This window comes from Spirosoma utsteinense (genome assembly GCF_014282275.1).
GTDB lineage: Bacteria > Bacteroidota > Bacteroidia > Cytophagales > Spirosomataceae > Spirosoma > Spirosoma utsteinense.
In genome coordinates this window covers 1-41,134 of the sequence record NZ_VFIA01000043.1, presented here as the reverse complement: position 1 = coordinate 41,134, position 41,134 = coordinate 1, and the positions used below count along the sequence as shown (strand labels likewise).

The window sequence follows — 41,134 nt, the reverse complement described above, 5'->3', positions numbered from 1 at the left end:
ACGTTTGCGGGCTGTTCTTGAAGCGTTATTCACGGGTCGGCAGACAGTCATCGAGTTGACTTGCTTTCCCTACATTCTGAATGCGTCTTTATGATTTTGAATTAGTATTATTGATATCTCATGATCAAATTTGTTACGATTTTTTGATTTCCATTTACGATAGAATATACGGCTATTATAAAGTAATTTTACTAGTTAAGTTTGCCGCTTTTTTTCTTTCATAACAATCTACAAACTGTCTTAGTACGTTGTCATAGGTTTGAAGTTGTTCATTGCCAAACTCATCTATATATTGACTATTCTGCGACTTTATTTCACTTTCATTGTATTGTAATATCAATTTATATATTTCGTCCGTGTTTAATAAATGATCCAAGAAATTAAAGTAGCCATCCTCAAAATTAGCCTTCTTAGTTGAGCCATCATATAAATTTGATGCTTCAGGGGTAAAAGCCATAATCAGATATTTTATTTTTTCCGGATATTGATTAATGATATTTGATACATAGTTCTGAAGCTCTAATGCATCTGTAATATTCCAATTTTGAAATAAATACTGTATTTGACTTACTTTTTGAATACTTTGAAAGAGGGGTAAGTCACCAGCTTCATTAAGAGCACGATTTCTAAGTAATAAACCTAAATTATTATACTCATCGGGAGTGAAAAGCTTTTCGTCATTCTTAAAAGCCCTTCTTAATTCATTATTAATATGATATGCCAAACTAAAACTGTCAGAATCTACCATTATATTTTGTGCAATCTCATACCTTATGGTTAGATCATCAATTTCCAATAATTTGTCAAAAATCAGGACAGATAACCTATTCCTTAATGAAGGACTTTCAATAATTAAACCTGCGTTAGTTTCATTGAACAATTCAGGTACCCTTATCATTGACAAAATTAATTTACTTATTTTATTAAAGTTTAATAATTTAGGCATATGTGACATTTTCATTAAAAACTCATCTATCGAACTTGCAGCAATTAATACTTGTATTTCTTCAATTACTTGTTTGTTGCTTTTATTGTTTAGAGATGTAAAGAACTCAGAAATAGTAATATCAGCAATTTGATTGTCTTCTAAGCAATAAGTAAAATATCTACGGAAATATTCCATAGATGCAACTCGCTTTTCTGTATACCATTCTTTTTTATGAGTAATACCGAGGTGATTATTTTTATCGTAATACTTTTCAACTACTGGAAATAAATGCTTTAACAAAGCTAATATTGCATCTTTAGCTTTGTTATCAGTATTAGGGCTAAGTTCTAATATCTCTTTGGGAAAATCAATTTGATTATTGGCTAATATATTATCTATGTATCTGTAATTAATAAAAGAATTAGAATTATTTTTTACATACTCGTAATGCTCTGGGTAAAATATTTTTAAACCTTCAATTAGCATAAAGTCTATTGTATTTATTTCTCCATACAATATTGGTATGGAAAAAGATAAACTATTTGCATATCTTACAGCTAATCTTGGATTAGCGAGACGAGGAATTATACTTTGTTCAAATATTCTTTCGAATCTTTTTGTTTCATCTTCTGTAATATTTATCTTATTTTTACTTAGGCACTCATACACTTTATTTAAAGTATACTTTCTTAACGCTGAAAGCTTTATTTGGGGTAATCTTATAGGAATTTGAATTATTTTTTCTAGAAAATTATAGCCAGCTTTTAAATCTCCTGTTGTAAACTTTTCTCCAATTGCAGATGCAACCATCTTATCATCAAAAGAAAGTATATATGTAGTTTTCAAAAAATCTGCAGTTAATTTTACCATTTTCATTATCGCGTGTATCTCATTTTTGTCTAATCTGTCAATGTCATCAATGATGACAACAAGTGTATGAGAAGACTCTTTTAAATAATTATTAACGCGCTCTTTAAGTAATTCTACGTCTGTTGTAGATAGAATTTTAAATAAATCGGAGACATCTATTTTACTACTTGGTCCCGCAAAGTATTTAATAATTGTATTTATAATGGGTCCAACAAATTTACTTTTTTCTGCTTTTTTTGATATATTTTCGAATGATGTATAAAGATTTTTATCAAGATTTTTTGTTATAACTTTGAAAAAGCTTACTAATAACTCTTCTTCTCCTTTATATCTCCAAGGGTTGAATCTTATTATTTTGACATTAGTATCATTACTTAGTTCTATAGCTATAAAATTTAATACTGAAGTTTTCCCTTCGCCCCATGCTCCATATAAACCAATTACTTTACATTCTTCACCTTTGTCGTTAAGTATTGTTTTAGCAATTCTTTTAGAAAATTCATAGCGCTGAAATACATCTTGATCTTGTTTTAAAACAGGCTGATCCGCTGAATAAACTGATTTCATAAAATTGAATCAAATTCACTATGTAAGTACCTTTATAATTTTCAACTTACAAAGTAACCTACAACAAAACAAAAAAACCCTCAGAAATGATTTCTGAGGGTTTTTTTGTTTTGTTGTAGGTTGAGGGGGGGTAGACCGGATCAAATCCAAAAGTTGTGGAGCATCTTGGCTTAAGCATATAACTGAGTCAGCCGGTACAGAAAGAACTCGACATTCCGAACCCCACGGAATTGACGCCGAAAGGCTTTGATCTTGGCATTGAAGGACTCGGCTGACGCGTTGGTACTGCGGTGGTCAAAGTAGTTGAGGATAGTTTCGTAATGGTTTTGGATGGAACGAGCAACCGTATTAAACGCTTTAAAACCTGCCTGTCGAACTTTTTCATGCCATTTCGCCAACCGAGCCAAGCCATACAGTTTATCGGTGGTGTGCTCAAAAATATGACTCAGCGACTGGCTCAACTCGTAGGCACTTTTCAGATCAGGATACCGATCAAACAGCAGACTGGCGCGCTCTTGTTGAGTGGGGGTCCAATCAACTGTCTTTTTATAGAGCACATAGCGACTGCGAGCCAAAAGTTGTTTGAGCGTATCGCCATTCGAAAGTAGGAGTGGTTCATAGCTGAGTTGCTGTGCCTTAGCCTGTTCTAGAGCCTCGTTTTCGGCATCCAGCGCCTGCCAGCGGTAGGCAACCCGCATGCTTTGGACGGCCTCCAGGGCTAATTGCTGGACATGAAAACGGTCGGTCACCTGAGTGGCCCGGGGGAAGCATCGTTTGACAATTAAGCCCATACTACCAGCCATGTCCAGCGTGATCTCCGTTACTTTATTCCGCTGTTTTTGTGGCAGTTGTCTCAGTACGTCAATCACCATTTCGGCCTTGGTACCCGCCACAATAGCGACTATACTTCCTTTACCCCCTTTAGCTGCTTTGTTAGTCAGGATCGTATAGAGTTCACCATTCGACAGACTCGTCTCATCGAGCGAGAGATGGGTGCCCAGATTTTGCGGGTAAAGCAGCCAGTCTTTAGCGTGTGGGCGTTGGTCCCAGTTTTTAAATCCACTTTGACACGCCTGGTATTGGCGCAAGAGAGCGCGGCCATCAACTCCATAAAACCGGCCAATGGACTGGATATCAGTCGGGTTGGTATTGACTGATATCTTTTAAAAAAGCGGAAAACTCACTTGTCATCCGCGTTCCTTCGGCTACTTGTGTCCAGTCTCGATAAACGACTTTTCCGGTTTTGGTATGGAGCCAGCGACGGCGTTTGATGTGGAGAAAGACCTGGTGCCCACGAATGGGAAAGTCCTGGACGGTGATGGTGGGAAAAAAGCCTTTGGAAAGTAGGTTTTTCCTCTCTGGGTCCTGCTGATCGGCATTTTTCTCTTCGATGTGCACCTGAAAGACACCCTCAGCCCGGTCGATGGATGTCAATTCAAAATTTTCCAGGATGAACTCAGGTAACAGGAACTGGATGATGGGCAGGAAGCTTTCCAAAACGGGCTGGACTTGGGTGAGGCCACAAACCTAGAAAAATACAAGTTGCTCCACAACTTTTGGAATTGATCCGGTAGACCCCCGACCTACTACTGTAAGTGTGGCCACTTATTGGCTTGTGTAAACCGTAGTGTAAACTGAATAAAAAAAAAGCACTTAACATTTCTGCTAAGTGCTTGATTTTCAGTGGCGGTTCGGACGGGACTCGAACCCGCGACCCCCTGCGTGACAGGCAGGTATTCTAACCAACTGAACTACCGAACCATTTTTGATCTGATTGTTGGTCAGCCGTTGCCGTTGACCTTGATCGTGGCACAAAAGTAGCGTGTTCGTGGACTCAATGCAAGCAGGTGTCTTAAAAAAGTTTATTGTCAGAGCCTTTCCCGAAGCCCAATGGTTGTAAATCAGTGGCTTTAGGGCCTAAAAAATTTTACGCCACTGTGATGGTTCTGTGAATTCAGGCTATCTGATTTGGAATTGCTGATGGCAGAGGGTAATTTTCCAAAGTAACCTAACCCCGTCAGTAAGCTATGCTTTCGTCAGAGTCCTATATAGAACTAGTTAATCGGGGGTATAGCCGGGCACAGCAGCATGGCAACCGTCCGTATCCCGTGGCCTCTTATGAAATCTTCATGCTCGACCAGGCTCAACACCGTGCTAAACGCAAGGAAGCCGCCGTTTTTCAGGCATTAAGCGATATTTTCGACTGGAAGTTGCCCCGTCAGCAGCGTAATGGTTATCTGAAGAAGCTGGGAACTGGCTCGACGCTCGTTTTGACCGACCAGACGAAGACCATTCTATGGACCAGTAACAGCTTTCTGGCTATGACCGGGTTTACGCGTGCCGAGTCTATCGGACGTACGCCGGGTATATTGCAGGGACCCGGTACTGATCGAGCTACGTTATTGACCGTTCGGGATTCGATACGGCATGGCTCCCCGATCAAAGCCGATCTGTTGAATTACCGTAAAAATGGCGAGTCGTATCTATGCCGCGTCAGTATCGACCCGCTTTTTAGCCACCAGGGCGAGCTTACCCATTTTCTGGCGGTGGAGAACGAAGTACGGTAAGACTTGTTTTACGGCTTCCTGCCCAGTTAGCCAACTCGTAGTCAACGTACGCGACAGGAAGCCGCACAGGATCTAGTCCGTACTTTCTTCTTCGCTCAATTCATTCGCATCATCGGGCGTCATCTTCTCGGCGTCGTTGGCCTGTAAGCCAGCGAGCGTTTCCCGACGGGTTACTTCGCTGATGTCCGTGTCGGCTGGATTATTCTGGTTGGGGCTATCGAGGTCGATTTCACTAATCTGGGCGGGGGCGTTTGTCTGTTCGTTCATATCGTTGATGTTTTGTTGTCCTCTTAAAACAGGGTGCTATGGGCAACTGTTTGGGGAAAATGCGGTTTTCAAGTTATTCCGAAAACCTTTGGCTCATGGTTTACAGTTATACTCATATCGTATATGAGTATGCAACGTTTTCTTCGTGTCCTTAAATGGGTCTCGCTTACGGCAGTAGTAGCAGCAATTGGAACCGTAATCGCAGCCTGGTTCATCGATTTACGCCAAACGGATCAGGAACTGGCCGATGAATTTCGGGGTCAACGCATTCGTCCGATCATTCACCGGTACCGCGTCGGCGATCCGAATGGTGAGTCGGAACCGCGGACGATCCGGTACATGGAAACCAACTCACCGGGTGATTCAGCCTTGCCCGTTGTACTGTTCGTACACGGCGCTCCCAGTTCGCTCTCTTTCTTCAACGAATTTTTTAAAGATACGGCCCTGCTCAACCGGGCCCGGCTGGTAGCTGTTGACCGGCCCGGTTACGGGTATTCTGATTTTGGCTGGGTAGAAACGTCGATTGTACGGCAGGCCAAATTTTTGCAGCCGCTCATCAACCGCTACAAAAAAGCGCCGTTCCTGATGGTCGTTGGTTCATCCTATGGCGGTTCGGTATCGGCGCGGCTGGCCATGAACAACCCTGGTCGGGTCAATCATGTCGTATTTGTCTCGTCGGCCCTGGGGCCTGGTCTGGAGCGTACCTATCCAATCAGTTATTTCGCCGACAGTCCACTAATCCGATGGGGGGTGCCAACTCTGCTGCGGCTGGCCAATGATGAAAAGCTGGCCCACCGGCGGGCGCTGGAGGCCATCCTGCCTGACTGGCCCCGAATTAAAGCGAACATTACGATGCTCCATGGCCAGCGCGATGAGCTGGTTTACCCAACCAATGTCACATTTGCCCAAAAGCAATTGGTCAACGCCCGCGTAAAGCAATTTTTACTACCCGAAAACCGGCATGACATCGTGTTCAACAAGCGCAAATACATGACAGATATTCTGCTCGATATTCTGCATCAACTTCAGATGCGGGAGACGATGAAGGTCAAGTCGATGGTGGAAATGTAAAAAGAAGGAGCAGCAGGAGCGAAGAGCCTGCTCTCTTTTATAACACCAACGCCGGGAACCAGAAGACGCCGTCGCCGAGCCATCGGTAGCGTTCATTCCTGAGGAAGTAAGCGGGGTAGCGCTGAATGCCATAGAGCGTCAGGCTCATCAAGCCCAGCATCAGGGCCGACCGCTGGGCGAAGCGATCGGCGGTTACGAAGCAAAGCGCCAGACCACAACTAAAAATGCCGAAGGTCAGCCAGCGCAGGAGTAGGTCGCAACGGTAATCCCCCCATTCAGTGGCCAGTGAAAAAACCGCTGGTTTATACTGTCCCTCTACCAGCAATTCCCGTTTCTCCATCAGATCGAACAAGATCAGATTCTGGAAAGCAATACCAGTGAACATGAGGGCCTCGGTAAGCTCGACCCCGCTTACGGTAGGGCGTTGTACCCATATGCTCCCCCAGATACCGGCTGCGTAAAGCAGCGCTACCATTGGTTCCTTCAGAAGCAGCGCCGGGTGTCGAGCCGGAAGCCGGAATACCGCGCCTACATAAGCTGCGCACAACCCACCCAGGACCAGCCCGAATTTGACAACGGCGGTGGGCAAAAAGAACGTCAAGCCCAGGGCTACTACCGCTGCCCCGGCCACAACGAGCCAGAGTAAAGAAGCATGTTGGTGATGAAAGCGGTGGCGGGCGGTGGGGGGACGATCGGGGCGCTGCACGTCGAGCAACCGGTCAACGGTGTAAATGATAAACACGACCAGTGCCAGCATGATGGGGGTAGCCCAGTGAACAGGAGCTACGTCGGACAGGCGTGTGGCCATACGATTCGACAAAACAGCTCCCATCACGACGGGAAAACTCAGGTAGTAAACGTTTCGGATTGGTGTAAGCAAAGTTGAGAAGTAACAGATAGTGTCAGATGACTCGCCGGGTTTCTGAAAACCTAACTGAGTTTGGTAGGCTGTGTTTCGACCTGTGTGCAATTGATATGGAAAGGGTCCCGGTAGGTAGGTCTACCGGCATTAGACGAGGTGGTCTGATGGGAAGTCATACAAACCCCCGGATTTTAGCCAAGTTCGGGCGGAGCCAACCACGGCTCAACCTGGCTGACGACCTCAACCGGTTGTCCAACCCGCAGCAGACCACCCGACCCCGGACCGGGCAGTACATTCTGGCCAAACAGGATTTTATGTCTCCACTGGCGATAAGTAGTCAGGGTGTGGAGGGGTTCCCGACCCTTCTGCCCCGTTACGGGATCAATCGTTGTCAGTACACAGCGGGCGCAGGGCTTCACCCCGTAGAAATCCATACCCCCTATTTGAAACTGCTGCCAGGCATCCTCGTCGTACGGGCTGCTGCCGCTGACGACAATGTTGGGCCGGAACCGCAGCATTTCGATGGGCGCGGGCAACCGGCGGTTGAGGTCATCGAGCGAGGCCTGGCCAATGAGCAGGTAGGGGTATCCATCGGCGAAGCTGACCACCGACGCCTGTCCCTGCGCATCACGGCGGTCATAGGCCGGGTCTACTGTCCGGCGGGTGCTGTCGGGCATAAATACCAGCCGGCAGGGGAGGTCCAGCACCTTCGAAAACCATTGGTCGGCTTCTTCACTGACCAGTACAGCCGGCACATTCTCGCTGTCCCAGATCGACACCCGCATCGTATCGCCTACGGCATCCGGCGATAGGGTCAACGGGAGCGTCAACACATCCTCGGGTCGGTTCCGGTGCCAGACCCGTAATGCTGCATATGTGGTCTGTTGGTCGATGGCCACGTCGATGAGGGCCATGTGGGGGTTGGTTCGCTGGGTTATGAAGTTGCCAGAAGGCGTCACAAGCATAAACCGGCGGTCGTACCGAAAGCCTTTCTCATCGACGATCGCTTCGGGTACAGAAATACCACCCAGCGATTTGATCGGGTAAATGCGGAGGTCGGAGAGGATCATCATAAGTTGTGATAGTCGTAAGTCACAAAGTCATAAAAGTCGAAAGTTGTAATAGGCGTTAGTCGACGCGTCAGCCACTTTTGACTTTTACGACTCCTGCGACTTGCGACTTTTTATTAAAAACTCATCCTCGGAATAGGGCTAACGGTTTGTGGGGTGAACTCACCCTGCTCATATTTGAATCGGGCGGCTATGGCAATCATGGCGGCATTGTCGGTACAGTATTCGAAACGGGGGATATAAACGTTCCAGACCAGTTCGGTTCCCAGGGTCGTTAAGGCCGTGCGAAGACCGCTGTTGGCCGATACGCCACCGGCAATGGCAATTTCCCGGATGCCCGTCTCGCGAGCCGCCCGTTTCAATTTCGTCAGCAGCATCTGCACCAATGTATGCTGAATGCTGGCGCAAATATCGGGCAGATGCTGCGCTATGAAATCAGGATTTGCCTTCGTGTTATCCCGCAGGAAATAAAGAATGGCGGTTTTAATGCCGCTGAACGAAAAATTCAGCTCGGGCATATCGCCCATGGGAAATCGGTAGGCCAGTGGATTGCCGTCCCGTGCGTATTTGTCGATGAGCGGGCCGCCGGGGTAGGGCAGACCAAGCAGCTTGGCCGATTTGTCGAAGGCTTCGCCCACGGCGTCGTCCTGCGTCTGACCGATAACGACCATATCGAGTGGCCCGTCTACGCGTATGATCTGCGTATGGCCACCACTAACAGTCAGGCACAGGAACGGGAAGGCAGGTTTGGGGTCTTCAATAAAATGAGCCAGCACATGGGCCTGCATGTGGTTGACTTCGATGAGCGGAATGGCCAGTCCCAGGGCCATTGCTTTGGCAAAAGATGTACCCACCAGCAGGGAGCCCAGCAAACCCGGACCCCGCGTGAAAGCAATGGCCGACAGGTCGGTTTTTGCTACCTTTGCGTCAGACAGAGCCCGCTCAACAACAGGTAGAATGTGCTGCTGATGTGCCCGGGAGGCCAGTTCAGGCACTACGCCCCCGTACTGTTCGTGAATCAACTGGGTGGCAATAACGTTCGATAACATCTGGCCGTCGCTTAGAATAGCTGCCGAGGTTTCGTCGCAGGAGGATTCAATGGCTAAAATAGTCACCGTACCAAAACTAATGAATAAGGAAATCTGTACGGTATATAATGGAACCGGTCACTAAACCGTTCCCTCTCATAGTAGTCTAAATTGCGTTTATTTTTCAGTATATATCGTAATTTAGGCATTTCCGCCCCGGATGCGTCAGTTTTTTTCCATATTTCTCAAAACGCTGCTCTACCTGTTTCTAACGGTAGTCCTGCTCACGTTGGGTGTATTGCTGGGTCTGCAGATTCCAGTGGTACAAACGCGTATTGCGCAGGAAGTAGCCAAACGAGTATCGGATAAACTGCTTTTTCCGGTCAGTATCGACGGGGTGTCTATTAAATGGTTCGATTCGGTAACGCTCGAAGGGGTGCGGATTCAGGACCGGGAAGGACGACCGATGATTACCGTCGGGCGGCTCGACGCTGATTATGATCTGCGCAATCTGATCGACTCGTCGGCCCATAATCTGCACCTCGACGAGGTCGTACTGTATCGGCCCGACGTGCAGATGATAAAAAATCCGAAAACAGGCGATACGAACCTCGATGAGTTCATTGCCCGGATCGAGGAGCTAACGTCCAACCCGAACAAGCCCAGTGTGCCGAACCAGAATGTTCCGTTCACCGTAGCGCGTGTGACGCTGGCCGAAGGCTCCTATACGCTCGAAGACCCACGAGAGCCCCGCCTGTATGCAAAGGGTACAAAAGTTCGCAACAGTTTCGATTACAACCATTTTACCCTCCAGAACCTCAATGCCAGTGTTACGAACCTGCTTATTTTGGGCGATACCATTGCGCTAAACATCAAGGGTTTGTCGGGTGTAGACCGTGACTCCCGGCTCAAAATCAGGCAGCTGGATACCGACTTTCTCTACTGTGCCACTAAAATGGAAATGGCGAAGCTGTATGCCCATATCGGCAACTCGGTCATACGCCACCAACTGACATTTTTCTACGACCGCCCGTCGGCCTTCAGTGATTTCAACAGCCGCGTGGTGATGCGGGGGATATTCCGCGACAGCGAAGTGCGTTCGAAAGACCTCGGCTTCTTTTCGGACTACCTGCGCGGCCTGAACGAAACCTGGCTGTTGAGCGGCATCTTTACCGGTACGGTCGAGGACTTCCGGCTCCGGAACACCGATCTGCGCTTTGGCAACAATGGCCGCAGCCGACTGGTGGGGGATATGGCCTGGAAGGGCTTGCCCGATATCGACAGAACAACGGTTGCGTTCGCCTTTTCGCCTTCACTCGTGAACATGGCCGATATCAGGCAGTACTATCCCGATACCTCGTTTAACCATACCATTCAGAAGCTGGGCACCGTAGGATTCGATGCTACCTTCACAGGTGCTTTCGATGATTTCAAAACCAAAGGAACCTTCCGCACGGCCATTGGTACGGTTACGGGCGACCTGGTACTAAAACTCGCCGACCAGTCCGACCAGACGACTTACGCAGCCAACCTGCGGGGTGAAAATCTTGACCTTGGCCAGTTGATCGATCGGCCCGACCAGTTCGGTAAACTCGATGGTGAGGGGCGTATCGTGGGGCGGGGGACCGATCTGGCGCGGGCCAGTGTCGACGTCGACGGGCGGCTTGGGCGTTTTGGCTGGCAGGGGTACGATTACCGGGGAATAGCCCTTGAAGGTAATTTGCAGAAAGCTTTTTTTCATGGACAGCTGGAGCTTCGTGACCCTAACCTGGCGTTTGCGCTCGATGGTGAGTTCGACCTGCGCGGACCACGCAATCGTTTCGACCTGCGGGGGGCCGTACAACATGCCGATCTGCGGGCACTCGGTTATCTGGACGACTCCCTGGCTGTTCGTACCCGTCTGGATGTTCAGCTGGAAGGCAACAAGCTTGACGACATTGTTGGTAACGCGCACTTCAGCAATACTACGCTGAGACTGAACGGCCGCGACCTGCTCATCGACACGTTGTCGGTCGTATCGTCGATCGAAGGGCGTACCGGATCGCCATTACAGCCCGATTCGATCGGGACGCAGCGCTATTTTAACCTCGATTCCGATTTTCTGACCGCCCGGTTGCAGGGTAATTTCCAGCCCCAGCGATCCATCGACGATCTGACCCGGCTGGCGAAAGAATACCAGCTTTTCTTTGCCGGTAATGCCGCCGGGATGAAAGGGTATTACGACCGTAAACGGCGGCAATCGAACACCACGGCTCAGCGCTACGGGGTCGATTATCAATTTATTGCCAAAGAGATCAGTCCGTTGATGGCGTTCCTGGACCCCTCGGTCTATATCGCCCCCCGAACCCGGATGGAAGGTCGGTTTACTGCCGACAATACCCAGTTCCTGACGGCTACGGTCAAAACAGATTCCATGCGTTTTGGTAAGATCGGCTTTGGCCCTACCGATCTGGACCTGACCACCTCCAAGCTGACCTATGGCGAAGATGTGCTGGCGTCGGCTGTGCTTACCTCCCAGCGGCAGGTGCTGAACTCGCTCGTGCCGACGCGCAATTTGCAGGCAGAAGCGTTCTGGGATGTAGATCATATCTCGTTTACGAGCAGTATCGAACAGGCTGACAGCCCCAACCATGCCGACCTCAACGGCGAACTTCGGTTCAAAGGCGACGCCATCGATCTGACCTTCCGCCGGTCGGACCTGCGGGTACTGGATGGCGACTGGGTACTAAATCCGCAGAGCCTGATCCGAAAAGTAGGCGACCAGTACACCATCCGAAACCTGTCGGTACTGAATCAGGATCAGGTCATACTGGCATCGGGTAAGCTCTCGCCCGACTCGGTAGAGCGTCTGAATCTGGAGGCCCGTAATTTCCTGCTCGAGTCGCTCAATCCGGTGCTGAAAACCACCCTTGGCGGCACGCTGAACGGCAAACTGTCGGTGCGCGATGTCTACCAGACGCCTATTATCGAGAGTGAGCTACTGGTTCGGAACCTGTCGTACCAGAATACATTGATTGGCGACGTACGGGGCCGGGGCGAATGGGATCAGACAACGCAGCAAGTCAACGTCAATGCCAACGTCAACCGGAATGGATCGGATATTCTGACCCTGAAAGGTAATTACGTACCCCAGCGCAAAGGGAACCCGCTGGCGCTAAACGCCATTGTCGACAATGCCGAACTGAATACGCTGGAGCCGTTCACGAAAGGGCTGTTCTCCAACCTGGGTGGTACGGCTACCGGCACGGTGGCCATATCCGGGACGCCTTCTGCCCCTATTCTCATCGGTGAAGTGGCGGTGCGTGGCGGTCGTGGGCGGTTCGATTACCTGAAAGCCGACTTTACGTTCGAGGATAAGGTCTACTTTGGCGAAAACGAGATCATCACCCGGCGGTTGACACTGCGCGACCCTGAGGGGAACACGGCGCAATTACGCGGGGGTGTTTACCACGATGGATTTCGGTACTTCACGATGGGCTTCGATGCCGATTTTAAGAATTTCCGGATCATGAATACGGTGGCCAAAGACAATGAGCTATTTTATGGGCAGGCTGTCGTAACCGGTAAAGCTGAACTGTATGGTCCGATCAACAACCTGATCATCCGTGCCAATGTGGCTAGTAACAAAGGCACCAGGATATATATCCCGCTCGATGGGGCTACGTCTGTAGCTGCCGACGACCAGATTCGGTTCGTTAGCCGCAACAGTCGGCCAGTTGGCCAGTCGGCTGCTGGGCGTAACGCTGCCGACCCTGATGCGAAACCGCTGGGTTCTGAAATCGATCTGTCCCGGATTCAGATGGATTTTAACTTCGATATTACACCGGATGCCTACTGCGAAATCCAGCTGGACCGCCAGACAGGCGATATCATCAAAGCGTACGGGCAGGGGCGGCTAGGTATGAAAGTCGACACGAAAGGCGACTTCTCCATGACCGGTAATTACGAGATTCAGAAAGGGGACTACACCTTCACCTTCCAAAACATCATCAACAAGCGATTTCAGATACAGCCCAACAGCCGCATCACCTGGACCGGCGACCCGTATGGTGCCCTGCTGGATGTAACGGCTGCCTATACCCAATACACATCCCTGGCTCCGCTGGTGGCCAATGCCAACACGCCGACAACGACAACCCGTAGTGCCGATCAGACGCGCCGGTATCCCGTAGATCTGCTGATCAAACTCAACGGCGATTTAGGATCGCCTACGATCAGTTACGATCTGGACGTGAAAGAGTACCCAGCCTCGTCTGATTTCCGGCAGGCTGTAACGGCCTTCGAAGCCAGACTTCAGAGTAACGAGCAGGAGTTGACCCGGCAGGTGAGCAGCGTGTTGCTGTTCAACCAACTCCTGCCGGAGGGTACGAGTCTGTTCGATCAGGGGCAGGTGAATACGGGCGTAGCCAACAGTGTGAGCGAACTGCTGTCGAACCAGATCAGTCGTCTGGCGTCCAACCTGAACGAGAATCTGGACATTGGCGTCTCCATTGGTGGCTTCACATCGGGTATAACGCAGAATGAAAATCTGCTTAACAACCTCCAGCTACGGTTCTCGTACCGGCTGCTGAACGACCGTCTCCGTATCAGCCGCGACGGGGGGTTCACCTATGGGCAGAGTCAGACCAATGCTGCCAGCCTGCTTGGGGAGTGGACACTGGAGTACTTCATCACCCCCGACGGTCGGCTTCGGGCGAAGGTGTATAACCGTAACCAGCAAAGCGTGCTGAGCCAGAATAGCCTGAACAGTACTATCTCGACGGGTGGCGGGCTGAGTTTCCTTTACACGCGTTCCTTCAATCATATCTTCGGCAGCAAACGGAATGCCCCCGGTCTAATGCCCGTACCACCAACGGATCAGCCAGCGCCAACGCCTGTTTCTCCCGTCACAACATTTATGGGTGCCGGCCGTGCAGAGTTGCAGCGCTAATCCCTCTGGTACGCAAAAGCGGTGGGCGAGGGATAAATAAACCCAATTTCTTCTTTTATCGACAGGGGTTTGTTCTACCTGCCAGCATGCGGTCGCGTCGGCCTGCTGATCGTCGGTTAAATAGCGGACGATCGGACTGCATGGTGAGAATTGAGCGGCTTTCCCCTTCCAGCTATACACGCTTCCTATTCCTGCATGAAACGTCTCCTTTGCTTATTCCTGTTGCTGGGCATGCACGTGGCTCCGCTCCTTGCCCAGCGCACGTTCACGAACCCCGTCAAATCCTCCGGGCCAGACCCGTGGGTGTTCCAGAAAGAGGGCTGGTATTATTACATGAATACTACCGGCCGTAATCTGACGCTTTGGAAAACCCGCAACATGGCTGATCTGGCCACGGCTGAAAGCAAGGTTATTTACACTCCCCCCGCCGGGCAGCCCTATTCCAGAGATTTGTGGGCACCCGAAATTCATTCCTTCAACGACAAGTGGTACATCTATTTTTCTGCCGACTCGCTCAACAATCTGGGCCACCGGGTGTGGGTGATCGAAAATTCGTCGGCTGATCCTATGCAGGGCGAATGGACGATAAAAGGGAAAATTGGGGATACCGCCGACCATTGGGAGATCGATATGTCGGTTGTTGACCTCAACGGCCAGCTCTATGCCGCCTGGTCAGGGTGGGAGGGTACTGCCAATGGACGGCAGGACATTTTTATCGCCAAACTCAAAAATCCGTGGACGATCGATGGCGACCGGGTCAAAATTTCACAACCCGAACTTCCCTGGGAAATGCATGGCGATGTGCCGCAGGACTGGCAGAAAAATGGTGAGGTGCCCAAGGTTTATGTTAATGAAGGCCCGGAATTTTTAACCCATGACGGCAGGGTATTCCTTGTATACTCGGCCAACGCCTGCTGGCTCGATTACTGCATGGGTCTGCTCACCTACACCGGCACCGGCGAACTGACCGACCCGAAAAACTGGGCCAAGAGCCCGCTGCCCGTGTTTGTGCAGGCCCCCGAAAATGGCGTTTGGGCACCCGGTCATGGCGGTTTTTTCCGGTCGGCCGACAGCAAGCAGGACTGGATGATCTACCACGCCAACCCCTCGGCTACGGATGGCTGTGGCAACAAGCGGGCTCCCCATATCCAGCCGTTCACCTGGAACGCCGATGGCAGCCCTAACTTTGGTAAGCCCGCCCCTAAAACACCTATGCCGGTGCCGGGCGAGTAAATCATACCCCTACATCGTTTAGTTACTGGACAAACCCCGAACTCAAATGCATAAACTCGTTCTTCCAGCAGTCGTAGCTGCCCTGGTTAGCCTCAACAGTTGTGGACCTACTAACAAAACCGAACAAAAAGCGACCGACTCCCTTGCTGTTGCCACAGGCGACACGACGGCGATGCCCTCCGCCAAATTTCCGGACCCGGCTTCGTTTGGTAGCGATGTGAACGGCAAAAAGGCGACCCTCTTCGTTCTCAAAAATAAAGACATGCAGGTGGGTATTACCAATTATGGTGCCCGCATTGTTGGGATACTGGTACCCGACAAGACCGGGAAACAAACCGATGTGGCACCGGGTTTTTCGACCGTAAGCGCCTACCAGAAAGCGGCAGAACCCTTCTTTGGCCCCATCGTCGGGCGCTTTGGCAACCGGATCGCCAACGGTAAGTTTACGCTCGATGGCAAGACTTACCAGACCGAGCTGAATAACAACGGTAACACGCTTCATAGTGGACCGGGTGGTTTCCACAGTCATGTCTGGGATACCCAACAGACAGGTGATAAAACCCTTGAACTGACCTATGTATCGAAAGAGGGGGAAGGCGGTTTCCCTGGTACGGTGACGACAACGGTGACGTACACGCTCACCGACGATAACGGGCTAAAGATCGATTATTCGGCTACTACCGACAAAGCCACGCCCTACAACCCAACGAGTCACGGCTTTTTCAACCTGAATGGTGAAGCCAGCGGTACCGTAAATAATCATGTTTTGATGATCGACGCCGACCGGTATTCTGTCGTGGATAAAGGTCTTATCCCGCAGGGCGAACCCGTGTCGGTGGCCGGAACGCCATTCGATTTTCGGACTCCAAAGGCCGTTGGTGCCCGTCTGGACGAGAAGAATGAGCAGCTTACGTTTGGGGGAGGGTATGACCACAACTGGGTGCTGAACAAAAAAGGTACGGGCCTGGCCAAAGTAGTCGAGATCACCGGCGACAAGTCGGGAATCAAGATGGACGTGCTGACGACGGAGCCTGCGATGCAGTTCTACGGAGGTAACTTTTTCAAGGGAGCCGATACCGGCAAGTATGGCAAGCCAATCAACTACCGCGAAGCCTTTGCCCTCGAAGCCCAGCACTACCCCGACTCGCCGAATCACCCTACCTATCCGACCACGATTCTGAAGCCCGGTCAGACATACAAACAAACGACGGAGTATCGGTTCTCGGTCGTTAAATGATTTTTCGTTGACACGATAACTGTTCTGACAGGATTGACAGGATCAACAGGATGATTGCTTTAAAACACAATCCTGTTAATTCTGTCAATCCTGTCAGAAAAAAACTAATCCCAAGACCCAATTACTCCACAGTTTGTCTTTACTGTATAAACACAACTCCTTACCCCTAACTGGCCATTTATGAAACGACTTTCGTTTTTAGTACTTCTATTGATTTCTACCCTCGCGGTAGCCCAGCCTACGGGCACACCCACTGGCCTGCCGCGCTGGTCGGCGGCAAAAGCGAATGCCTGGTACGCTAAAGAACCTTTTCTGGTTGGAGCCAATTACGCACCTGCCAACGCCATCAATGAACTGGAGATGTTCCAGGCCGAAAGTTTCGACCCCGCCACCATTGATAAAGAACTGGCTCTGGCTGAAAGTATTGGCATGAACACCATGCGTGTATTTCTGCATGACCTGCTATGGCAGGACCCGCAGGGGTTTACGAAGCGGCTGGATCAGTTTCTGGGCATCTGTGCCAAACATAAGATACGTCCCATGCTGGTACTGTTCGATTCGTGCTGGGACCCATACCCAAAGCTGGGCAAGCAGCGGGAGCCTGTGCCGGGCATTCACAATTCAGGTTGGGTGCAGAGCCCCGGTGCCGACGCTCTTTCCGATGTGTCGCAATATCCCCGCCTGGAAGCCTATGTGAAAGGCGTAGTGGGTGCGTTCAAGAATGATAAACGTATTCTGGCGTGGGACACCTGGAACGAACCGGATAACTGCAATGACAACAATTACGGCAAAAACGAGAAGAAGGTAGAACTCGAAAACGCCCGGAAAGTGGCGATTATTACGAACCTGTTGCCGCAGGTGTTTCAGTGGTGTCGTGTGGCCGGGGCAACCCAGCCGCTAACGTCGGGCCCCTGGATTCTTTGGGATGGTCACGACTGGAGCAATCCGGCCAAGTGGACGCCCATGGAAAAGGTGCAGTTCGAAAATTCTGACATCATCACGTTCCACCAGTACTCGACGGCCGACGCGCTAACGAAGCTCGTTCCTGTTTTACAGCAGATGGGTCGTCCGGTGATCTGCACCGAGTACATGGCGCGTGGTGTCGACAGTAAGTTTCAAACTCACCTGCCTATTGCCAAAAAAGCAAAAATTGGCATGATCAACTGGGGCTTCGTTGCAGGTAAGACTCAAACGTTCCTGCCCTGGGACAGCTGGCAGAAACCCTACGTGAATGGCCGCGAACCCTCCATCTGGTTCCACGAAGTATTCAAGCAGGACAACACCCCCTACGACCCCGCCGAGACAGCTGCCATCAAGCAGGCTACGGGGAAGTAAAAGAATCTAAAGCGTATTTAGAAGCCCTGCCAGTGGTTGTAGACCCTGGTAGTGGCTGAGTAGCATCATAATCTGCTCGCTCAGCCACTACCAGGGTCTACGACCACGGGCAGGGCTAATTCGTTTGTTTGACTGTTTGCTACGGCCCCGTTGTATCAGGCGGTGTTATCTGATCGGGGGCGGGGGCAACGGGAATAAAAGTAGAGTCTCCTTCGACACTGGTCGAGTCCGATTCTTCGGTTGGTTCTTCGTCGCCCGAATACCCACAGTTCAGGTATTCTTTCGTGATAGGAATCGTGGGTTTGGGGAATGGCCCCTGAAGATTCCTGAATTTTGGATCGGCGTAGACCTTCTCCAGAAAACCCCCAACCAGGGGTAGCGCTGTTTTGGCCCCTTCGCCCAGATCGGTCGAGCGGAAGTGGATGCTGCGGTCGTCGCCACCCACCCAGGCACCAACCACCAGGTTGTTCGACAGGCCAACGAACCAGCCGTCCGAGTTGTTGGATGTAGTGCCGGTCTTGGCCCCCATCTCATTCCGGTTTTTGAACAGGTTGTAAGACCAAAGTCCCTGCGATGTGCCACCCGACTCCTGCAAGCCGCCCTGTAGCATATACCGCATCAGGAACGCGGTTTCTTCGCTGATGGCCCGCCGTTTCTTCGGCGTGAACGTTTCGATAACCGTACCGTCACGGTCTTCGATGCGCTGAACAATGAGGGGCTCAATAGCCTCTCCATCGTTGATAAAGGTGCAGTAAGCGCCTACTAACTCGTAAAGGGACACGTCTGAGGAACCTAAGCCAATGGAAGGCACGGCATCAAGCTTACTTTTTATCCCCATGCGGTGAGCATATTCGGCAACGCGTTCGGGCCCTACATCGTCGGTTAGCTTAGCCGTAATGGAGTTGACCGATCGAGCCATGGCCCGGCGCAGCGTCATGTTCGAGTAGCTGTAATAGCCTGTCGAGTTGCGGGGTTCCCAGATTTTGTCTTCGCCGTTCTCCCGGTATTCTTTCCGGAAGGGACGATCCTGAATCCGGTCGCAGGGACTCAGGTTGATGATCGTATCATCGATAGCAGCGGTGTAGACAAACGGCTTGAACGTAGAGCCGGGCTGACGGCGTCCCTGCTTCACGTGGTCATACTTGAAATAATCGTAATCCAGTCCGCCAACCCATGCCCGAATGTAGCCCGTGTGCGGGTCCATGGCGACCATACCCGATTGCAGAAAGTGCTTGTAATAAGCAATTGAGTCATAGGGGGTCATCTCGGTCGAATCGTAGCCGCGCTTGTTAGCCCAGGTAAATACCCGCATTTTGTACTTCACATTCTTCATGTAGTACATGATCGAGTCCGGGTACATATCTTTAAAGCGTCGGCTAAGCGATTTGTATCGCTGGGTACGTCGGGCAACCGAGTCGATGAAACCCGGCAATTCTTCGCCATTCTCGTCGGTCCAGGGGTTCCGGCCGCGCCAGTGGTTATCGAATGTTTGCTGTAACCGTTTCATCTTCTCGCTCGTGGCCTGTTCAGCGTAGGTCTGCATGCGCGAGTCGATAGTGGTATAAATGCGCAGGCCACTGGTGTAGAGGTCGAACCCGTTTTCTTCACCCCACTTCTCGACGTAGTCCTGTACAACGTTTTTCAGGTAACTGGCCGGACCGGAGTAGGGGTTTTCGGGCGTAAAATCCGTTACCAGCGGCAATGCGCTGATGGAGTCGGCCTGGGATTTGGTCAGGTAGTCATATTTAGCCATTTGGCTGATAACCACGTTCCGGCGTTCCTCGGATCGTTTGGGGTTCCGAAGCGGGTTATAGTTTGTCGTTGCTTTTTGCAGACCCACCAGAACCGCGCCTTCCTGAATATTGAGGCTGTCGGGCTCTTTATTGAAGAACGTCCGGGCGGCTGTTTTCAGACCAAAGGCATTACTGCCGAAGTCGACCGTATTGAAATAATACGTGATAATTTCCTGCTTGGTGAAATTCCGTTCGATTTTGAGGGCCATCAGCCACTCTTTCGACTTGTAAACGATTTTCCGAACGAAGGGAATCCGGCTCAGGAAACCCGTATTTGCCTGTCGGCGCGTTTTGAAGAGGTTTTTAGCGAACTGCTGCGTGATGGTCGAGCCACCTCCCTCACGACCCAGGCTAAGAACGGCCCGGCCAATAGCGCGCGGGTCGATACCGCCATGTTCGTAAAAACGAACGTCCTCCGTGGCAATCAGCGCATCGATGAGCGGCTTTGGAATATTCTCGAACTTGATAGGTGTACGGTTTTCGGCATAGAACTTGCCGATCATAATGCCATCCTGAGAGTATATTTCGGAGGCCTGGTTTAGCTTGGGATTGCGTAACTCCTCGACCGTGGGCATGGCCCCTGTCAGGTAGAGGAAATTATAATTAAGGATAAAAACATAGATGCCCAGCAGCAAGGCACCAATCAGGGTTCCTCTAATGCCGTTTTTCAGGTATGGATAATACCAGGCGTCAGGGTCTATGTACTGGTGGAAAAACGAACGCAACTGATTGCGGTAACGATGGTAGGTGGCTGTCCACGAGTTCATTCGTTCTTCGCCTGCTACCCGGGCTGTTTGCCGGTATATATGTCGGCCAACTCCGCGTCTGACATTGCCGAACTGCGCCTGACGTTTTCGAATCCGTTGTCGGAACGTGCCAAAAGCATGTCGGACGTCGCGGAATCGCTTCCTGTATTCACTCATGCGATATAATCGAAGAAAATCCTGATCGCTCCGAACGGTGTTTCGCTCCGAGCAGTTAACCCAATCCTAAGCGGTGGCCGGGCTTCAAATATAACGCATTTTCGACCGATCTGATACACTAAAGCCGGGCCGCTCAGGCAACCCGGCTGATTTTGACAGCGTTAACGTGATCGTTGATCAGTCCCTTAAGCGACTTAGTGAGTTTATGGTATACCGGCTGAGTGACGTAGGGGCTGATCAACGCAGGGGCTACTTCTTCTGGAACGTCATCGCTACCCCGTTCATGCAGTACCGAAGGCCGGTTGGTTTGGGGCCGTCGTCGAAAACGTGCCCCAGGTGACCGCCACACACGTTACACGAAATTTCGGTGCGTGCCATCCCATAGCTCACATCACGGTCTTCTTTAACCGCGTTTTTGGCTATAGGGGCATAAAAACTGGGCCAGCCGGTTCCCGAATCAAATTTGGTGTCGGATAAGAAAAGGGGATTACGACAGCCAGCGCAAAGAAACGTACCATGCTCGTGGATATCGTTTAGCGGGCTGGAGCCTGCCCGTTCGGTGCCGTGGTCCCGTAAGACCGCATACTGGTCAGGTGTCAGAACCTTCTTCCACTCGGTGTTGGTTTTGACTACCCGTCGACCGCCCGGCGGGGTATCGTCGACTATCCGTTTCGAGGTGGAAGCCGTCTGATCCGAAGCGCTGGACTGGCAGGCATTCATCGCCACCATACCCGATAATAACCAGGCAGGCAGCAGCAAAAACAGAGCGTATCTCATAAGTTTATTGTTGATTGATTTATGTACGAAGATGAACGGGCGGGCAGTAGTCCGATCGTAGCTACCTGACCCAATACGGAACAGCACAGTTAAATTGAGATACAGCTGTATCCGTGCAGGTGTTCAGGAGATAAACAATTAAAAAAGGGGAGCCGTTCAGACACCGGTTGGTGTCATTGCCAGCAGTGTGGAAAGGGTTGGTGTGGGGCTTCCGCCACGCTTTTCCACCGTTACTGCAAACGCATCGGCGCGGGCTATGGGGCGATTCAAGCGTTGTACCAGCTGATTTTGCGTGTTTACCTCAAACACCCCCGCATCGATGGGCTTTCCATCAACCAGCGACCAGAGCTGGTATTGCTGATCGGGCGGCAGGGCGGGTAGCGACTGAACCTCAAGGGCCACCTGCCGGGTGCGGGCATTCCAGTAAACAAGGATATCGCCTTGTGGCGCTTTCTCATTACCCCGCAGCTCAAGGGTACGGGTACCAGGCTGACGCAGTAAAGCCAGTGTTTGATCTGCTTGTGATTGATGATCCCGTAACTGTCGAACCTCTGCCTGTAGCGAGTTGTTGACCGTACGAAGCGAGGCCATTGTATTCTGATTCGTGCGTAGCTGCGAAAGCAGAAAGAAAGAGAAGATAAGGACCAGCAGGCCTACTGATGCGGCCACGATCCAGGTTGTACGGTAAGTAGGGCCTGACTCCCGATCCACCGGCATGGGCCGAACGATGGTTTTATGATCTGGCTCGTTGAATTCGAGGTGCTCCATCAACCGTGTTTTAAGGGCTACGGGTGGTTCGAGGCTATGAAGAAGCGCGTAATTCTCAAGGGCTTTCGATAAATCGTCAAGTTCATTCCGGACTTCCGGATAAATAGCTGACAGACACTCGACCTCACGTTTTTCCTGATCGCTGACCGCGCCCATGACGTAAGACTCCAAAATGCCGGAAGCTATGTACTCCGTTACGTTCATGATTTAAATAGTTGCTTAAGTTCCTGCAAGGCGGCCCGGATTCGGGTCTTCACCGTACCGAGGGGTAAATTCAACTCTTCGGCGGCTTCCTCATGCGTGTAACCGGCAAAATAAACCAGATCGATTAATTGCTTACGTTCGGGTCGTAGTTGGCTTACAATATCCTGAACGCCAATGTGATCAGGATTAGGCTGCTGCGTATTATGCTGCCGGTCGATGATATGTACGTTGTCTTCGTCCGTTCGGATTGCACTGGATGGTTGAGCCTTGCGGGCCCGTAATGCATCGATGGCTGTGTTGCGGGCTACGTTGAGCATCCACGTGAATAATCTGCCCTTGGTGGCATCGTATGCATCGAGGTTCTTCCAGATTTTAACAAAGATATCCTGAAGGACATCCTGCGCCTGCTCCTCGTCACGTACAATACGTAAAACGACCCCGTATAGAGCGGGCGAATACTGGTCGTAGAGCCATTGGAAAGCTTGCTGATCCCGCCGGTTGAGCTTCTCGATCAGAACACTTTCGGAGACTAAGGATGACTGGCGTTTCACGCAGAGGGGGTTAATTGGACCAAATATAGCAGAAATTCAAAAGAACGAGTCAGTGATATGCGATCTCGTTCATCTTTAGTATATCTGCCGTATACTTATGGAAATGAAAGGCAGGGCCAGCCTGATAAACTACCGGTGGGCTCTGCATCCACTTCTTAGCTGCTCGCTTCCTGGCTACCTCTATTTCCCTCTTGCTGTACCGGCCAGGAGCGAACTTGACATTACCGGCGTGGTGGCTTCGTCGTCGTATTCTTGCCACTGCTGGTATCCGACGCGCTGCCAACGCCCGTAGGGGCCGTCGTTACGTTATTGCTGTTGGTATTGGTCGTGTTGCTGTTGTTAATCGATGTCCCGTCACTCGACGAGCTTTGGCGGTATTTGCTGTCTTCTCCGGCAGCCGCGTTGGTTGTTCGGTTGGCCCGCTTTGTCATACGATTGTTCTTGCGTGTTCCTTTCTGGGCAGGTAGCGAATCGGTAACGATGGCTCCCTGCGAAGACGCTGGAGACGTAGCCGTACCCGCCGGGGTCGACTGGGCATACCCCGTATAGCTGACCAGCGCTAAGCTGGCTATTGCCAGTGAAAGGGTTGATTTGTAGTTCATAACGTCGTTCGAAATTTTAACCGAGAATAGTCCTATTCCTCAACTCGTGTCTACCTAAAAAGTTTGTCGATGGCTGTATTCTTTCGGGGAAGGGGTAGATTTGTTCTTTCGTCAATAAACCACTTTTCCCCTTTATGCAGTCCATTCTTCCGCTACCCACCCAACCCGTAAAGCCGGGTACCAGCACGGGTCAGCAGTTCTGGCCCTCCGACACATCGGCCGGAACCCACAAAACGATCGATTCATTCTCTCCGGCCGACGGCCAGCTTATTGCCCGTGTTCATGTGTCGACACGATCCGATTATGACCGCGTTGTTGAAACGGCTCAGTCGGCTTTTGCCGACTGGCGGCTCGTTCCGGCTCCGCGCCGGGGTGAAATTGTCCGGCAGATGGGTGAACAGTTCCGGCGTTACAAACGCGAGCTGGGAACGCTGGTAAGCTACGAGATGGGGAAATCGCTTCAGGAAGGATTGGGAGAAGTGCAGGAAATCATTGACATCTGCGATTTTGCTGTGGGGCAGTCCCGGCAGTTGTATGGGCTGTCGATGCACTCCGAACGACCCGCTCACCGGATGATGGAGCAGTATCACCCGCTGGGCATTGTCGGGATTATTTCGGCCTTCAACTTTCCGGTAGCCGTCTGGTCCTGGAACGCCATGCTGGCCTGGGTATGCGGGGATGTGTGCGTGTGGAAACCATCCGAAAAAACGCCCCTGACAGCGCTGGCCTGCCAGCAGATCATTACCGAAGTACTCCGTAACAACGACGTGCCCGAAGGCGTATCCTGTATCGTTACCGGCGGCCGCGACGTGGGCGAATGGCTGGCGCGTGACCCGCGCGTGGCCCTTGTCTCCGCTACAGGAAGCACTAAAATGGGGAAAGCCGTTGCCGAAGCTGTTGCCGGTCGGCTGGGCCGGAGTTTACTCGAACTGGGCGGCAATAATGCTATTATCGTATCGGAACATGCCGATCTGGACCTGGCTATTCCAGCCATCGTATTTGGCGCCGTGGGTACGGCCGGGCAGCGCTGCACCACCACCCGCCGGATTATTGTGCAGGAGCGTGTGTATGACGACGTAAAGGAGCGGCTTAAAAAAGCTTATGCCCAACTCCGTATCGGCAATCCGCTGGACGAGTCTTTTCATGTTGGTCCGGTTATCGACCGGCAGGCCGTTAGCGCCTACCAGGCTACCATTGCCGAGATCCGGGAGTCGGGTGGGCGGTTCGTGGTGGAGCCGGGACTGGTTGAGGGGCTGGGTTTCGAGTCGGGTTGCTACGTGAAGCCGTGCATTGCCGAAGCGGAGAACAGCTGGCCGGCGGTGCAGCGCGAGACGTTTGCCCCGATTCTTTATATGTTGAAATTTACCACGCTGGACGACGCTATTGCCCAGCAGAACGGCGTACCACAGGGACTGTCGTCGGCTATTTTCACACTGAACATGCGCGAAGCTGAGCGGTTCCTGGCCGTGTCCGGCTCCGACTGCGGTATTGCCAACGTCAACATCGGCACATCGGGTGCCGAAATTGGTGGCGCGTTCGGGGGCGAAAAAGAAACGGGTGGTGGCCGCGAATCGGGCTCCGACGCCTGGAAAGCCTACATGCGCCGACAAACCAACACCATCAACTACGGCACCACCATGCCCCTCGCGCAAGGGATTACGTTTGAATTGTAGGCGTTAAAGTAGTCGTAAGTCATAGAAGTCGTAAGTCGTAGAAGTCGTAAGGGCCCAAGGCAACTCACTTACGACTTCTTCGACTTCCGACCCTTACGACTACTACGACTTACGACTATTACGACTTATCAACTACCGATTTCCCCTCTCCCGTAAGAACATAGCGTATGTTCATGGTTGGAAACTTACTGGCTATCTCGGCCAATGACTCGCTGCTGAGGTAAGTTTTATTACCGATATGCCGGTAGAATTTTTCCCGGCTATACCCTAATTCCTTTGCTAATCGGTAGACCGACATGTCCTGTGCGGCCAGGGCCTCTTTGAGCCATTTTCCCTGAATGTTGCTTTTTTTCTCTCGTCTTCCAGCCATAAAACCCGGATTTTTTAGCTGAAACAAAGATAAAAAATATAGGTATTATTTGTTGTATATACGTATTGTTAGTAGTATATTTAATGCATGGAAATAGCCAAAAGAACCGTCAAAAAACACGTTGATTTGGGGCAAATTCTGGTTAGCGGACCGCTGCTTCTGCCCCAACCCTGCATCTATTATTTGATTGATGCCGAGGATAAAGTCGTCTTCGTTGGACAGACCCTGAACCTCCAGTCGCGCTTGCTGGAACACCGGATTGCGGGGCTGACCTTTGTCCGGTTTCGTTTTTTTACCTGCGACGTTGCTGATCTCGACCGCCTGGAGCAGGAGGCCATGGCCCGGTGCCATCCCGGGCTCAGCAAAGCCCGGCCCTGTGAAGTTCCGCTATCCAAATCGACGTCGGGGCTGTTGAGTAAGCAGCTAATTTGTCTGAAACACAATATTACGCCCCTTGCTTTCGACCGGCTTCGGGAGGCTTTCGGCTTGCAGCCAGCGGGGTCGTTCGGTCAGGCCCGCTTCTACAAACCGGGCGATGTAGACGCCTGGCTCCGGCGATTCAAAGAACTGGTTGTGTCGGGGCGGCATGTGTTGCAGGCCAAGCCAACTTATCTGGCCGTAGGGATAAGCAGCCGGACCAGGCAAATCCAGCTTTTTACCAAGTGAGGAGTCAGAAACACCTTAGTAGGGACTTTCTACGGTACGAGGTTTTCTGTCACTCGGCCTGACAGCCCGAACCGTAACCAGGTTCCTGGGCAGGGTAACCCTGATCATCGATGTTGAAATTGTTTTGAAACGATTCCGGGTACTTCTCGTCTACAGTTAAGTGTGCCAACTTCGTGCCTGTATGATTACAATTTGGATCGATGAAAAAAAGCCTGCGCTATTGGCTGTGTCGTTTCCCGAAGATCCGGTAGGCAACGACCTGATCCGTGAAGTTCCCGGTCGGCGGTGGAGCTATTCGCGCCGGTGCTGGCTCGTGCCTAACACCCGTGAAGCTGTTGTTCAGGTGGGCAAACTTTTTGGCAAAGAGCATTGTCGCTTCGATGAAGCAGTGGTGCGGCTTTATAAGCCTGAGGCTACGCCTGCCAAAATCGAACTGGCCACTAATCCGATATGGCCACCAGTTGGCAAGGCTAGTATTCGTAAATCGTTTCAATACGCTCCGCCCCTGCGTGAATATGATCGCCACCCGGCTGTTGTGGCCCTTTGCAATGCCTTACAGGTGCAGCAATACAGCTACAAAACGCTGAAGAATTATAAACAGGCTATTATTGCGCTCATTCGACATGTGTTGCCCACGTCTGTCGATGAGTTGACTAAACAGCAATTTCAGACGTATCTGCTTTCTTTGATTGTAAAGAAACGGTTGAGTGGCTCCACCGTTAACGTCCATATTAACGCATGGAAATTTTATTGTGAGAAGATTTTAGGGCGCGAAAAAGAATTTTATACCATTGAGTATCCGCCAACTCCCAACAAACTGCCTACGGTTTACAGTGTGGCCGAAGTGAAAGCTATTTTCAACGCAACGACCAGTTTAAAATACCGGACCCTTTTTCAGTTGGTGTACGCAACGGGTTTGCGGTTAAACGAAGTGGCCCATCTTAGGCTGGCCGATCTTGACCGTTCCAGGCGACTTATTAACGTTCGGGCCGGTAAGGGAAAAAAAGACCGGGTGGGGCGCCGGTGCGATTGTCATGCTTAGTCATAAACTCGAAGCTATACTGGATGTATATCTGGCGGGCTATAAACGCACAAACGGGGCTCCTCAAGTCTATCTCTTCGAAAACCCGGAAAACAACGAGCCCATTGCTAACCGAACTATTCAGATGGTTTATAGCGATACAGTCCAATTTGCCGGAATCCGGAAAAAGGGGGGTATTCATACCTTACGACACAGTTTTGCTACTCATTTGCTCGAATCGGGGCAGGACATTCGCACGATACAGGTCTTGCTAGGGCACAGCAGTATTTTGACGACCATGCGCTACACCCATGTATCAGCAGACAGGATCAGTAGGTTCAAAAGTCCGCTGGATGATTTTTAGCGGGCTCGTCCGGGTTATGCCGACGAAGCATCGAGCGCAGTTGCGACAAGCTAAAAAAGCGACTTTTCAGGACATACCCCTGGGTGTATCGTTTAACGGCACGTTTAAGGGGTATTATTTCTCCACGTGTGTTGAAGCGATAAAAGGCTCCATTAGCGTCGAAGAAATAAGCCGGATAGCCGTCTATATCCCAAACCCGATTAGCCTTTACAACGACTTGTCTCAATTTCATCTTTTTGTAACTACTAGTTGCACTTAAGGTATATGTTTTCTTACTTGCAACAAGCCGAAGCAGTTGACTGGTAAATTTAAGAATGCGGAATTAGTAATAACTGATTGACAGGTGTTTGTAGTTCCGCAACTTCGCGCACATATATATGTTGGGTGACTCGGCCAAGTAAGTGGCGTGGGCGGGTTCCGGCTGACAGGTTAACAGGCTGATAATGAACGTTCTTTGCCGGTTTGTTACGTTTCGTCTGACAGGTAAAAGTCCGTTCGACAGCACGTTTTGGTAGACTCGCCACGTACTGGCTGACAGGTCAAAATCTGGTAGAGAGTACGTTTACAAATGCGTGTCGTGCGACACGAGAACGTACCTGAGTGCCACCGCTGACAGCCTCGGCTTGACAGTTTGCGGCCTCTCTCGGCTTGCTTGGTTGCGTACGTTTTTTATCAGTTCTGCTGTGGCGTGTTACCTCTGACAGGGGACTCTCGAAGTGCTGCGGGGCACCCAACCAGCAAAGGGTGCAAAGGTCAAGGCGACGTACCTGTGTTTAGTTTATCTTGCGGCCATCAGCCCTTTGGGTCGTTGGGTGCGGGTCCATGCAGTGAGTCAAAGGCGGGTCACCGGCGACAGTGGGGCCATGAGTTCGTTAAGCTGTTGCTCATAGGCAGGCTACGTGTGACAAAGTGAACGCCCCGGCAGGTTATATCTAAGGTTGCGATCCGGCGACAAGCCGTTAAATTAACAAGTCATAATTTTTAACTTTTAGAGAATGTCAGTCTGGAAGAACCCCACTTTTTATTTCCGTAGTATTGCCACCTTTTTAGTCATTGTCCTGATTGATTGGTTGATTGAATCGGGTTTTCAACTTTTTCGTGGTCGAAGTTTTTCTGAAGTGACAGATAACTATAAAATTCCCTTTACGTACTTAGCTATAGCAGCCGCCATCGTTTATTCAAATCTGAAAAGATCTGATTAGACTTCGCAGTAGTAAGTGCGTAGTTGTGGGCTCGATGTGGGTCGCTTCCCGGCGACAGGGAGCCCGCCCCAAAGGAAAGTTGGCAGCCCAACTCAAACAGGTGTGTAAAGGTTGGAAGTACGTATATTCAGTTAAGTTATGCCCTCACCATCAACCCCTGTGGGTGTTGGGTGCGAGTCCATAAAGTATTCGTGTGCCAGTTTCCGGGCGACAGGAAGCGGGCCGCAGGGATCAGGTTTTTGCTTGTTTGGCAGGTTACGGTTGACAGGTAACAAATTGGTATTTTAGGTCTTCAAATCATCGAATAATAAACCAAAATGGCATTTGACATTAATTCAGTGCTGGTAACAGGGGTTGTACTCTGGTTTCTTAAGCTAATGCTTGAAACGTTTGCAAAGTATTGGATACAAGAAGGTATTGTCAAGCCTGCAACCAATAGTATTATTAGCTTTTGGAGACGGTTGAGATTGTTTAAGAAAATGTCTGACAAACAAATAGTTATGCTTTATTTCTTTGTTATGGCTTTAATATTCACAACAGCTACTCTACAACTATCAGAAGGCAATGAACATGACCTTTTGAACAGACTGGCCATCCTGCTATCTACCGTTGCTACTTGTGTTTCAGTAGTTCTTTTGGGATTAGTGTATGCCAATATAAAAGCTCGTTAAAGGTCTATTTCCGCATGGGCGGCTTGTCTGGCGACAGGTTGCTCGTCGGGTACGCAAAGTTTTCAGCCCAACAGCCACCGTGTTCGCGGGCGAACGAACCCACAAGAACGCATGAGAACAGCAGACCATCTTTTGAGCCTATCTTTACCCTGCTGTCAGTAGCCCCTTGTGGGAAGATCGTCCCTGTTTGTTGGTGCTTATCAACCCGTCCAACCGCCCGATTCGGCTATTCGTCATCAAGGGCCTGTTCCTTAATGCTTTGAGAACCCAATTGGTAGAGGGGCTACGGCCCTTACTCCGTACATCCTGATTATCGTTTATCATAAATAGCCCGCTGATAGCCTTTTGTTTCCACTGCTTACCCCCTTTTCGAGCATGAAAAAGCAGGATAACTATCTGGCCATGCCTATCGTTCACCAGCAGGTGGCGGGCATTGACATCGGCTCTCAGTTTCATGTAGTGGCCGTGGGCGACGATCCCAAGCAACACGTTCAGCAGTTCGGTGTATCAACCAAAGAACTCTTCCGGCTGGCCCAATGGCTGGCCGACAACCAAGTCAAACATGTAGCGATGGAAGCAACCGGGGGGTATGAGAAACCACTGGTCAACGTGCTTCAGGAAGTTGGTTTTGAGGTGTTGATCACCTCAGGAGCCAACACCAAGAACTATCGGCGTTTTAAATCGGACACCTCGGATGCCATCCATATCCGTACCCTGCACAGTCTGGGCTTGCTGCCACCGATTTTCTTGCCTGATGAGTTTTCAACGTTGATTCGACCCCTGGTGCGGTTGCGTCGGAGTCTGGTGGAAGATGCCGCCGATTACATCCGGCGTATCCAGAAGGCGTTGCGGGCAGGCAACGTCCGGCTGGATACGGTACTAACTGATACGAATTCGGTGTCGGGTTTGCGCATCATTGCTGCCATCTGTCAGGGTCAGGAAAACCCGCTTAAACTGGCCGACCTGGTTGATGGCCACTGTAAGAAGAAACCTGCCGAAATCATTGAGTTGCTCCGGGGCAACTGGAACGGAGCCATGCGGTTTGAAGTGCGTAGCAACTATCGGCTCTACCTGAATTTGCAAGTTGAAATCGCTGAGTTAGACAAGGAACTTGATCAGCACTTCACTAACCATACGAAGGGACTCCAGCAGCCGACCGCCGTAGCTGACCCGACGACAGGCCGTCAGAAACTGCGCCAATCCCGCAACACCCCCGGTTACCTATTGAGCAATATGCTCATAAACTGTTGGGCGTTGACTTGAGCAATATACCAGGCTTTGGGCGGGATGCCCTGCTGACGTTCATGGCTGAGGTGGGCGAATCCATTACCAAGTTTCACTCGGCCAAAGCCTTTGCCAAATGGTTAGGCTTCACCCCTAACAATAAGGCATCGGGCGGTAAAGTGTTGTCCAAAAAGACGTTGAAGAACAAATCGACCTTACCCAACACGTTTCGGATGGTGGCCAACTCGCTGGGTAACATGAAGAAGCCCAATCCGATGACGGCTTTCTTTCAGCGGATTGCTTACCGGGCAGGCAGGATCAAAGCGATTACGGCCACGGCGCGGAAGTTGGCGGTCGTGGTTTACAAAATGCTCACGACGGGGGAAGCCTATGAGCCAACTAAACTGATGCGGGATATAGCTTCGGTGAAGCAGCAGCAGATCCGTCAGATGAAGAAAAAGTTGCTAAAATTTGGGATAACAGGTGCGGATTTGGGTCTTTTTCCTAATTTAGAGGGAGCTTGATAATGAGGGAGTTAGAAATCATGCGTACATCCGAACGGGTGTGTAAAGGTTCAGGTACGTTTGTTTGAGTGAGTTCTCTGCCCGCCATCAACACCCGTGGGTTGGGGTGGTCCGGTTTATCGGCACACTCAACTTGCAAGTTTTGTGTGATACTTATTCTCAACTTGTTCGGGGCTTTTGTAGCCCAGCGACGAGTGTTTTCGCACTCGATTGTAATAGCATTCGATGTACTCAAAAACTTCTGTACGGGCATCGTCCACGCTTAAAAAGCACCCGCCTTCCACTAACTCCGCCTTCAGGCAGCTGCTCCGGCAGTCCGATCCAAAACGACTCAGCAAACGCATTGTCGTAGGGATCGTCGGCCCGGCTCATGCTGGGCCTGATCCGCCATAAACTCACCAGTTCCTGCACCTCATTAGAGATTGCCCGCCCCGATCAGAGTGGACGATAAGTCCAGCAGGTGGTTGACGGGTTTGCAAGGCTGCCCGCAGTGGCACCAGAATCAGGGTGTCGTCCATATTATCGTCGACGCGCCAGCCGACAATTCGGCGCGAAAATAACCGCGGTGGCGGACCACTCCATCTAACTTCCTAAATAAGCCCATTCCCCGTTGGCCAGGGGCAGGTAGGTGATGTCACTGACCCAAACCAAATCAGGGGCAACAGGCAGGGGTTGATCCAACAACAGGTTTGGCCAATACCCTTTACCATGTCTGCTGTCAGTCGTGCGTGGCACAAAAGACTTTGGTTGAATTGCCTGTAAACCAGTCGCTTTCATCAGCATTCGTACCTGTTGGCGACCTGCCTTGTGGCCCTGCTCCTGGAGTTCGGCCGCTGGTACTGTCGTGAAAAGCAAATTTTGAGATAGGATTTTTTTCATATCTTCGGACTACAAGTAGGACAACTCGGTTTCGGCCAGTTGATCCTGTGTAGTCCCGCTGGTCGGGACTATTTTTTTGTCATTCTCAACTCGGTTCGTTAAATACTCAGGGTCATATTTGACCTCATGACGCCATAAGGCGTAGGCCATTAAAAGCAATCGCTTCTGAACAGCCACGTAGGCTTTCATCTTAATATGAGTTCGTTCATATACCCGATCATAAAGGGCTTTGCAAGCGGGTTCATTGAACCGAACCGCATTAAAAGCAGGCATATGCAGGATACGACGTAGCCGACTATTGCCCTTTTTGGAGATGCGTGTTTTGCCCGAGTGATTACCCGACTGATTCTCTACGACGTCATACCCCGCATAACTCACTAAATGACGCTGGTTGGTGAAGCCTTCAAAACCGTTGGTTTCTGCAATTAGTACCGCTACCGAAAGTAAAGCTAGCCCTTTGATAGCAATCAGCCGCTCAACACGAGGTTTGAGAATCGGGTCTTCGTCAATGAGTTCTTTAATAGCCCTTTCCAAAGCGTCTATTTGTGCCTCGTAGACGGCTACCAGCTTGGCCAACTGCTTGTCAATGAAGCGGCTGTCAAAAGCACTATGGTCTAGGGCATGCTGCTGGTTACTAGACTGAGTCTTCAATTCCTGTAATCGTTGGTGCTGTCGAGTTAAGAGTCGAAGGGCATACAGATTTTTAGAGAGCGGTTTCCAGATCGGCAATTGCTGTTCCAGACCCATCCGGGACAAACCCTGAGCGTCGATTTTGTCGTTTTTTGACAGCGCCGGCTGCCCGGTTGTAGCCTAAGCTTTTGAGATAATACTTTGCCTTGTTAGGCAATAGAATACTGACCGATTGATCCTGCTGATGCAGATACCAAGCCACCGCTTCGTGGTAGACGCCGGTAGATTCCATCAGGTAAATTAGGGGTAAATCTAACTTACGATGGCGGCTCACCCAGGTCAGTAGACTAGCAAAGCCAACGGGCTTGTTGACCACTTTAGTAGTGGCTTTAACGCTCACCCGTCCAGTTTGATCAATGACCGACAAACAAACTTGAAGCGTGTCTTTGCCGCGCGGCGTCCGCTGATGTCCAGCCCAACACAATAGCGCAGGTAAGATGTCATAAACAAAGGGGATAAAAATGTGAAACATGAGCCTGACTACTTTCCTGACTCTGGCACATCGATGGCAGATCACAGTGATAAACTGTGTCTATGGGTACTGTCGGAGCTTGTTGGAAAGGGACAAGGGTACCAGCGCAGCCAGCGAGTTCAAGATCGGGCTATTCCCCGTCTCAGCGGCGGACCCGAGGTACCGGTAACCCCTGTCAGGTCTTACTCAAAAATTGCACTTTTTATAACAACCTCAAATCAAATCAAAGATATGAGCGGCGGACCGTCACGATTCGCCAACTGCCATAACGTCGTTTATGTTCGCCAAACACACGTTCGACTAGCTGTTTTTTGTCCTGTTTCGGTCCGGTTAGCTGGTAGCTTTGCCCCCTTCTATATCGGTAATAAGCTGTCCGGCTCAGACCTAATACCGCACACAAGGTCCCGACTGAGAATTCACCACTTAGCACTTCAACCAAATCGTACCGGGGCTTCAGGTGGCCCGGCAGAAAATGCTTAACGGGGCCGCCCGGCGGGCTTTTTTAAAATTTTGCGTTCCGTTTCAAGTTGCCGTACCCGCTCCTTTAACTGCTGGTTCTCAGTGGTGAGCTCGCTTTGACCAGCGACCACTTTTTTACCCATTTGGTTCACACTTTTCCAACGATAGATCAGGTTCTCGGATACGCCGAGGGCATTGGCGACATAGGCTGCTGTCTGACCGCTGTCGAGCATTTTGAGGACTGCTCCGGCAGCCCGGTTCAGTTTTGAAATCAGCATCGTACTTGCGCCGTGTTTTGGGGGCTTTCTTTGGCTGCATGGCCTTTCTAAGTTAAGCAAGTTTGTGTGCCGATAAACCCGACCATCTCAATCCGTCAGTTTGCTGTCGAGCTAACCGGGGAGAATGCAAAGCGATTGCTCAATGGCCAAAAAACAGTTATTAACTCAGTCACATCAACTGTTTTTAATAAAGCTTAACCACAAGCCGTTGTATGCCTTCAATTAAATAGGCTACAACGTTCTTGTGAAAAGCTTGGCTATTAGCATTGGGACAGGATACCTCCAGTTTTTCTTTGGTTTTTCGTGCAGTTTTTCCTGAATGTGCGGCTGTTTAATCTATGCCTGCGCCGTAGGTCGAACAATAATCTCGCCCACGTCTACCGTGGCGGGTTGCTCAATGGCAAACGCAACCGCGCGGGCAATGGCTTCGGGCGGGATAGCCATCCTGGCCATCTGTTCCTGAATCTGCGTTTTTACCCTCTGATCGGTCATCGAGTTGGCGAGGTTAGTGTTCACGAAGCCTGGTGTAATCAGCGTTACCCGCAGGTCAGAACCGGCTTCCTGGCGCAGCCCCTCCGAGATCGCCCGCACCGCTAATTTGGTGCCGGAATAAACCGCCATAGTGGGTTTGGTAATCAGGCCGGCAGTGGATGCCGTATGCACAAAATGCCCGAAACCCTGTCGGCGAAAGACGGGCAGTGCAGCCGCAATGCCATATAAAACGCCTTTGATATTCACGTCAATCATCGCATCCCAATCGGCTACGCGCAACTCGTCGAGCAGTGAAGTAGGCGCAATGCCCGCGTTACTGAACAGTACATCGAGCTTACCAAAGCGTTCCTGAGCTAGTTTGACCAAGTTGGCGACATCGTCGCGACTGGTTACGTCGGTGCGGGCGTGAACCGCTTCACCACCCCCTTCGATGATACGGGTCGCCACTGTTACAAGCTGCTCCGTCTGACGGGCACCGAGTACAAGTTTTGCACCCCGTCCGGCGAGCAACAAGGCAGTGGCTGCACCGATGCCGCTGCTGGCTCCCGTAATGATGACGACTTTACCCTTAATTTCGTTTTCCATGACCAGTATGTTTGATGGACAAGGTCGGGGTGTTAAATCGGTCAAACGTATCCTAATCAATCCATAACTTATGAAATTGCAATCGCCTGCCGTCGGTACTTACCGGGAGGCAAGTGCGTATGTTTTTTGAAAAAGCTGTTGAAGTTAGTCGTGTGTTCAAAGCCCAGACAGTAGCCTATGTCCGCGACGGACCAGTCGCTGTGGCCTAGCAGCGCTTTGGCTTCTTCCACTATCTTTTCGGTGATGTGTTCGGTCGTGGTTTTGTGGGTGACGGCTTTCAGTGCCTTATTAAGGTGGTTAGCGTGAACCCCTATCATACGGGCAAATTCACTGGCGTTTCTGAGCCGGAGCGTATGCCGTGGCGACGCGATGGGAAACTGTCGGTTTAGAAGATCCACGAACATCGCGCTGATGCGGGCCACCGAATCGACCCGATAGGCCGGGACTGCTGGAGCCGCTTTTAGCCCCTCATGGATAATCAGTTGTACGTAATTCCGCAACAAATCCGCCTTGTTGACGTAACCGGAGACCATTTCTGCCATCATCTGCCCGAATATGTTCGATAACCGCTGTACGACCGCCGATTCAGGAAATACGATCGGACTGGGCCCAACGCTGAACAAAGGGGAGTTAGCCATCGGCCCCGCCCGTAGCTGTGAGCTAATGAATTCTTTCCTGAACAGACAGACAAAGCCCATTTCATGTCCGGCGATGCGTTCCCAGGAATACGGAATCAGAGGACTGACAAAAATCAGCACACTCCCCGATACGGTGACCCGCTGATTAGCATAACCCAATACGCCTTGCGCCTGCGTCATCAATTCGATCTTATAAAAATCGCGCCGAACATGTGGAAACGAAGCGGGCCGGTCCGTGTCCTCGATTCGGTAGACATTTACCTGCCCATTCTGGGAAGAATCGTATCGGGATAGTCCAATGCAATTGGTATTGTTGTTACTTGTTGCCATACACAAAGTTATGAAATTCAAGTAATGGCAATTGGTAGCCAACATTAATTAGATCACACCCCCTATCTCGGCCCGCTCCCGTTACAGCACTGTCCAGTTGAGGGTGCTAAGCGCGAACTGCCCGTTTTTGGGCAGCATGGTCTAGTTGGGCAGTTCGTTTATTGTCCAGAAATCATTGGGACGTTATTCTGAACGATTGCTGACTTTGAAAGTAGGTTAGCTTATTTCCCAAAGCAATGGCAAGCGTTCATTTGGCCAAGCCTATACTGGAAGCGTAAGGCTGGTCATTGACGCCATTCACTTCTTTGCTGGGTTTATCGATTAATTACTAATCCCTGTCGTGAGGGTATAGGCAAATACTCTCGCTACGACTAGTAGTTGATGTGGATTTGCCATTGCTTAACCGGAATTACGCCTTCACATGGTGTGGGACACGTCAGCATGGGGTTATATTAGTTTTCGATTTCATCAGCAACCTGTAGACGTTTTCAGCTCAACCTACAAGGTGCTATCTCTGATACGGCTGGTATAAGGGATTGGGCGAACATCAAATGCGCAAGCAGTAGAGGCCTCGCCGGTCACTGCCGACAAGGCGCTGATAAACAATTTGCTTACCCCAGGGTTAAAATTTGGAGCTACACGAAGCAAGGACTCATAACTCGTTAATAGTACTAATAATGAAAATAGGAATCATTGGGGCCGGTTTCATCGGCAGTGCCCTTGCCGTTCGGCTCACTAGCCTAGGCCATTCAGTGGCGATTGCCAACTCGCGTGGCCCTGAAACGCTCGGTGAGGTGGCCCAAAAAACCGGTGCTGCTCCCGTTACGTCCCCTGAAGCGGCTCACTACGGCGAAATCATTGTGGTGACCATTCCACTGAAAAATATTCCTGATCTACCCAAAGACTTGTTCGATGGCGTACCCGCTGAGGTGCCGGTCATTGATACCAGCAACTACTACCCCCTGTTACGGGATGGACACATCTCCGAACTAGAGCAGGGTGACCTGACCGAAAGCGAATGGGTGCAGCAGCACCTGGGACGGCCTGTGGTAAAGGTGTTCAACAATATCCTGGCCGACCACCTTGAAAAATTGGGACAGCCCGTCGGCACACCTGGCCGTATCGGGCTTCCTGTGGCCGGTGATGACCCCGCTGCCAAGCAAAAAGTAATGACTCTGGTGGAGGAACTGGGCTTTGATGCTGTGGATGATGGTAGTCTGCATGAATCGTGGCGGCAACAGCCCGGCACACCCTGCTACGCAGCCGATCTATCCGCCATGGAGCTACGGCAACAGTTAGAAAGTCTGGGTACAGAGCGCACGGAGCAGCAACACACACAGTTTTTGGTCAACCACGCTGCGCAGGAAAAGCAAATGGAAGCTCAGGGCATCAAGCTGAAATAACCAACGATCTAACTCGCTCCCCTTAGAACAAATAAGTGCTTGAAGCCGTACACCGACTTACATAAAAAGCCGCGCTCAGTTACTGCTGGTGCGGCTTTTTAATGTCACGATTCTGGGTACAGTCAATGAGAAAGGGAATGAAAATCCAGTTTCGTGTTCTGTTTACATCTTGGATCGTACCAGTCACAATTGGAAGTTTAAATGAACGATTTTGGCTGAAGTGCAGTCTTGACGCAAGCCATTCATTAGTAAATTTTTACTCAGTTCATTAAATAGCACTAGGCACCCTTTTATTGAACGAAAATGATCGGTTGGAGTAGAGCTGGAAAGTATACCGAAATAAACAAATCCCTTCGTTTAAGAAATACGACACAGAGCACCTCCAATAGCCGTAGAAAGTGATTATGAGCCTTTCTCCAGGTACAGGAAACTGACCTCACAGTACGTAGAAAATCACTAAATTTCACCAGTACAGTAGACTCTTGACAGATCACTTTATAAATCTGGTGTCTACCGAAAAAGGGGTGAACTGGTGCGAGTGTTATATGATGAAGTTCGGCTATGACTCACTAGTAAGCAATGTCTTTGGTAATATCTTTATCCAATAAGGGGTCTGTTTATCTAAGAATTGTGGATAACCAAAAAAGGCGAGAAATGGCCTTGGGGTCGCCTTGCAGAATCGTACATACTCATCGGGGTATAGCTTCAACTCATCCCGCACCAGACTCCCAGATAGTTTGCCACGTAGATACGTTAAGGTCAATAGCTAACTCAAACTAGATGCCGCATTGGTGATTGTCCGTCGTTGCTGGCTGTTTTAAAGAAGAGTCATTTTTTTAAGTCAAGGAGCTAATGGCTGCGGCCGGTAACTGAATCGCTAACTCAGTTCCTTCTCCTTCCTGGCTTTCTATCCTTAGGTTTCCACCATGCCCTATGGTGATAATATTATATGAGCGTGATACTCCCAAACCGGTACCCTCTCCGGTGGGCATTGTCCTGAAAAAAGGCTGGGAAATCGTGCCTTTCACTGCATCGGGAATGCCCGTTCCGTTGTCACTGACGCGGATTTCTAGTTGCCCATTGAGCTGATGGGTGCTGACCGTGACCATAGGTTGATACGTTTCCCTGCCCTTTGCCTTTATCCCGTTGCTGGACATCATAAACAGTGTTGTTGTAGAGGTTGAGCAGCACGCGTCCAATATCTTGGGGCTCTACCTCAATGAGAACAACGGACGCAGCAACCCCCGTTGACCCTGCTCTTGGTGCATGGAAGCAACCGCAAGGTCAACAAGTATTTGTTTGCCAACCCAAGTTTAGGCCGGGTGATGGAAGGAGCTACAGCCGATATCCGGTGTTTCGTTCATACCCACAAGCTGTTTTACCGGGTGGTCAGTGCTGAAGCTGAGGGACAGGAATCCTGTTTCCGCCATGCGATCAACATTGGTTCGGCGGTGAAGCCGAAAGATAGTGTCCCCGCGCGGGCTATGCGCGACTAACTATAGACGAAACCGCCAGGCCCGGCTCAAAAGAGGGGTGAAGGTTGAGTTTTACGGGTGACCTACGATGTGGAGAAAGCGGCTCAAGTAGTTGAGAAAAGCGAACTCCCAACCCCTACGCCGATATGCTTCGACATGGCCGTTAATAACAGAGTCAGGTGATTTTTACAATACAGTAAATCGAATAGAAATGCTGCGCTCAGACGAATCTGACACGGTTTTTTTTAAGAGGAGATTATTTTCAGCACACTTGGCCTTACGAGCATTGACCTGGCTTTACGACGAACAGCGGATCCAGAGGCAAATCTGGCTGCTTCGTGCGGCTACAGTACTCCTGTTTGTTGTTGATGAGTAGTTATTGTAACCGGCCCTGAGTAGCTGGGGCGGGGCTATGGCAGTTGGACTGCCCATACCAGTGTACTTAGTCCACGCTGTTAGTTGGGATGGGTTGGTGAATTAACCCGTAAAATCATAGCAACGGCTATTTAGACAAGCTAGGTTGCTGATTTGGTAAGGAAAGGCATGTCTAACTTTAACCAATAATCGCCCGCTCATTTGTCGGCTAAATTAGTTGCCTTATTGGGGCGTATTCGAATAGCGATAGCCCGTAAAAAAGAGGTCCACTGACTATTTGTATAACCCAGATCAAGTTAATGCCAGCCCTATGAACGGTTATTTTTTGTATACCTTATAGTAAATTTTACTTATTGTTCCCCTGATTATTTATTGCTTTGCCGCTAATAATTAATTAAATCCCCTTTTCAATCGATGTATGAACTACAAAGCTTTACTACTGTTCTTTTCGGTGTTGTCTTGGGGTGCCCGGGTGCAGATCGTTTCTCTCCAGAAATAATCCGGTGACATGGTTTCTGCTACTACCGGCTCGAATATAGATGTGCCACACACGACTAGCGGTTACCAATATCGTAGGAAAGAATCATGACTTCTGCGCGACTGTCCTTTCTGCGCATCAGTTGAAAAAAGCCCGACCGAATACCTATCCCATCAAGATCTCGGTCAGTTAAGCGGTCAGCGGATAATTTACCCGTTTCTTCATCTTTACCTTCTCAAGGTACCCTCTTTTATGAACCAAAAATTTGTCTACCTCTCTGGGTGCCGCTTACGAATTGTCTCATATGGGCACCGAAGCTAACCACCTCATGGAGTACAGCAGTTGCCCCTCCAATTACTTCGTTATTAACCCCAATGGCCTCAACTATATTGAGTACCGGCTATTTACTCCGCAGAGTAATTACCCCAATAGGTCGCAAAAGGCTAGTAACTTATAAAACAGCCATTGATGGACAGAGAAATCAGGGAGCAGTAGCGACTCAACAACCACCCGGTTACCGGACTGCCCAGAGTAGATCATGGTCGGCTCATTTCTGCAAAGCACTCATTCCGGTAGTAGCCGTCGCTGTTGACTGCAGGGAGCTGACGGGTTAACCTGAAGATGACTAACTGACTGAAGGTTATTGCGCCGATGCCCATTTTAAACTTATAACGACCAGTTATTTTCTAACATCGCTAATACTAAATTCATGAATAATTCTTTACCATTTGTTCATAAACGAGCCAGTACATTGTTGACTGTGCTCATTTGTGGGCTACTGAGTCTACTTTCCTCCGTGGCTCAGGCGCAACTCTATTACCTGATGAATGACGGAGCCGCGACGACCACACTGGACGAACTGCGACGCACACCCCTAAGTGCCGCTTCCGAAACTACGCTGACCAATAACGTTGTCGACTCGCCCGGGACGCTGGCCGTGGATCTGGCCAACAACCGCATCCTGGTGGCGAGTGTACGCAACAACCTGCCCAGGATCGCGGCCATCAGCCTGAGCGCCCCCTACACAGTCACTACGTTTCTGACCCCAGCTCCTGTCAATGGAGCGACCTCCTCCACGCTGGCCGGCATTGCCATCGATAACGTCAATGGCTACTTATACTACCTGATGAACGACGGAGCCGCGACGACCACACTGGACCAACTCCGACGGACACCCCTAAGTGCCGCTTCCGAAACTACGCTGACCAATAACGTTGTCGACTCGCCCGGGACGCTGGCCGTGGATCTGGCCAACAACCGCATCCTGGTGGCGAGTGTACGC

The 41,134-nt window shown here is 50.5% G+C and carries 38 protein-coding genes and 1 tRNA gene; 16 read left to right on the top strand and 23 right to left on the bottom strand.

Annotated features, from left to right (window positions below; genetic code table 11):
• Positions 1-175 precede the first annotated feature (175 nt).
• The 4 genes from FH603_RS23570 to FH603_RS23555 form a co-directional block, all read right to left on the bottom strand.
• Positions 176-2,365, bottom strand: coding sequence for a KAP family P-loop NTPase fold protein (locus FH603_RS23570; RefSeq protein WP_186740817.1), 2,190 nt, complete (start codon positions 2,363-2,365; stop codon positions 176-178).
• A gap of 170 nt (positions 2,366-2,535) precedes the next feature.
• Positions 2,536-3,489 carry an ISAon1 family transposase gene (locus FH603_RS23565; RefSeq protein ID WP_186740822.1) on the bottom strand — a complete coding sequence of 318 codons (954 nt, stop codon included), beginning with the start codon at positions 3,487-3,489 and terminating at the stop codon, positions 2,536-2,538.
• 10 nt (positions 3,490-3,499) lie between these two features.
• A complete protein-coding gene (locus FH603_RS23560) occupies positions 3,500-3,862 on the bottom strand; it encodes an ISAon1 family transposase N-terminal region protein (protein ID WP_186740815.1) in 363 nt (120 codons plus the stop codon).
• A 187-nt stretch (positions 3,863-4,049) separates the two neighbouring features.
• Positions 4,050-4,126, bottom strand: a tRNA-Asp gene (locus tag FH603_RS23555).
• A gap of 266 nt (positions 4,127-4,392) precedes the next feature.
• Here FH603_RS23555 and FH603_RS23550 point away from each other — a divergent pair.
• The gene (locus FH603_RS23550) at positions 4,393-4,932 is read left to right on the top strand and encodes a PAS domain-containing protein (protein ID WP_186740813.1); all 540 of its coding nucleotides are present in this window, start codon (positions 4,393-4,395) and stop codon (positions 4,930-4,932) included.
• Positions 4,933-5,004: 72 nt separating this feature from the next.
• Here FH603_RS23550 and FH603_RS23545 read toward each other — a convergent pair whose 3' ends face one another.
• On the bottom strand, positions 5,005-5,199 hold the full coding sequence (locus FH603_RS23545) for a hypothetical protein (protein WP_186740811.1): 195 nt from the start codon (positions 5,197-5,199) through the stop codon (positions 5,005-5,007).
• A gap of 129 nt (positions 5,200-5,328) precedes the next feature.
• Here FH603_RS23545 and FH603_RS23540 point away from each other — a divergent pair, with 129 nt between their 5' ends.
• Positions 5,329-6,270 (top strand): alpha/beta fold hydrolase, encoded by a 942-nt coding sequence (locus FH603_RS23540; protein WP_186740809.1) that lies wholly within the window; start codon positions 5,329-5,331, stop codon positions 6,268-6,270.
• 37 nt (positions 6,271-6,307) lie between these two features.
• On the opposite strand, the gene FH603_RS23535 is transcribed toward FH603_RS23540, so the two are convergent.
• From FH603_RS23535 to tsaD, 3 genes are all read right to left on the bottom strand, one after another.
• Positions 6,308-7,150 (bottom strand): hypothetical protein, encoded by an 843-nt coding sequence (locus FH603_RS23535; protein WP_186740807.1) that lies wholly within the window; start codon positions 7,148-7,150, stop codon positions 6,308-6,310.
• A gap of 173 nt (positions 7,151-7,323) precedes the next feature.
• A complete protein-coding gene (locus tag FH603_RS23530) occupies positions 7,324-8,202 on the bottom strand; it encodes an MOSC domain-containing protein (protein ID WP_186740819.1) in 879 nt (292 codons plus the stop codon).
• A gap of 116 nt (positions 8,203-8,318) precedes the next feature.
• Complete coding sequence (gene tsaD / locus FH603_RS23525) at positions 8,319-9,317, bottom strand: tRNA (adenosine(37)-N6)-threonylcarbamoyltransferase complex transferase subunit TsaD (RefSeq protein ID WP_186740805.1); 999 nt, start codon at positions 9,315-9,317, stop codon at positions 8,319-8,321.
• A 133-nt stretch (positions 9,318-9,450) separates the two neighbouring features.
• On the opposite strand from tsaD, the gene FH603_RS23520 reads away from it, so the two are divergent.
• From FH603_RS23520 to FH603_RS23505, 4 genes are all read left to right on the top strand, one after another.
• Positions 9,451-14,160, top strand: a complete 4,710-nt coding sequence (locus tag FH603_RS23520) for a translocation/assembly module TamB domain-containing protein (RefSeq protein WP_186740802.1) — start codon at positions 9,451-9,453, stop codon at positions 14,158-14,160.
• Positions 14,161-14,355: 195 nt separating this feature from the next.
• Positions 14,356-15,393, top strand: a complete 1,038-nt coding sequence (locus FH603_RS23515; RefSeq protein WP_186740793.1) for a glycoside hydrolase family 43 protein — start codon at positions 14,356-14,358, stop codon at positions 15,391-15,393.
• Positions 15,394-15,439: 46 nt separating this feature from the next.
• The gene (locus FH603_RS23510) at positions 15,440-16,630 is read left to right on the top strand and encodes an aldose epimerase family protein (RefSeq protein ID WP_186740791.1); all 1,191 of its coding nucleotides are present in this window, start codon (positions 15,440-15,442) and stop codon (positions 16,628-16,630) included.
• A gap of 180 nt (positions 16,631-16,810) precedes the next feature.
• Complete coding sequence (locus tag FH603_RS23505) at positions 16,811-17,965, top strand: glycoside hydrolase 5 family protein (protein WP_186740789.1); 1,155 nt, start codon at positions 16,811-16,813, stop codon at positions 17,963-17,965.
• Between the two features lie 139 nt (positions 17,966-18,104).
• On the opposite strand, the gene FH603_RS23500 is transcribed toward FH603_RS23505, so the two are convergent.
• The 5 genes from FH603_RS23500 to FH603_RS23480 all read right to left on the bottom strand — a co-directional run bounded on the left by FH603_RS23500 (position 18,105) and on the right by FH603_RS23480 (position 23,583).
• Positions 18,105-20,681 carry a penicillin-binding protein 1A gene (locus FH603_RS23500; RefSeq protein ID WP_186740787.1) on the bottom strand — a complete coding sequence of 859 codons (2,577 nt, stop codon included), beginning with the start codon at positions 20,679-20,681 and terminating at the stop codon, positions 18,105-18,107.
• Positions 20,682-20,930: 249 nt separating this feature from the next.
• Positions 20,931-21,458 (bottom strand): peptide-methionine (R)-S-oxide reductase MsrB, encoded by a 528-nt coding sequence (msrB, locus tag FH603_RS23495; RefSeq protein ID WP_186740777.1) that lies wholly within the window; start codon positions 21,456-21,458, stop codon positions 20,931-20,933.
• Between the two features lie 156 nt (positions 21,459-21,614).
• Entirely contained in the window at positions 21,615-22,430 is an 816-nt protein-coding gene (locus FH603_RS23490) for an anti-sigma factor (RefSeq protein WP_186740775.1), read from the bottom strand.
• Complete coding sequence (locus FH603_RS23485) at positions 22,427-22,981, bottom strand: RNA polymerase sigma factor (protein ID WP_186740773.1); 555 nt, start codon at positions 22,979-22,981, stop codon at positions 22,427-22,429. Before FH603_RS23485 ends, FH603_RS23490 begins: the two co-directional genes overlap by 4 nt.
• 221 nt (positions 22,982-23,202) lie before the next feature.
• Positions 23,203-23,583, bottom strand: a complete 381-nt coding sequence (locus FH603_RS23480) for a hypothetical protein (protein ID WP_186740771.1) — start codon at positions 23,581-23,583, stop codon at positions 23,203-23,205.
• A gap of 134 nt (positions 23,584-23,717) precedes the next feature.
• Here FH603_RS23480 and amaB point away from each other — a divergent pair, with 134 nt between their 5' ends.
• Positions 23,718-25,256 carry an L-piperidine-6-carboxylate dehydrogenase gene (gene amaB, locus FH603_RS23475; protein ID WP_186740769.1) on the top strand — a complete coding sequence of 513 codons (1,539 nt, stop codon included), beginning with the start codon at positions 23,718-23,720 and terminating at the stop codon, positions 25,254-25,256.
• A gap of 118 nt (positions 25,257-25,374) precedes the next feature.
• Here the strand turns inward: amaB and FH603_RS23470 are convergent, their stop codons facing one another.
• Positions 25,375-25,626: a helix-turn-helix domain-containing protein gene (locus FH603_RS23470; RefSeq protein WP_186740767.1), complete on the bottom strand. Its 252-nt coding sequence runs from the start codon at positions 25,624-25,626 to the stop codon at positions 25,375-25,377.
• Positions 25,627-25,713: 87 nt separating this feature from the next.
• On the opposite strand from FH603_RS23470, the gene FH603_RS23465 reads away from it, so the two are divergent.
• From FH603_RS23465 to FH603_RS23455, 3 genes are all read left to right on the top strand, one after another.
• Positions 25,714-26,292, top strand: a complete 579-nt coding sequence (locus FH603_RS23465; protein ID WP_186740765.1) for a GIY-YIG nuclease family protein — start codon at positions 25,714-25,716, stop codon at positions 26,290-26,292.
• A gap of 181 nt (positions 26,293-26,473) precedes the next feature.
• A complete protein-coding gene (locus tag FH603_RS23460) occupies positions 26,474-27,334 on the top strand; it encodes a tyrosine-type recombinase/integrase (protein WP_186740763.1) in 861 nt (286 codons plus the stop codon).
• A complete protein-coding gene (locus FH603_RS23455; RefSeq protein WP_186740760.1) occupies positions 27,327-27,677 on the top strand; it encodes a tyrosine-type recombinase/integrase in 351 nt (116 codons plus the stop codon). The genes FH603_RS23460 and FH603_RS23455 overlap by 8 nt, the downstream gene beginning before the upstream one ends.
• On the opposite strand, the gene FH603_RS23450 is transcribed toward FH603_RS23455, so the two are convergent.
• Positions 27,652-27,909, bottom strand: a complete 258-nt coding sequence (locus FH603_RS23450) for a hypothetical protein (RefSeq protein WP_186740749.1) — start codon at positions 27,907-27,909, stop codon at positions 27,652-27,654. The two genes, FH603_RS23455 and FH603_RS23450, sit on opposite strands and share 26 nt — an antisense overlap.
• Positions 27,910-29,196: 1,287 nt before the next feature.
• Here FH603_RS23450 and FH603_RS23445 point away from each other — a divergent pair.
• From FH603_RS23445 to FH603_RS28685, 3 genes are all read left to right on the top strand, one after another.
• Positions 29,197-29,550, top strand: coding sequence for a hypothetical protein (locus tag FH603_RS23445; protein WP_186740747.1), 354 nt, complete (start codon positions 29,197-29,199; stop codon positions 29,548-29,550).
• Positions 29,551-29,925: 375 nt separating this feature from the next.
• Positions 29,926-30,813, top strand: coding sequence for an IS110 family transposase (locus tag FH603_RS28690; protein ID WP_235985557.1), 888 nt, complete (start codon positions 29,926-29,928; stop codon positions 30,811-30,813).
• Positions 30,810-31,298 carry a transposase gene (locus FH603_RS28685; RefSeq protein ID WP_235985558.1) on the top strand — a complete coding sequence of 163 codons (489 nt, stop codon included), beginning with the start codon at positions 30,810-30,812 and terminating at the stop codon, positions 31,296-31,298. Before FH603_RS28690 ends, FH603_RS28685 begins: the two co-directional genes overlap by 4 nt.
• Positions 31,299-31,426: 128 nt before the next feature.
• Here FH603_RS28685 and FH603_RS29305 read toward each other — a convergent pair whose 3' ends face one another.
• The 7 genes from FH603_RS29305 to FH603_RS23410 form a co-directional block, all read right to left on the bottom strand.
• Positions 31,427-31,642: an IS3 family transposase gene (locus FH603_RS29305; protein ID WP_186740745.1), complete on the bottom strand. Its 216-nt coding sequence runs from the start codon at positions 31,640-31,642 to the stop codon at positions 31,427-31,429.
• Positions 31,643-31,880: 238 nt separating this feature from the next.
• The gene (locus FH603_RS23430) at positions 31,881-32,177 is read right to left on the bottom strand and encodes a hypothetical protein (RefSeq protein ID WP_186740743.1); all 297 of its coding nucleotides are present in this window, start codon (positions 32,175-32,177) and stop codon (positions 31,881-31,883) included.
• Positions 32,178-32,186: 9 nt separating this feature from the next.
• A complete protein-coding gene (locus FH603_RS23425; protein ID WP_244968026.1) occupies positions 32,187-32,924 on the bottom strand; it encodes a transposase in 738 nt (245 codons plus the stop codon).
• Positions 32,881-33,339: an IS110 family transposase gene (locus tag FH603_RS28680; RefSeq protein WP_235985560.1), complete on the bottom strand. Its 459-nt coding sequence runs from the start codon at positions 33,337-33,339 to the stop codon at positions 32,881-32,883. Before FH603_RS28680 ends, FH603_RS23425 begins: the two co-directional genes overlap by 44 nt.
• 476 nt (positions 33,340-33,815) lie before the next feature.
• Positions 33,816-34,076: a transposase gene (locus tag FH603_RS23420; protein WP_186740741.1), complete on the bottom strand. Its 261-nt coding sequence runs from the start codon at positions 34,074-34,076 to the stop codon at positions 33,816-33,818.
• Between the two features lie 336 nt (positions 34,077-34,412).
• On the bottom strand, positions 34,413-35,153 hold the full coding sequence (locus FH603_RS23415; protein ID WP_186740739.1) for an SDR family oxidoreductase: 741 nt from the start codon (positions 35,151-35,153) through the stop codon (positions 34,413-34,415).
• 68 nt (positions 35,154-35,221) lie between these two features.
• On the bottom strand, positions 35,222-36,121 hold the full coding sequence (locus FH603_RS23410; protein WP_186740737.1) for a helix-turn-helix domain-containing protein: 900 nt from the start codon (positions 36,119-36,121) through the stop codon (positions 35,222-35,224).
• A 677-nt stretch (positions 36,122-36,798) separates the two neighbouring features.
• Between FH603_RS23410 and FH603_RS23405 the strand changes: the two genes are divergently transcribed.
• Positions 36,799-37,524 carry an NADPH-dependent F420 reductase gene (locus FH603_RS23405; RefSeq protein ID WP_186740735.1) on the top strand — a complete coding sequence of 242 codons (726 nt, stop codon included), beginning with the start codon at positions 36,799-36,801 and terminating at the stop codon, positions 37,522-37,524.
• 836 nt (positions 37,525-38,360) lie between these two features.
• On the opposite strand, the gene FH603_RS23400 is transcribed toward FH603_RS23405, so the two are convergent.
• On the bottom strand, positions 38,361-38,684 hold the full coding sequence (locus tag FH603_RS23400; protein WP_235985561.1) for an ATP-binding protein: 324 nt from the start codon (positions 38,682-38,684) through the stop codon (positions 38,361-38,363).
• Between the two features lie 87 nt (positions 38,685-38,771).
• Between FH603_RS23400 and FH603_RS23395 the strand changes: the two genes are divergently transcribed.
• Together FH603_RS23395 and FH603_RS23390 are read left to right on the top strand one after the other, a co-directional pair.
• Positions 38,772-39,020 carry a hypothetical protein gene (locus FH603_RS23395; protein WP_186740733.1) on the top strand — a complete coding sequence of 83 codons (249 nt, stop codon included), beginning with the start codon at positions 38,772-38,774 and terminating at the stop codon, positions 39,018-39,020.
• A gap of 1,541 nt (positions 39,021-40,561) precedes the next feature.
• Positions 40,562-41,134: hypothetical protein (locus FH603_RS23390; protein WP_186740731.1), on the top strand; the 573-nt coding region annotated here is incomplete at its 3' end.

Coding starts and splice junctions, on each gene's coding strand:
- FH603_RS23570 (WP_186740817.1), bottom strand. CDS start 2,365: ATGAAATCAGTTTATTCAGCGGATCAGCCTGTTTTAAAACAAGATCAA.
- FH603_RS23550 (WP_186740813.1), top strand. CDS start 4,393: ATGCTTTCGTCAGAGTCCTATATAGAACTAGTTAATCGGGGGTATAGC.
- FH603_RS23545 (WP_186740811.1), bottom strand. CDS start 5,199: ATGAACGAACAGACAAACGCCCCCGCCCAGATTAGTGAAATCGACCTC.
- FH603_RS23540 (WP_186740809.1), top strand. CDS start 5,329: ATGCAACGTTTTCTTCGTGTCCTTAAATGGGTCTCGCTTACGGCAGTA.
- FH603_RS23530 (WP_186740819.1), bottom strand. CDS start 8,202: ATGATCCTCTCCGACCTCCGCATTTACCCGATCAAATCGCTGGGTGGT.
- FH603_RS23520 (WP_186740802.1), top strand. CDS start 9,451: ATGCGTCAGTTTTTTTCCATATTTCTCAAAACGCTGCTCTACCTGTTT.
- FH603_RS23515 (WP_186740793.1), top strand. CDS start 14,356: ATGAAACGTCTCCTTTGCTTATTCCTGTTGCTGGGCATGCACGTGGCT.
- FH603_RS23510 (WP_186740791.1), top strand. CDS start 15,440: ATGCATAAACTCGTTCTTCCAGCAGTCGTAGCTGCCCTGGTTAGCCTC.
- FH603_RS23505 (WP_186740789.1), top strand. CDS start 16,811: ATGAAACGACTTTCGTTTTTAGTACTTCTATTGATTTCTACCCTCGCG.
- FH603_RS23500 (WP_186740787.1), bottom strand. CDS start 20,681: ATGAGTGAATACAGGAAGCGATTCCGCGACGTCCGACATGCTTTTGGC.
- msrB (WP_186740777.1), bottom strand. CDS start 21,458: ATGAGATACGCTCTGTTTTTGCTGCTGCCTGCCTGGTTATTATCGGGT.
- FH603_RS23490 (WP_186740775.1), bottom strand. CDS start 22,430: ATGAACGTAACGGAGTACATAGCTTCCGGCATTTTGGAGTCTTACGTC.
- FH603_RS23480 (WP_186740771.1), bottom strand. CDS start 23,583: ATGAACTACAAATCAACCCTTTCACTGGCAATAGCCAGCTTAGCGCTG.
- amaB (WP_186740769.1), top strand. CDS start 23,718: ATGCAGTCCATTCTTCCGCTACCCACCCAACCCGTAAAGCCGGGTACC.
- FH603_RS23470 (WP_186740767.1), bottom strand. CDS start 25,626: ATGGCTGGAAGACGAGAGAAAAAAAGCAACATTCAGGGAAAATGGCTC.
- FH603_RS23465 (WP_186740765.1), top strand. CDS start 25,714: ATGGAAATAGCCAAAAGAACCGTCAAAAAACACGTTGATTTGGGGCAA.
- FH603_RS23460 (WP_186740763.1), top strand. CDS start 26,474: ATGATTACAATTTGGATCGATGAAAAAAAGCCTGCGCTATTGGCTGTG.
- FH603_RS23455 (WP_186740760.1), top strand. CDS start 27,327: ATGCTTAGTCATAAACTCGAAGCTATACTGGATGTATATCTGGCGGGC.
- FH603_RS23450 (WP_186740749.1), bottom strand. CDS start 27,909: ATGAAATTGAGACAAGTCGTTGTAAAGGCTAATCGGGTTTGGGATATA.
- FH603_RS23445 (WP_186740747.1), top strand. CDS start 29,197: ATGGCATTTGACATTAATTCAGTGCTGGTAACAGGGGTTGTACTCTGG.
- FH603_RS28690 (WP_235985557.1), top strand. CDS start 29,926: ATGAAAAAGCAGGATAACTATCTGGCCATGCCTATCGTTCACCAGCAG.
- FH603_RS29305 (WP_186740745.1), bottom strand. CDS start 31,642: ATGCGTTTGCTGAGTCGTTTTGGATCGGACTGCCGGAGCAGCTGCCTG.
- FH603_RS23430 (WP_186740743.1), bottom strand. CDS start 32,177: ATGAAAAAAATCCTATCTCAAAATTTGCTTTTCACGACAGTACCAGCG.
- FH603_RS23425 (WP_244968026.1), bottom strand. CDS start 32,924: ATGGGTCTGGAACAGCAATTGCCGATCTGGAAACCGCTCTCTAAAAAT.
- FH603_RS28680 (WP_235985560.1), bottom strand. CDS start 33,339: ATGTTTCACATTTTTATCCCCTTTGTTTATGACATCTTACCTGCGCTA.
- FH603_RS23420 (WP_186740741.1), bottom strand. CDS start 34,076: ATGCTGATTTCAAAACTGAACCGGGCTGCCGGAGCAGTCCTCAAAATG.
- FH603_RS23415 (WP_186740739.1), bottom strand. CDS start 35,153: ATGGAAAACGAAATTAAGGGTAAAGTCGTCATCATTACGGGAGCCAGC.
- FH603_RS23410 (WP_186740737.1), bottom strand. CDS start 36,121: ATGGCAACAAGTAACAACAATACCAATTGCATTGGACTATCCCGATAC.
- FH603_RS23405 (WP_186740735.1), top strand. CDS start 36,799: ATGAAAATAGGAATCATTGGGGCCGGTTTCATCGGCAGTGCCCTTGCC.
- FH603_RS23400 (WP_235985561.1), bottom strand. CDS start 38,684: ATGATGTCCAGCAACGGGATAAAGGCAAAGGGCAGGGAAACGTATCAA.